This is a genomic window from Paenibacillus sp. 01T431 (assembly GCF_056398625.1).
In genome coordinates this window covers 1-57,671 of the sequence record NZ_JBFTPT010000017.1, presented here as the reverse complement: position 1 = coordinate 57,671, position 57,671 = coordinate 1, and the positions used below count along the sequence as shown (strand labels likewise).

General features: G+C 43.6%; 41 protein-coding genes. 9 read left to right on the top strand and 32 right to left on the bottom strand.

What is annotated here, in order from left to right; genetic code table 11:
* Positions 1-82 precede the first annotated feature (82 nt).
* The 13 genes from AC1DM9_RS27005 to AC1DM9_RS26945 all read right to left on the bottom strand — a co-directional run bounded on the left by AC1DM9_RS27005 (position 83) and on the right by AC1DM9_RS26945 (position 18,043).
* Positions 83-1,018, bottom strand: coding sequence for an ROK family protein (locus tag AC1DM9_RS27005; protein ID WP_477583159.1), 936 nt, complete (start codon positions 1,016-1,018; stop codon positions 83-85).
* Entirely contained in the window at positions 1,008-2,789 is a 1,782-nt protein-coding gene (locus AC1DM9_RS27000; RefSeq protein ID WP_441874924.1) for a class I mannose-6-phosphate isomerase, read from the bottom strand. Before AC1DM9_RS27000 ends, AC1DM9_RS27005 begins: the two co-directional genes overlap by 11 nt.
* A gap of 77 nt (positions 2,790-2,866) precedes the next feature.
* Entirely contained in the window at positions 2,867-4,186 is a 1,320-nt protein-coding gene (locus tag AC1DM9_RS26995) for a glycoside hydrolase family 125 protein (RefSeq protein ID WP_076265556.1), read from the bottom strand.
* A 26-nt stretch (positions 4,187-4,212) separates the two neighbouring features.
* Positions 4,213-6,537 (bottom strand): glycoside hydrolase family 3 N-terminal domain-containing protein, encoded by a 2,325-nt coding sequence (locus tag AC1DM9_RS26990; protein ID WP_477583156.1) that lies wholly within the window; start codon positions 6,535-6,537, stop codon positions 4,213-4,215.
* The gene (locus AC1DM9_RS26985; RefSeq protein WP_477583154.1) at positions 6,522-8,972 is read right to left on the bottom strand and encodes a glycoside hydrolase family 38 N-terminal domain-containing protein; all 2,451 of its coding nucleotides are present in this window, start codon (positions 8,970-8,972) and stop codon (positions 6,522-6,524) included. The genes AC1DM9_RS26990 and AC1DM9_RS26985 overlap by 16 nt, the downstream gene beginning before the upstream one ends.
* Before the next feature lie 22 nt (positions 8,973-8,994).
* The gene (locus tag AC1DM9_RS26980; RefSeq protein ID WP_339203079.1) at positions 8,995-9,879 is read right to left on the bottom strand and encodes a carbohydrate ABC transporter permease; all 885 of its coding nucleotides are present in this window, start codon (positions 9,877-9,879) and stop codon (positions 8,995-8,997) included.
* A gap of 17 nt (positions 9,880-9,896) precedes the next feature.
* Positions 9,897-10,754 carry an ABC transporter permease gene (locus AC1DM9_RS26975; protein WP_430059307.1) on the bottom strand — a complete coding sequence of 286 codons (858 nt, stop codon included), beginning with the start codon at positions 10,752-10,754 and terminating at the stop codon, positions 9,897-9,899.
* Positions 10,755-10,882: 128 nt separating this feature from the next.
* On the bottom strand, positions 10,883-12,562 hold the full coding sequence (locus tag AC1DM9_RS26970) for an extracellular solute-binding protein (RefSeq protein WP_477509754.1): 1,680 nt from the start codon (positions 12,560-12,562) through the stop codon (positions 10,883-10,885).
* A gap of 99 nt (positions 12,563-12,661) precedes the next feature.
* A complete protein-coding gene (locus AC1DM9_RS26965; protein ID WP_477509755.1) occupies positions 12,662-14,317 on the bottom strand; it encodes a response regulator in 1,656 nt (551 codons plus the stop codon).
* Position 14,318: 1 nt separating this feature from the next.
* The gene (locus AC1DM9_RS26960) at positions 14,319-16,052 is read right to left on the bottom strand and encodes a sensor histidine kinase (protein ID WP_477509756.1); all 1,734 of its coding nucleotides are present in this window, start codon (positions 16,050-16,052) and stop codon (positions 14,319-14,321) included.
* Between the two features lie 54 nt (positions 16,053-16,106).
* The gene (locus tag AC1DM9_RS26955) at positions 16,107-17,288 is read right to left on the bottom strand and encodes a GH85 family endohexosaminidase C-terminal domain-containing protein (RefSeq protein ID WP_477509757.1); all 1,182 of its coding nucleotides are present in this window, start codon (positions 17,286-17,288) and stop codon (positions 16,107-16,109) included.
* Positions 17,285-17,422 (bottom strand): hypothetical protein, encoded by a 138-nt coding sequence (locus AC1DM9_RS26950; protein WP_477583150.1) that lies wholly within the window; start codon positions 17,420-17,422, stop codon positions 17,285-17,287. Before AC1DM9_RS26950 ends, AC1DM9_RS26955 begins: the two co-directional genes overlap by 4 nt.
* A gap of 279 nt (positions 17,423-17,701) precedes the next feature.
* Positions 17,702-18,043: a helix-turn-helix domain-containing protein gene (locus tag AC1DM9_RS26945; protein ID WP_477528303.1), complete on the bottom strand. Its 342-nt coding sequence runs from the start codon at positions 18,041-18,043 to the stop codon at positions 17,702-17,704.
* A gap of 699 nt (positions 18,044-18,742) precedes the next feature.
* Here AC1DM9_RS26945 and AC1DM9_RS26940 point away from each other — a divergent pair.
* The 5 genes from AC1DM9_RS26940 to AC1DM9_RS26920 all read left to right on the top strand — a co-directional run bounded on the left by AC1DM9_RS26940 (position 18,743) and on the right by AC1DM9_RS26920 (position 23,585).
* Positions 18,743-19,117: an MMPL family transporter gene (locus AC1DM9_RS26940; protein WP_477509760.1), complete on the top strand. Its 375-nt coding sequence runs from the start codon at positions 18,743-18,745 to the stop codon at positions 19,115-19,117.
* A 461-nt stretch (positions 19,118-19,578) separates the two neighbouring features.
* Positions 19,579-20,127 (top strand): hypothetical protein, encoded by a 549-nt coding sequence (locus tag AC1DM9_RS26935; protein WP_441874909.1) that lies wholly within the window; start codon positions 19,579-19,581, stop codon positions 20,125-20,127.
* A 57-nt stretch (positions 20,128-20,184) separates the two neighbouring features.
* Complete coding sequence (locus tag AC1DM9_RS26930) at positions 20,185-20,637, top strand: hypothetical protein (RefSeq protein WP_441874907.1); 453 nt, start codon at positions 20,185-20,187, stop codon at positions 20,635-20,637.
* Between the two features lie 581 nt (positions 20,638-21,218).
* A complete protein-coding gene (locus AC1DM9_RS26925) occupies positions 21,219-22,460 on the top strand; it encodes a sialidase family protein (protein ID WP_477509762.1) in 1,242 nt (413 codons plus the stop codon).
* A 213-nt stretch (positions 22,461-22,673) separates the two neighbouring features.
* Positions 22,674-23,585, top strand: coding sequence for an NAD-dependent epimerase/dehydratase family protein (locus tag AC1DM9_RS26920; RefSeq protein ID WP_477509763.1), 912 nt, complete (start codon positions 22,674-22,676; stop codon positions 23,583-23,585).
* A 60-nt stretch (positions 23,586-23,645) separates the two neighbouring features.
* On the opposite strand, the gene AC1DM9_RS26915 is transcribed toward AC1DM9_RS26920, so the two are convergent.
* Complete coding sequence (locus tag AC1DM9_RS26915; protein WP_441874899.1) at positions 23,646-24,284, bottom strand: class I SAM-dependent methyltransferase; 639 nt, start codon at positions 24,282-24,284, stop codon at positions 23,646-23,648.
* Between the two features lie 124 nt (positions 24,285-24,408).
* Between AC1DM9_RS26915 and AC1DM9_RS26910 the strand changes: the two genes are divergently transcribed.
* From AC1DM9_RS26910 to AC1DM9_RS26900, 3 genes are read left to right on the top strand one after another with little or no spacing between them, the layout of a single operon-like run.
* A complete protein-coding gene (locus AC1DM9_RS26910; RefSeq protein ID WP_477583147.1) occupies positions 24,409-24,867 on the top strand; it encodes a hypothetical protein in 459 nt (152 codons plus the stop codon).
* Between the two features lie 26 nt (positions 24,868-24,893).
* Complete coding sequence (locus AC1DM9_RS26905) at positions 24,894-25,343, top strand: hypothetical protein (protein ID WP_076265539.1); 450 nt, start codon at positions 24,894-24,896, stop codon at positions 25,341-25,343.
* Positions 25,344-25,388: 45 nt separating this feature from the next.
* On the top strand, positions 25,389-25,847 hold the full coding sequence (locus AC1DM9_RS26900; RefSeq protein ID WP_475442679.1) for a hypothetical protein: 459 nt from the start codon (positions 25,389-25,391) through the stop codon (positions 25,845-25,847).
* Between the two features lie 87 nt (positions 25,848-25,934).
* Here the strand turns inward: AC1DM9_RS26900 and AC1DM9_RS26895 are convergent, their stop codons facing one another.
* Genes AC1DM9_RS26895 through AC1DM9_RS26875 form a run of 5 tightly spaced genes read right to left on the bottom strand, consistent with a single transcriptional unit; the run spans position 25,935 to position 32,062 of the window.
* A complete protein-coding gene (locus AC1DM9_RS26895; RefSeq protein ID WP_477509764.1) occupies positions 25,935-27,170 on the bottom strand; it encodes a sialidase family protein in 1,236 nt (411 codons plus the stop codon).
* 26 nt (positions 27,171-27,196) lie between these two features.
* Positions 27,197-28,555, bottom strand: a complete 1,359-nt coding sequence (locus AC1DM9_RS26890; RefSeq protein ID WP_477509765.1) for a glycosyltransferase family 4 protein — start codon at positions 28,553-28,555, stop codon at positions 27,197-27,199.
* On the bottom strand, positions 28,552-29,772 hold the full coding sequence (locus AC1DM9_RS26885) for a glycosyltransferase family 4 protein (protein ID WP_477583144.1): 1,221 nt from the start codon (positions 29,770-29,772) through the stop codon (positions 28,552-28,554). Before AC1DM9_RS26885 ends, AC1DM9_RS26890 begins: the two co-directional genes overlap by 4 nt.
* 34 nt (positions 29,773-29,806) lie before the next feature.
* Complete coding sequence (locus AC1DM9_RS26880; protein ID WP_441874888.1) at positions 29,807-30,769, bottom strand: NAD-dependent epimerase/dehydratase family protein; 963 nt, start codon at positions 30,767-30,769, stop codon at positions 29,807-29,809.
* 15 nt (positions 30,770-30,784) lie between these two features.
* Positions 30,785-32,062 carry a nucleotide sugar dehydrogenase gene (locus AC1DM9_RS26875; protein WP_477583142.1) on the bottom strand — a complete coding sequence of 426 codons (1,278 nt, stop codon included), beginning with the start codon at positions 32,060-32,062 and terminating at the stop codon, positions 30,785-30,787.
* A 236-nt stretch (positions 32,063-32,298) separates the two neighbouring features.
* Between AC1DM9_RS26875 and AC1DM9_RS26870 the strand changes: the two genes are divergently transcribed.
* Positions 32,299-33,747 carry a glycosyltransferase family 4 protein gene (locus AC1DM9_RS26870; RefSeq protein ID WP_477583140.1) on the top strand — a complete coding sequence of 483 codons (1,449 nt, stop codon included), beginning with the start codon at positions 32,299-32,301 and terminating at the stop codon, positions 33,745-33,747.
* A 310-nt stretch (positions 33,748-34,057) separates the two neighbouring features.
* Here the strand turns inward: AC1DM9_RS26870 and AC1DM9_RS26865 are convergent, their stop codons facing one another.
* The 13 genes from AC1DM9_RS26865 to AC1DM9_RS26805 form a co-directional block, all read right to left on the bottom strand.
* Entirely contained in the window at positions 34,058-34,387 is a 330-nt protein-coding gene (locus AC1DM9_RS26865; protein WP_477583138.1) for a CatA-like O-acetyltransferase, read from the bottom strand.
* Positions 34,388-35,179: 792 nt separating this feature from the next.
* A complete protein-coding gene (locus AC1DM9_RS26860; RefSeq protein WP_441874882.1) occupies positions 35,180-37,804 on the bottom strand; it encodes a glycoside hydrolase family 3 protein in 2,625 nt (874 codons plus the stop codon).
* Positions 37,805-38,079: 275 nt separating this feature from the next.
* Positions 38,080-38,907 (bottom strand): hypothetical protein, encoded by an 828-nt coding sequence (locus AC1DM9_RS26855; RefSeq protein ID WP_477583136.1) that lies wholly within the window; start codon positions 38,905-38,907, stop codon positions 38,080-38,082.
* A 3-nt stretch (positions 38,908-38,910) separates the two neighbouring features.
* Entirely contained in the window at positions 38,911-39,621 is a 711-nt protein-coding gene (locus AC1DM9_RS26850) for a helix-turn-helix transcriptional regulator (protein WP_441874876.1), read from the bottom strand.
* 3 nt (positions 39,622-39,624) lie between these two features.
* The gene (locus AC1DM9_RS26845) at positions 39,625-39,780 is read right to left on the bottom strand and encodes a hypothetical protein (RefSeq protein ID WP_477583134.1); all 156 of its coding nucleotides are present in this window, start codon (positions 39,778-39,780) and stop codon (positions 39,625-39,627) included.
* Positions 39,781-39,803: 23 nt separating this feature from the next.
* Positions 39,804-41,105 carry an ABC transporter substrate-binding protein gene (locus AC1DM9_RS26840; RefSeq protein ID WP_477583132.1) on the bottom strand — a complete coding sequence of 434 codons (1,302 nt, stop codon included), beginning with the start codon at positions 41,103-41,105 and terminating at the stop codon, positions 39,804-39,806.
* 179 nt (positions 41,106-41,284) lie between these two features.
* A complete protein-coding gene (locus AC1DM9_RS26835; RefSeq protein ID WP_477509774.1) occupies positions 41,285-43,075 on the bottom strand; it encodes a cache domain-containing sensor histidine kinase in 1,791 nt (596 codons plus the stop codon).
* Positions 43,072-44,640: a response regulator transcription factor gene (locus AC1DM9_RS26830; RefSeq protein ID WP_477583130.1), complete on the bottom strand. Its 1,569-nt coding sequence runs from the start codon at positions 44,638-44,640 to the stop codon at positions 43,072-43,074. Before AC1DM9_RS26830 ends, AC1DM9_RS26835 begins: the two co-directional genes overlap by 4 nt.
* A 501-nt stretch (positions 44,641-45,141) precedes the next feature.
* On the bottom strand, positions 45,142-51,846 hold the full coding sequence (locus tag AC1DM9_RS26825; protein WP_477583128.1) for an InlB B-repeat-containing protein: 6,705 nt from the start codon (positions 51,844-51,846) through the stop codon (positions 45,142-45,144).
* A 197-nt stretch (positions 51,847-52,043) separates the two neighbouring features.
* Positions 52,044-53,063 carry a galactose/methyl galactoside ABC transporter permease MglC gene (gene mglC, locus AC1DM9_RS26820; protein WP_477583126.1) on the bottom strand — a complete coding sequence of 340 codons (1,020 nt, stop codon included), beginning with the start codon at positions 53,061-53,063 and terminating at the stop codon, positions 52,044-52,046.
* Positions 53,041-54,597 (bottom strand): sugar ABC transporter ATP-binding protein, encoded by a 1,557-nt coding sequence (locus AC1DM9_RS26815; RefSeq protein WP_477583124.1) that lies wholly within the window; start codon positions 54,595-54,597, stop codon positions 53,041-53,043. The genes mglC and AC1DM9_RS26815 overlap by 23 nt, the downstream gene beginning before the upstream one ends.
* Before the next feature lie 78 nt (positions 54,598-54,675).
* On the bottom strand, positions 54,676-55,704 hold the full coding sequence (locus tag AC1DM9_RS26810) for a galactose ABC transporter substrate-binding protein (protein WP_441874859.1): 1,029 nt from the start codon (positions 55,702-55,704) through the stop codon (positions 54,676-54,678).
* Between the two features lie 140 nt (positions 55,705-55,844).
* The gene (locus AC1DM9_RS26805; protein WP_477583222.1) at positions 55,845-57,167 is read right to left on the bottom strand and encodes a helix-turn-helix domain-containing protein; all 1,323 of its coding nucleotides are present in this window, start codon (positions 57,165-57,167) and stop codon (positions 55,845-55,847) included.
* Positions 57,168-57,671 lie beyond the last annotated feature (504 nt).

Below are 57,671 nucleotides of genomic sequence, written 5' to 3'. Positions count from 1 at the left end.
TAAGGTATAGCGATAAGCGATTGCTCCCGCTCCATTCTCCAATCACGGTCTCCATATACGGCTCCACTAGTAAGGAGTCCTATTACGGGGTTCCATGTGATTCTGCGTCGAACATACAGGAAGCGCCGATAAAGGTATAGTGCAGTGCATTGTCGAGGGCTTCGACTTTAATTCCGAGTGGCGAGAGCTTGCGAATAAGGCCTTCTTCGAACAAATCCATGCTTTTGGCTATTTGGCCTCCAATCATGAGACGGTCAGCCTTAAAATCTATTAGGAATGGCAGTAGAAATTGTCCCAATTCATCCCCGAATGCCCTGAACAACTCGCTCATGCGATTCTCGCCCTTCCGGGCAAGCTCCGCAAAATCCTTCACATCCATGCCATCATGCAGACAGCCGGCATCCCGGAATAAATGAAGAATACCTCTCCGTGAGAAGCATTCATCCGCAGCCACGCCTTTATGCGGCAGGTTATATAAATAGCCATCTTGCGGTACGTGATCACCTTCGGTGACAAGAGTTCTGCAATCAATAAAAGCTGAACCAATGCCGGTCCCAAGCGTAATAGCCAGTATTCGCTCATTTGGATAGAGCCTGCCGGTTCCCAAACCAAACAACCTGCCATCATTCTGGAACCGGATGTCCAAGAAATCTGTATTCTCCCCAAAGCCGTTTGCCCACAAAGCTTTCATAAGCTTTTCTTTCACATTTACACCGTACAGCGATTCGAATTTATCCAGCTCACGAATCCAGCTCACGCCGTTTTCATAATCAAACGGTCCAGGAAAGGACATGCCGATGCCGATGGCTTCGGGTGAGAATGAATTCGGAAACCGCTTATATTTCTCAAGCAAGTCTAATAGGATAGCTGCCAATCCGCCAATGATGACTTCTTCCGAACCCTTGGCATTTGCAGCATAATGAGAGATCGTGCCTTCCATTACTTCCCCGCGTTCTACAACGCATCCCTTGACATAGGTTCCACCCACATCCAAAGCAAATATGAGATCAGCGTTCAATCAGGCTCACGTTCCATTCCGGAGATACTCCCGCTTTAATCAGTTTGCATGGCGTTTCCGTCAGGTTTACGATTTTGTATGCACCGAATACGGAAGGTAGAATATAAGATTCCGCGTAGTTCAAATCAACGAATATTGATTCATCCGCAATGGATACGATGCGTACACTATCTCCCTCCACGAGATTGTACATGACAAACTCGCCGTCTGTCTGGTCTAGCCATTCCGTCTGCAGATGGATCCGCCTTACGTAAAACAGTAGATCGTCTCGTTGACCGAGCAAATACTCTTCGTTGCCTCCTTGGCTCTGCAGCAGCTGTGGCTCAGGGATGAGGTTTTGCTTAACCCATGATGTCGTTTTGTCATAATCGATATTACGGAAGCCGTGATCCGCGTTGATGGGACGCGGTTTGCCATCTAGGTCCTTACGCAAATAATCGTATAGCTTGAACGTAAACCACCAAGTCGTAGATGATACTTCAAGCACAAGATTATCGATGCCTGAAGCATGAACGGTTCCCGGAGGAATGAGGAACAAATCTCCTTTGTTCGAATCGAATTCGTTGACATATTCAGTGAATTCCATCGGTACGCCTGTCTCCTGTGCCTGCAAGACGGCGTTTTGGAAATTCTCTCTCTCCGTTCCCTCCGTAAGCCCGAGGTAAACCTTGGCATCCTTTTTCTGTTCCATAATGTAATACGATTCCTGCTGTGTCATAAACTCGTTGAAATGTTCACGCACATAGTCCTGCTTCGGATGCACTTGGCAAGATAGTTTGTCCCCGTTCATCGTATCAAGGTAATCGAACCTTACCGGAAAATAATCGCCGAACAAAGACACCGGACGTTCACCCATGATGGCTTTATATTCAAGGGCCATGACGATCAGGAACGGTACTTCGATCACGTCGCCTCCATATCCAATCAGAATAGAATTCTCTGGTGCGATTGGCTCGAAGCTCCATGCACAGTTCACCCACTCCTTAGGAAGGTCAGCCATGTCTTTCAAATATTGTCCTCCCCAAATACCAGGAGCGAAAAACGGCTTGACGCGAAGCGGACTTTGGGCCACGCTCCGAATCATCGCTTCAAGGTCAGAGATGGTCAAAAATACAGGCTCTTCCGGCTTGTTCATGTCCAAGTAGAGATCGATGTTCTGGAAAATACGTTTACGGTACGTTTCCAGTATCGGCCATTCCACGAAATAACTAATTTTATACTTTTCGACGGAATCGCGGTTCCATGACATTCCGAAATTGAGCAGTTGCTTTTTATGTTGGATTTGCTGATATTCCCTAGAAACATCCAGAAATAAGACAGTGCTGCTCCGCTCTCCCGCAAGCCAATAAGCGCCTGGCCCGAACACGATAAACGCCGTTCTCCCATTTTGTTCTTTCAATCGGTTCGCGAGCGTTTCTCTTGCGTCCAATACGAAATAAGCCTCGATTTCACCTTCTGTTACGTAACCGAACGCTCTATTTTCCGTAATGTTGCGGTCGAATTCCTCACGCAGCGTTTCGCCGGATTTCAAGTAACCTGCCGTACTTTGAACGTTCAAGCTCCAACCTTGCTTCTCGATCGCGGAAGCAGCATGCCGAATGAATGACTGAAAGTCAGCGCCGTGCGTGCCGTCCACGATAATAAGCGGGGGGGTGTCCGTCTTCTCGTCCAAACTCGCTTTTAATAGCTCCGTTAAGGCCTCGTAACCTTTTGAAATTGGCTGTTTCGAGAATGGCTGCCTGACTGGATTTATAGGATATTTATTAAACATGGATCATACCTCCTTCAATAATCGCCGTCATATATTTGATAAACAGGGCTGTATGTTTAAATGAACAGTCTATCGCTCTAAATAATGCCTTGTTGCAAAGCCTTCCACACCAAATGGGCAAACTGACTGTTTGACCAAGCAAACCAATCCCTCGTGAAGTTGGTAGGATCATCTTTGTGGAAGCCTTCATGCATAAAGCCGGTGTCAGCATCCGTGGCCTCCATGATATCGATCATTTCCCTGATTTCATCCGGATCCACGGCGGTCAAACCTTGCATAGAATAAGCGAGATGCCACACGAAGTCCGGCGGTGTATGAGGGCTGCCAATACCGCTAAGGCTCTCGCCTTTGTAATAGTAAGGATTATCTTCACTCAAAATGAAAGCTCGCGTGTTCAAATAGATAGGATCGTTTGCATCCGCGAAGCCGATATAAGGTGCCGATATCAGACTTGGCGTACCTGCGTCATCCATCAGGACGTGATTGCCGAAGCCGTCTGTCTCGAATGCGTACATGCGTCCGTATTTCGGATGTTCCACGATGCCGTACAATTCAATAGCATGCCGGATTTCTTCTTCCATTACAGCCATGCGAGCCGCAAGCTTCTCATCTCGGTATACGTAACGGACGATTTCGCCCATGTCGCGAAGGGTTACAGCGGCGAACATATTAGACGGAATGTTGAAATGGAAATCGCAAGCATCGTCGCTTGGACGGAATCCTGACCAGATCATGCCAGTCTCGTTGACCAGCATGCCGCGCCCTTGCCTCCGCAGCGTATCGATCATGATTCCATTATGACGCTGGAACCTGTACGTCGAGAGCTCACCATGCTGCTGCTCGATCTGCCAGACGTCCAGCATCGCCAGTAAAGAAGCTTTGAATTGCTCATTGAATATGCCCGTCCGGCCCGTTTCCTTCCAATAATGATAGGCTAGACGGAAAGAGAAGCACATGGAATCGAGTTCGAATTTGCGTTCCCACACCCAAGGCGAACTTTCCGTTTCGTCTCCGGAGTTCCAATGCCAGTCATTGGCGGTTTCGTTAAACGCGTTAGCATAAGGATCAATGCTAATATAGAACATATGGCGATTAATGACTCCCTCCAGAATACGCTGCAGCTCGGGGTCTTCCTTGGCAAACGGGACATAATGCATCACTTGCTCCACGGAATCCCGCAACCACATAGCGGGGATGTCTCCTGTTAGGACAAAGGTAGTCCCGTCCTCCAGCAGCTTTGTTGTCGTCTCCAGCGTATTTGGGAAGCAGTTCTGAAATAATCGGTTAAGCTTCGGCCGATGAGCGAGCAGCTTCTCCGCTTCCTCCATCGCCTTTACGATAGAAGGTGGCAGCTTCAGCTCGGGGATATCAATTTGCGGCAAACGATGGTTTTTCACAGTGTTGTTTCATCCTCTCTCCATACTTATTCGGGTGGTAGTACATACAAGTCGGCCTTAAGGAGCGACTCCGCGTGACCGCCTACTTGGATACGGAACTGACCCGGTTCGACGATGCGGCGATAGTCCCTTCCTACGTATTGCAATTGTTCCTTTGCGATCGTAAACTGGACGGTCGTCGATTCGCCAGGCTCCAATTGAATTTTCAGAAAGCCCTTCAATTCCAAAGCTGGCCTCGTTACGGAACTGACAACATCCGTTACATAAAGCTGTACGACCTCCTGTCCCGCCATTCCGCCGATATTCGTGACGTCAACGCTTACTGTGCAGCTCTCATCCGGCTTTATATTAGATTTGCTTAGCTTGATGCCGTCATACTGGAAAGACGTGTAGCTAAGGCCATAACCGAATGGATATCTAGGTTCTAAGTCTGTCTCCACATACCGCTTACCTTTGGTCCGCTTCGTATTGTAATAAATCGGAAGCTGTCCCGAGTGCTTTGGAATCGATATTGTGAGCCTACCGGACGGGTTGTAATCGCCGAATAGAACGTCCGCGATTGCATTCCCGCCTTCCTGTCCGGGATACCAAGCCTCTAGAATCGCATCGGCGTGTTCATCGATCCACGGTTCCACGATCGGCCGTCCGTTGATATAGACGACGATAAGCGGTTTGCCTGTCTTGTGAAGCTCTTTCAGCAGTTCCAATTGAACGCCTGACAAACTCAGTTCCGCTCTGTCAAATCCTTCCCCGCAATCCATATCGCTTAAGCTTGACTGATCGGTAATAATCGCAGCACCCGTCTTCAAATCTATCGTTCCTTCGCCGAAGTCCCTTGCGCTGGAACCGCCAACTACGGCTATGATCGCATCTGCAGCCTGAGCGATTTGGAATGCGTGCTCGAATCCTTCCTTCGACGGATCTTTAATGCGGCAGCCCGGCGCATACATGACCACGCTTTGGCCTACGCATTTTCGCTGAATGCCGTCTAGTACCGTCACAATTCCGGAGCGCTCCTGCGGCGATGTATAATCACCCAATTGATTATAAATGTTGTTCGCGTTAGGTCCGATCACCGCGATTTTTCTCAAGTTTGTTGACAACGGCAGCAACTGATTGTGGTTCTTGAGCAGGATTATGCTTTCTTGCGCCATCCTTCCCGCCAACTTGATGTGGCTTTCTTGGCCGATAACCTCCGAGGCCCTGTCTGGGCTCGCGTATGGTCGCTCGAACAAGCCTAGCTCAAATTTCTGGTGAAGGATGCGGCGCACTGCAAGATCAATATCGTCTATAGAGACCTTTTGATTGTGTACGGCATGCAGCAAATGCTTGCCGAAGCTGTCACCGGACATTTCCATATCGACGCCCGCAAGCAGCGCCGCGCATGCTGCATCCTCTTCACTTTCTACTACTTGGTGGCCGCCGCAAAGCATATTGATCGCTCCGCAATCGGTAATGACGAATCCGTCGAATCCCCACTTTTCTCTCAAAGTTCGGGTAAGCAGCTCATGATTTGACGTGCATGGCACGCCATCAATTTCGTTGTATGCCGTCATGATCGACAGCGCACCGGCCTGCACCGCTCGCTCGAATGGCAACAAATCCTTTTCGAGAAGCTCCCTCGCGCCGATTCGAGCGGGCGCCGCATTGCGTCCTCCTTCGGAGCTGCCGTAGCCGGCGAAATGCTTGAGTGTTGCGATAACGGTATCATCGGAAGCGATGGACTCCCCTTGCAAGCCTTCGACTGCCGCTACCGCCATCTCTCCGATAAGATACGGATCCTCGCCGAATGTTTCTTCCGTCCGTCCCCATCTAGAATCGCGGACGACGTCGAGGACAGGGGAATATGTGACCGTTCCCCCTTGTACCCTCGTCTCTGCTGCAATCGCGCGGCATACTTCTAGATACAGCGGCGTATTCCAGCTGCTGCCCATCGCAAGCGGCACTGGGAATACCGTTGCACCGATGGCCATATGCCCATGGGAGCATTCCTCCCCGAACAAGATTGGAATACCAAGCCTCGTATGCTCAATCGCGTATTTTTGAATCAGATTAATAACTTCCGCCCCTTCGCGGGGCGATAATCCCGACTCCAGCGTTACACCTGTCCAAGGATCAGCTCGCAAAACGCCGTAGAGTGAGCCGACGCTCCCCCTCTCGATATAGGCACGGAATGTTTCCGTCAGCTCTATTCCGTCTTCCGTTCGCTCGTAAGCCTGCCAGCCAAAGGGTTGGATAAGCTGGCCGATTTTTTCCTCTAGCGTCATGCGGCCCAGCAGATCATGAACCCGCTTTTCCGTCGATATTGAAGCATCTAAATACGTTTTCACTTTCATCATTTCGATCTCCATGCCAAGATACCAGCATTCATGCTGCGGCAAATGGTCATTGCTGATTCCGGCTTATTGAGCGCTTCGCCCCATGCGACAAAATATCGGAATTCATAGAAGCCGCCCAGCGTTGCCGTAAAGTTAGTTTCCCAATAATTGTTCATTGCCCATGAATAGAGATGGCCTAGATCCTGCTTCAGCTTCTCGTCCCCGTTCAGTAATCGGAAGCCGTGTTCAAGCTTACCTAGTTGAATAAGCGGTGTATCCGGCATCGCTATTGACACTCCACCTTGACTTCCCACGTAAGCGACGCCTTCCCCGATACAATAATAATCGGCTAGACTTCCCGGCAATTGATCCTTGCGCGGGCGAGCTAGCGAATCCATTTTATCCATCCACAACTCCTGCTCGCCGTCCATAATGGGTCCCCCGAAAGGCAAGGAAATATACAGATTCTCCGGATCCCATACGCTGTCCTTATGCATACGCACGGCCACATCCACGCGAGGTCTGTCTGTATATGCCGTAACGAGCAATGAATAATGCGAGCATCCAGCCACCTCGAACGTCAACTGAACTGTACCGTACACATCACCCTGCGCAATCACTTCCGCACTTGTCAGTACCCCTGTCGAGATAATCGCATCGGCTCCTTTACGGTTGCGGCCCATCTTGCGTCTAACTTCGTACATATCCTTAACGCTGGAAGCACGTGTTATGTCATATACCGGCGAGAAGGCATGGTGATTGCGGTCAGAGCGCAGCATTTCCGCCCCGGTACGCTTGTCGATCCAAGATGTAATCCCTTCGCCTTTCTTCCATTCCATCCGGACAAATGGCGTTTCCAAATAAGTCGAGGTGAAGTGGAAAGTCTTCTCTACATGCGATACGTCGATATCCATCATCCTGTCTGACCCTACGTAATCCGTCGTGTATGCTGTCTTGGCTTGACCATTGTGGACAGGATGAATCATCAATGTTTTCTCTTCTCCGGCTTGAAGTGTCACTGGTATGCTAACGATGACACCCCTTGGCGCAACTCTTAGCTGAGCAGGATATACCTCTCCACTTCCTTCGACACGAGCTTCGAATCCGTCCTTGATCAGGTCGTAGTGCCAACCTTCCATAATTAGATGGGCAACGTCTTCTTGTGCAAAAGGATTAGGATTGTGCATCTTGAACCGCATCGGCCGATCTGGCGCAAGCAGCGCATCCCCTTTATGTTCCAAAATATCATACAATGCGCGATGTGCGAGCGTGCTCGCATTGGCGGCAAACGCCTCCTTGCGGACACCCAACTCCTGAACGAAGGGATTCCAAGGCTCTGTCACAGAGGAATGGTAGCCCCAAGTATGCTCGGCGAACAACGTCAGCTCGTATTCCATCGCTCTCATCGCCTCAGCCGTCACAATCTCTCCGTTTGGATCAAGCTGCTTCACTTTCCGATGGACACGCTGCGCCTCTCGGAATACTTGCACATGCTTCGGCGTTGAACCAACGCCATCCGTCCACCAATCTGGCCAATCGCCCCGGAATACAGGAATATCGTCGGGATGCTGATCTGCATGACCACGTACCGCGTCAAAAAATTCATCCAACGTACACGGTACGATTTTGATTTTTTCGCTATGTTTGCTGTTCCACTGGTTCACGAAATCCATAAGCTGGGCATTCGGAGAGCTGTTGTCCGTCGGCAGCCCAGACATCATAACAGGAGCGAATGGGAACGGATAACCGTCCGCACGCAACCGTTCCAAATACCTCGGAATACGTGCTTCCGCAATCTCGAACGTAATGCCTTTGGTCGTATCGAATTCATCCTTAATTGTATAAGAGCCTCCGATACCTGGAATTAATCCCAAGTCGTTGCCGAAGACGTAATGCTCTCCGTTCCATGTCAGAAGCCTTTCGCCATTTGGCATCTCCCACCAGAAAGGCTGCTGTTTCTTCCATAGTGGATACATCGAATGATGAGTATGGATGCAGGTGATCATGTTTTGAATACCTGCATTGAGCAGCACCTCGCCATACCCCCAGCTGAAGCCCGTAATATCAGCTGTCATGGCAGACTTCACCGGCATTCCAATCGATTCTCCGTAAGTGCGAACTCGACCGATCATCGCTTCAAGCAGATCTTTGCCGACAAGCTCGCTCATATTAAGATAAGTGCCTGAAAGCCCGATATCTCCGCGTCTTACCGCTTCAGCAAACTCCAACTTTTCCTGCTCTGCAGCCTTTTCGAGGAACGCCTCAATTGGCCAAAACGTTTCGCAGACCCATTTAAATCCATTCCATTCAGGGCGACGTCCAGCCTGAATTTCGCGGAAAATATGAAGCGCCTGCCGTATAAAATCGACATGATATTGTTTTATCTTCTCTTGTCGCTCCGTGTACCCCACATCGGTATGCGAGTGATGAATCGCGTAAATTGTCCAATGTTTAGTTCCAGTCTCCATTAGCAATCGCTCCTTTAATTAATTATTCTTTTACCCCGCCCAAAACCATACCCTTCACGAAATACTTCTGCAGGAATGGATAAAAAGCAAGAATCGGCAGTGCACCTACGAAAATTTGCGCGGCTTTTACTGTTCGGTCCGACACGGAGGCTAAATTCGCCAGCTGCTCCGCGGACATGTTGGTCAAGCTCGATTGAACGATGACGGTTTGCAGGTAACTCGACAGCGGATAGTTATGCTGCGAATTCATGACTACAAGTCCGTCAAACCAGGAATTCCAATGCATAACGATCGTGAACAACATAATCGTGGCAATGGAAGGCATCGACAGCGGCACAAATATGCGCCATAACGTAGTCCAGTGTGTCGCACCGTCGACAAATGCCGCTTCTTCCAGTTCTTTGGGCAGCCCTCTAAAAAAATTCAATAATAAAATGACATTGAATACAGGAACAGCCCCAGGAATAACTAATGCCCATATGGAATCGAGCAGCCCGGTCGCGCGAATCGTCATATACCAAGGAATCAATCCCCCGCTGAACAAAATTGTAAAGACGAAGAACCACGCGTAACCCGTCCTAAATTTCAGCTCCTTGCCGGTTTTGGACAGCGGATAAGCAATAAGAATGGTTAAAACCATGCTAATGACTGTGCCCAGAACAACCCTCTCCACCGTAATCCATAACGAAGTAAGAAACTCACTCTTGGATAACACGAATTCATAGGCTTTGAACGTCATTTCCTGAGGCCATAGCTTTACGATCCCAGCGCTTGCCGCTACATTTGAGCTTAGGGATACCGCCAAAATATGAATAAGTGGTATCAGACAAGATAATGCGATCCCAATAAGAAATACATAATTGAGTGTGTGAAATAAGCTTCGTCCAAATGATTTTCCTTCTACCAAATCGGTTCTCTCCTTTCCTAAAAGATGCGGTAATCAGCAATTTTGTATGCCAGCCAATACGAGATAGATACAAGGGCAAAAGAGATAATTGATTTGAACAAGCCAAGTGCGGTAGCTACACCGTACTGCATATCCATTAACCCAATTCGATAAATTAGCGTATCCAGAATATCTCCACTCTCGTAAACTAGCGGACTATATAAATTAAATACTTGGTCAAACCCTGCATTTAATACATTTCCTAAACTTAATGTCGCCATCAAAATGATAACCGGCATCATACCTGGAAGGGTGATATTCCATGTTTGCTTCCATCTGCCCGCGCCGTCTATCATGGCTGCTTCGTACAAACTAGGATTAATCGTTGTCAGTGCCGCTAAATAAACAATCGTACTGAATCCGAATTCCTTCCAAATATCAGAAACGATCAAGGTTATCGGAAACCAAGTATTATCTCCTAGAAAAAAAATAGGTTTAATTGAAAAGATACCTAAAAACTGATTCAGCAGTCCGTTGGACGGTGACAAAATATCGATGAATACGCCGCCCAGAATAACCCATGATAAAAAGTGAGGAAGGTAAATTAGCGTTTGAACCCATCTCTTCACATACATTTTACCAACTTCGTTTAGCAAAATAGCGATCGTAATCGGCACAAGAAGCCCAAACACCATCTTGAGAACAGCGATATAAACCGTATTCCAGAGAACCTGCCCGAAATCGGGCATTTGAAACAAATATTCGAAATTTCTAAATTCTACCCATTTGGAATCGAACAAACCTTTTGACGGAATATACTTTTGGAACGCCATCAATACCCCGACCATCGGAAAGTAGCAATAGATCAATACGATCACGATGCCCGGTATTAACATCAAGTGCAACGGAAGCTGCCTGAGTCCCTTTTTTGTGTGCAAGATGTCCACTTCCTTATTTCGAATCTCAATTTGTCTGTATAGAAGAAAAGGGGCAAGCCATAAGCATCTTACCCCTCACACTTGGATTATTGCTGTGAAGCGTTCCATTCATTGACTTCTTGTGTAATTTGATCGCCGCCGAGCGCTTTCCAATCCTCGACGAACTTGTCGAATTGGTCGATCGAAGCAGCGCCGTAAACGATTTTCGTGAAGATTTCAGTCTCCATCTTCTCCAATGTAGCTTTTTTCTCACCCATCGTATCGGTAGGAGCTCCGCCGTATCCTTCAGCGATCACTTTACCTTCATCCGACAGTTTCTTCAGCACCATCATCGCTCCTTCTGGACCGTTCTGGTACATTTCACCGTAGAAATTCAAGTCTCCGCCTTCAAATGCCTTGATTTTATCGTAGGTTGATTTTTCTTCCGGGTTCAGCTTGGATGGATCCCCGATCTTGATCGCTTCCGCTACGTTCACCGAACGGTTGATATCTTTATCCGGCGCAAACAAATCCACCATTGAATATTTGGCAACCGTTATACCGCTGCCGTCTACTCCATATTTCAAATAATCTGCAGTTTCTCCATACAGCTTCTCCATGAAGAGATTTGCCATCTTGACCGCAATTTCCGGATGTTTCATATCCTTCTTGACTACATAGTAGAATGATGCGCCAAACGGCATTTGTACGGTGGCATTACCGCCATCGACGGACGGGATCGGAAACGCTCTCCACTCTGCAGCACCGTTTTTCTTTTTGTTATCTTGAAGCGGCCATTGTGAAGCCCAGCTTGGTCCAAACAGCATCCCAATACGGTCGCCGACCAGCGACTCCGCAACTTTCGAACCGTCCTTTACGCCAAATTCCTTATCCAGTTCGCCGTTCTTGTACAGTTCCGCCAGCTTGATTAGCGCTGATTTGACTTCTGGCTGGATGCTTCCGTACACTAAGTTGCCTGATGCATCTTTTTTCCAGATTCGAGGATATGCGCCGTAAGCATTCAGGAATCCATTCAGGGAAGGATATCCGTTAATGATATCTTTGCTTAGCGCGATGCCGAATGTATCCGCTTTGCCGTTGCCGTCAGGATCTTTGGTTGTGAAGGCATTCGAAATTTGCAATACTTCTTCCCATGTTTTCGGCTCGGAAAGACCCAGCTTCGTCAACCAGTCCGTACGCAGCCATAGCAACGGTGTTTGCGCGCCGATCATCGGCTCCGTCTTTGGAATTGCATATAATTTGCCGTCGAAAGTAACGGATTGCAAAGCCTGCTTGTCCTGCTCGAAAACGCTTTTTACAGCTGGAGTTGCATATTTCTCATAAACCGATGTCAGATCCTCCAACATATCCGATTCAACCAATTGCTTTAATTGAGAGGAGTTAACCATCATGAGATCGGGTATTTCGCCGGAAGCGATGGAGAGGTTCAGCTTCTGGAAATATTGTGCGTCCGTACCTTTTACAATCCAATCGTATTTTAGATTAATACCCATTTCTTTATAGAGATCTTCCCAGGCGTTTTTCGACTCCGATTGACCTTCCGGATACACCACGTCTTGCGTGATAAATTTCGCCGCCGTTACATCAATGGGAGGATCATATTTGCCAAGCGGCTCAATAACGGCTTCTCCTGTCCCTTGATTTCCAGAATTAGCACTCCCGCTTTGTTCGATGCCGTCGTCTTTGCTGCCGCAGCCTGCCAGCACAACGGAACATACCAAGATGTTTGCGAGAATGATACTCAAATGACCTTTTCTCTTCATCATGAACACCCTTTTCTAGTTAGTTTTCTTTGCTACGGCTTCATTATAAAAGTAAAGCGAGTACGCTAACTAGTTTCCATTCGTGACATTTGTATCTTTTATTTACACGTTTGAATCCCTCTTCAGTTCGCGGTATTCCTGCGGCGTCAGATGCGTCGCTTTTTTGAAAAAACGATGGAAATACTGGGAAGACAAGAAACCGAGCTCGGATGCAATCTCATGCACCTTGTAACCATCTTGCTCCAGCATACGCTTCGCTTTCTCCAGCCTAATTTCGTTGATATAACTGGACAAACCTTTACCCGTCAGTTTTTTGTACAACCTGGAGAGGTAGGAAGGGTTATGCCCCACCACCTCACCAATTCTCGACAGCGACAAATCCCCAGACAGATGGCTCGCCACATAATGCTGGATTTTCTGTATGAGCTCATGCTCCTGAACGACCATGCCGGCATGCTGCCATTCAAATATATTCTTGGCGTAAGATGTGAATTCTTCGCAAATTTGATGCCAGGAACGGTATCTTTCGAACTGCGTAAACCGTCCCAAATCCTGATCAGTGTGAGCGTCATTACTCGAATGCAGCAAGCCATGAGGCAGGAATACTGCCACAAGCAAATAGTATAGCTCCATCTGCACAGCGCTTGGGAAAGCTCCTGAAAGCGACGCGAAGGCAAGCAGCTCCTCCAGCGTTTCAATTGTTGCTTCCTCCTGTCCGTTCACCATGCAGGACTTCAAATAGGAAATTTTATTAAAATGAACCGAGGTAAGACGCATCTCGGCGCTACTGTTATTAGTTTGGGGCATGAATTCAGGCTCCAGTAAAATCAACTCGCTTCCGAATCCAAGACCGCTATGGAAGAGCAGATTAAGCCGCTCGAACTTGTGCGGAACGTCATACCATTCCGAGAAGCTGTTCGCAAGTGCCAGAGACAGAGGCAGCTTAAGCAAATTAAGCGATGTCAGTTGAATTTGTTCCAACATTTCGCGAACGAACAGGAATGTTCTTTTGAAAGCGCCTTGATCAGATGGAGCTTCGGAAGGTTGGATAAACCAAACCATTTTGTTTTTGTCATAACTCATAGAGATTACTTTCGTGAGTGGAGATAATAATTCGTTCGTCATATTGTCCAGCGCAAATTGGAACAGTGTTTTGTCCATCAAGCTTTCCCGTTGTCCCCAATCATCGATGCGCACAATCATGAGCAAGCAAGGAACGCCAGCATCCAGAGGAATCTGCAGATCTTCGAATTTGTCGCGTAGCGAATGCAGCGACCTGTCGTCCCCTTGTATCAGCTCGTTCAAATACTGCTTCTGAATATAAGGCAGCGCGACCTTCCTTTGCTGGCTCGCCTCGATGAGCTGCATATCCACTAATTGCTCTTGATCAAGCTGCTTGGCAACAGCGAGAATGCATTCCACAATTTTGGCATTGCCTTCCGTCTTTAGAATATAGTCCGCGCTGCCTTGCCGAATCGCTTGTTGAATATAAGCAAAGTCGCTATGACCGGTCAAGAAGATCACTTTGCACCTAGGCCACTGCTTCACAATCTCGCCCTGAAGCTCCAGACCATTCATGCCTGGCATCCGAATATCCGACAACACAATGTCTATTTTCACTCTTCCGAGCCAGATCAACGCCTCCTGCGACGTACCCGCCGAATAGATTTCCAATTCGGGTTCCGTCAACCGGCTGCATAACTTCGTAAGCCCCTGCAGAATCAAAGGCTCATCATCTACGATTAATAAGCGGTACATCTTACTCCTCCTTTGTCTTAACAGGTATTTTCATCGCAACGCCCAAGCCGCCTAGCTCGCTTCGGAATACGTATAGACCAGCCGATTGGCCAAATTTGATCTGCAGCCGCCTATGCACATTGACGACTCCCGTCGTTTCAAGTTCCGATGCATCCTGAAGCTTGAACTTGAGCCGCATAAGCTCGTCTTCCGTAAGCGCGGTGCCATTATCTTCGAAATAGATACAAAGGAAGTTGTCCCGCAATTCATTCGTAATTCGCAAATGACCATCTGATATTCTGGACTCCAGTCCATGCTGGTAGGCATTTTCAATGATAGGCTGCACGATGAGACGCGGTACCAGCAATTCCTCTCGCCACGAGGGAATCGGTTCCACCGAAACATTGATCCTGCTGCCGAACCGCATCATCTGGATATTTAAATACGCTTCAGCATGCTTCATTTCTTGCCCTAGTGACAGCTCTGACTTTGCATCTCTCGTAATAAACTGAAAGTAGTTGCCAAGATAGTGTACGAATTTCCTTGCATTATCCAAATCCTCGAATTCGATCAGCTGATGCAAAATAAAAAAGCTGTTGTACAGGAAATGCGGGTTGATCTGCGACTGCAGCTGTCTTAGTTCAGACTGTTGACTCCTAATTTGCTGCTCGTATACTTCTTGTATCAAGGATTGCAGCTTTGATACCATCTTATTGAACTGTTCTGACAGGTCCGAAAATTCGTCATTACTCCTCTGTGAAACCCGAACCGCTAGCTGACCTTCCTCCACTTTTCGGAAAGCCTTTAACAGGTTGCGGACGGGATTCCGAATCGCTTTGAAAATCCAATATGAGAAAAGCGCCATCACAATGATGGACAAAGCGAACAAGATCCAGAACAACGCATTATATTTGTCAAAGTCGCGCATAATGACGTCTTCCGGCGTGTATATTCCTAGCGAAAAATCATATCCTGACGATTGCCGGAGCGAAACCAAATATTTCTTTCCTTGGTTCTCAAATATGAGGCTTTCAACTTCACCGCCTGACTGCCGAGTTAATAATTTTTCGATTTCATCGGAGGTATTGGGCACCGCGTGATTAGTAATAACACGACCCTCCTGCTTGAAATAGAGGTAAGCTCCTCCTTGATCGGACATACTGCTTAAATCGTCCATGATCATCCGCTGATTGATCTCGATCTCGATCAAGAAGACGGGAGCCCTGTTTTTGATCACGCTTTCCGGATAATAAGAGCCCATCAGCAGCTTGTCGCCATGCCATACTAATGGAGATAATTGCTGTTGCATCTTGAATCGAATCGTTTCCAGTTCTTTGATCGAGACGCCCTCGATGTAGCTTCCGGACTTTATTTGCTTGTCAATCATCGGGATGTAAAGAGTTGCACTCGCAATATAAGAGCTGGAGTCCTGCAGAAGAGCCACCTTTCTCTCTAATCGCAAAATCGCTTCACGCAGCTCGTTTTCCGTCAAGGCCGGAGCTACCGTGCTTAAAGCCATAAGATCCTCGTCCACCAGTAAGGAACGTTTAAAATTTTCGATATTAACGATTTCATTCGTCAGTGATGACAAATAAAATTTCACATTGGTTTGCATGGATTGCAGAATTTGATCCCGCAAACTGCTGGCCACCTGCTTGTTCAAATAAATGCCCAACATGTACACAGGTAAAATCGCGATCAAGAAGCCCAGGAGCAGCTTAGGAAAAATCGTAAATCTCCACTTTTGAAACCACATTTCATTTCCTCCTGCCGAACGTTTGTGTCGATTTCCATGATGTACTTACTATTCTCAGAAAAAAATCAATTGTTTGAACCCGCAGAAGCGTTCCAACATTGGAAAAACCCGACCGCAAAGGGTCAGGTTTTCATTAAATATATGGGTGAGCTTTACCAATCTATTCGGTAACTTGTTTACCGTAATATTCTTGACTTCGGACATGTTCCCTTTATAGTCTTCCAGCGTAATACCGATTACAGCTCCCTCTACCGGAATAGATAATCCATTCAAATCATGATATCCCCGAATAAAATAATCGGTTGTTGCACCATCATACTTTTTTGTAGGTTTAACCTCTACTCCATTAACGGTAATGTACATATGCCACCAGTCTTTCGAGGAAGGTACATCGATCCCAAGCTTATTGCCATTAATATAGTAGCTTCCATCAAATGATTCGGAATAAATATCTTTCATTTTGCTTGCATAACTGACGGTATCTATAACATTCTCTCTCTTATCCAATGTGGATCTTCTTAACAGGTAACGATCATCATCTTTCACTGGTACTTCGAATTTCGTTGAAGCCAGTTTTATATCCAAGGTCTTGGTATAAGTATCTTTTCTGCCATCCGTAAAGCTCAAGTCGAAACGAACTTTGCTGCCGCGGTTCTCCTTGCCCCAGCTGATATCGAATCCTTCGGCTGTTTCATTGACTGACACTTTCGAAAGATAATCTTTACTTTCAAGTTCAATAATGGCTGGTTTGCTCTCGCTTTGATCGGCTCCAACAGCAGTCAATTTAAGAGCCACGACATGTTTATCTAAGTTTTTCACATAGAAGTTGTCGCCATAAACTCCGCCTAAAAATTCCTCTTTTCCATTATTCAGCTTTGCATAGAGATTGTATTGCTTCACCTTACTATAATCAGTACGATTCCACACGACATCGATTTCATTGGTAAGATATCGATCTTTGACTGCAAAACCCGTAGGCGTGCTAGGCGTGTAGTTTTTCCCATCTGTGAGTTTAAGCTCCCCGATGTTGACTTGATAGCCGTTGATGGATTTCCCCTTCGGATCAAATGCTAGACCCAGGGCAGCGATTTCACGATTCGCATACGAACTTAGATTCAATTTGGCTGTGACAAAGCCTTTTGTCCTCTTCCCGCTATTCGGTACGGTGACATATTCAACTTGATCCGGCGCATCTTTGAAAATAAGTCCTAACTGGATATCAGAACCATCATTCACTGATGTTTTGGTTGATTCTTGCCATATGCTGCATCGCCTGTAGGCGGTATGGAGTCTCCTGCTAATACATTATAGGGGAACGCTAAAAGCGACATCATTACTGTTGTTATAAGTGCTTTTCTTCTTATTTTCACCGATCTTTCCTCCTAATTGTTATTTAGCCCTTAGAGATTCCTTAAGACAAATGGGGCTGGTACGACGGACAGACAGATCCTGCATTCACAAGTTTTATTGTTTCATTTTACAAAAAGTAATCGTTTCAAGTCTTTGAAAGATAAAGTCTTATTTTTGCACATTTCGGACAACTAGTTGATATTCACTTAGCTATTTATTTTCCCCTTCGCAATTGTCTCTTCGCGATCTTGCACCTTGATTATAATAGAGCTTGTCGTCCCCCTTCTATTCGCCGTTGTTTACATTCGACTATCATCTGTTGACCTTCCAATCTGATCCCGGTATCCCTGCGGGGTTGCATTCGTTGCTTTACGAAAAAAACGGTAAAATGATTGCTTGGACAAGAAACCGACTGCTTTGGATATTTCGTTGATTTTCAACCTATTTTCCCCCAGCAACTCCTTCGTCTTCGTTATTTTCACCGCCGTAATAAAATCGGATAGTCCTTCACCCGTTATGCGTTTATATAACCTAGATAAATAAGACGGATTATGGCCTGCCACCTCGGCAATTCGATTCAAGCTAAGATCGCCTGCCACATTGTGCCGGATATAACGCTGAACTTGACTTACAACATCCATCTCCTGATACCCTTGACCCGATGATTTGTGCTCAAAAATCACTTCAGCCAATTTCCCGAAGTATTCGGTCACTTCAAACCAATTGTTCGTGTAATCCAACAGGGTCATCTTTCCGAGGTTAATGTCATCGCCGATTTCCTCATGAACCTTCCAGCGATTCACGTACGATAAGAAAATAGAAATGAGCGTAAAATATATTTCACTTCTAGTACTGTCTGATTTTCCTTCAGCAGATGCCGCGAGCTTCATCAGTGCGGAATATTCGACAGAAAAATGTACCTGTTGACCGTTTTCCAGAAGCGTTTGCATCAACGTCATTTTCTTCATTTGTTTGCGCAGCTCTCTTACGTCTAAATCCGCGGCAAGTTCGTGTGATTCCTGTTCAAGCAGCAGTAATTCTTGTCCAAGTCCCAGCCCGCGATTCATCAACAAGCGCAAATGCTCAAACTGATCGGATAGCTCTTTCCATTCCCGGTATGTCGTACCCACGGCGAATGATAGTTTTATATTGAGCAGCTTCTTGCACGCGTTCTGGATCATCTCTGCTGCGCCTTTAACAAACGCCAAAGCCTGCTCTCTCGTCACCGTCACTCTGCTGGAGAAGAATCCTTCCTGTTTCGGTTGAATCAACCAAGCAATCTTCGTCTTCTCTTCGAATTCAAATGATACTTGGATTATCAGGTCTTTCTTGTCAGCACCATGCGAGAGTCTTATGTCCATGGGCATCATGGAACGGAGAGCGTCGTTCACGGATACAATCAGGCCAGCCGCGTAGTTGTAGCAGCAGCCGTAATTATGGTGTCCGTCTTCGCTGGCTTTATTTTCGCTCATGATATCATGATCAAGCAGATTGGTTTTGCACTGGCGATCGGTATCCTTATTGACGCCTTTATCGTCCGTATGGCACTCGTCCCGGCGGTCATGGCAATCTTCGGCGATAAAGCTTGGTGGCTGCCTAAATGGTTAGACCGCCTGCTGCCGAACCTGGATGTCGAAGGTGATAAACTGATTGCACAGCTTAAAGATCAGGAGAGTACCTCCAATATCAAGTCTAGCTCTCGTAAGGCATACTAATTTAATTAAATAAGGGGCTGTCTCAAAAGCAGTAAGCTCTCTAGCGAGATTGCCCGCTCTGAATGATAATGTTGAACACCATGAATAAATGGCTGTACAGGAGACTATGCCTGTACAGCCATTTTACTATTCTGATCTATCGTTCCCATCATTTCTCCAATTACACTTTCCGATACAATCATCCACCGACCACAAGTTAGTAGTTATATCTACTTTCGAGACTGACCCTTATTTTCACTTATGATTTCGAAATTGTCTTCTATAATCAGTCGGTCCAAATTCAGCATATTTTTTAGATTCTTCTATTAAATAGAGAACATTCGAATATCCAATACATGACGAAAGTGAACTCATAGGGATGTTCCTCTCAGAAAATTGTACTTTTGTATCGGGGTTTTTGTACATTTCTTTCAAAATAGTTTGAATATAGTGGAATGGTAGTAGATTTCAACTGAAAGGAGATGTCTGAATGTGAAGGTGTAACGGTTGTTGTACCTATCATCATAATCGGACAAGTCATTAAGGCTAGTATCATAATAAAGGAGATGTCGCTCATGTTAAATATCCTTGATTTTGAATTTGAAGAGGTCCCTATCGGAGGAGGGTCTTTGCCCTTGGCTGTAAATGCAGGGGCTTCCGAACTACCACTAACTGAAATTTGGCTTAGTGTCACCGGCTCTAATCAGTATATCTTCATGTACTCTACCATTGGATGGCAAGCACAAATCACCACTACGTCTATTGCTCCCGAGCTTGTCTTCCGCATTCGGCGCGGCGGATTTGGAACGAATTCTCCGATTGTGTTTCAAACATCGGATTCTGCTTTGCTAATTGGAAACACGGCTATCAGTATGAATATTGGAATGACTACAGCATTTGATCACACGGAGCTCCCACCAACGTCAGTAATAGGAGTAGCACAACAATATTTCTTAACCGTTCAGAATATAGGAGTTGGCAATGCTTCCATTGTCGGTCCTGTAAATTTAACAGGGTTTGTATTAGGATAATTGAAGAATACAGCCAATGAATTCACCATAGTCTACAATAGAGGAGTTGTGATTTAAATGCTCAATATCCTTGACTTCGACAAGGAAGAAATTCCAATTGGTTCAGGGTCGCTCCCTTTAAATTTAACCCCAGGCCCCGAACTTGCCTTGACTTCAATATTCCTCAATATTTCCAGCACAAACGTCAACTTATTAATATCTGCTACCGTAGGATGGGAAGTACAGCTGCTGAATCAAACCATCATACCTGAACTCATCTTCCGAATTCGCCGTGGAGGTTCGGGATCGAGCTCCCCCATCGTCTTTCAGATACAAGATTCTCAGTATTTACCGGACTTCCAACAATTCATTATGCCTATCAACTTTAATACTTCATTTGATCATTCTGAGAATCCTAGCCCATCAATCGTAGGTAGTTATCAACAGTATTATTTGACTGTTCAACAAATTGGCATCGGAAATGTATCAATTATTGGTCCTGTCAATTTTACTGGCATGATTCTCGGTTAAAAGCAGGGTCCCGATGTAATCTAAAAAAAGTGAGGAATAGACCTATGCCAAGTATTCTGCAATATGCTACACAGGAGGTTCCCGCAGGCGGTGGATCGTTGCCCCTAGGACTAACACAGGGGGTCGAGATTAATTTAACTTCGATATTTCTCACAGCCACAAGCTCAACGAACCAGCTTCAATTCTGGGGAAATGTCGGTTGGGCGTTACAACTTCTCAATCAGGCTGTATCTCCCCAACTAACTTTTCGTATTCGTACGGGAGGATTCAGCCCAACAGATCCTATCGTATTTCAAACCACGGACTCCGAGCTATTTCCTGGTAACATGGGCTTTATAACTCAGGTATCATTTAACACTTCCTTCACTCATACGCAAGTACCAAATCCAACGTTAATTGGTGTCGCTGTACCCTACTTTTTGACCGTTTCCTATTTTGGCCTCGGAAACGTGGCCATTACCKGACCGATAAACCTTACAGGGCAAGTTCTAGGATAATAGAAGAAAACAACTTGTTCCTACCGTTTGTAGGTGACAAGTTGTTTTTCTACATATAAAATCTACCATGAGGAGGACATCTATTTGACGAACATACCGGTTACTATGGGTGCGCAATCACAGCAAGAGCCTTCCATTACCGTTAATACTTTGAACAACTTAACCGTCATTGTTACATCTAGCAGCATTTCTACAGGAACTTCCAGAATCAATGTATATGTGTCGCAGGATGGCGGGTTTACGTACCCAACCAGTCCGACGCTGACTCTACCTGTCGGTTTTACTACCCAAGGTAATGCTATAGGCACTTATGGCTATCGCAATACATTTATGATAGCCTGCACCGCACTGAACACGAATCCGGTCATGGATTCTTCTATCACCGTCTATACTTCTACAGATAATGGAGTTATTTTCTCCGCTCCGGTCATTACATGTGAGGGCTTTGGACAGCAAATATATAATGATAAACCCTTCATTCAACTCGATAACTCTAACGGAAGTCCTTATCTCGGTCTGGCACATGTTGGCTTTACACGATATTATGACAATTTCGCCACCTCAGGCACTTTTTATCAACGTTCTCTCGATCTAGGACAAACGTGGTCGATTCCCATTCTTTTGTCAAATCAAACGACAGGAACCGCCGTGTTCGGCACGAATGTAGCAATAGGACCAACGGGACAGGTCTATGTAGCATGGGCGCAGTATGCACCAGGTAATCCTCAATTCCTCATTCGACGATCCGATGATGGAGGTGCGACCTTTAATCCGATTGTTGTAGTATCGAATATTTCCCTCGTCCCAAGTCCCCTTCCCGTACCCGGATTCGCTTTCCGCGTCTTGACCAGCGCCTTCCTTGCGGTAGATATTTCGGCCAATCTCGGCCAAGGAATACTATACGCCGTTTGGCAAGGTTATCAGACTGGCTTTTCGCACATCTACTTATCGAGGTCAACCGATCAAGGAAATACTTGGTCGACACCGATTCAAGTGGATGACAGCCCTACTGGTACGCAAAATTTTTATCCGAATATTGCGGTTTCTCGTAGTACGGGACTCATCCAAATTGTGTATTACACGAATCGCGTCGACTCCAGTATGCTTGATGTTTATGGCACAACTTCAGGAGATGCAGGCGCCACTTTTGCTGTTAATACCCGCCTATCAGACACTTCATTTGATCCTAACGCAGATCCGAGTTATGGGGAGCCTTGCCCGTCTTTAGGAGACTATATTGATGTTGCATTCACATATCCCGACAGACAGATTACGGTATGGACAGGAATGATCAACAACATACAAAATATTATTTCAAACCTATAACCTAAATAAGCTATTTGCATTAGCTGGAATCTTGGTACCCGGAGCAACGTTCATAATACCGGCAGGTTTGTCATCCACATGGAGGGGCGTAATATATGCCGCTCCATTATTATTTCTGCTGTCAAATTGGCTATAACCTAGGGTATGAATACATATTCCAATCCCTTTTTTATGCATATGATGAATCAAAACGTCATAGTGGGGAGTTGTGTTATGAAAGCTTTGGTTACAGGAGGTGCAGGTTTTATTGGTTCCCATCTTACAGATATGCTTATCGATAATGGCGCTGAGGTACACATTATCGACAATCTTACAACTGGATCAATAAAAAATGTAAATCCTGCAGCAACATTGCATATTGAAGATATAAACAGCGATTCATCTTCTCAAATCATTCAAACAGTTAAGCCGGATGTTGTGTTTCATATGGCAGCTCAGGTTGATGTTCAACGGTCGATAGCCGACCCTGCATTCGACGCTAACGTAAATATCGTTGGTACCGTGCGGCTTATTCATGCTTGCAAGCAAGCTGGCGTCGGAAAAATCATATTCTCGTCTACCTCGGCCGTATATGGTGTCTCAAAAAAAGAACGTGCATCGGAGGATGCATTACCTTCTCCGATTTCCTATTATGGTTTATCCAAACATGCAAGCGAGTGCTATATTCGATTGTTTCATGAATTGAACGGCATTAACTACACGATATTACGTTATAGCAACGTATATGGTCCTCGTCAAACTGCAAAAGGTGAAGGTGGCGTTATTGCCATATTTATGAGCAACCTGCATAAGGGGCTTCCGCTTTTTGTGCATGGCAGCGGCAATCAGAATCGCGATTTTATTTTTGTGCAAGATGTTGTAAGAGCAAATATAGCTGCGAGCCGTCAAGGGAATCAAGAAACGATCAACATAAGTACAGCCTTGCCTACTTCGATTAATAACTTAGTGCATAGGTTAAATATGATTCACGGCTCAGCCATAGATGTTGCACATGGCCCAGAGCGGCCAGGTGATATTATGGACAGCTGTCTCGATAATTTGAAAGCTGAACAAATATTGGGTTGGCGGCCGAAAGTTAGCTTAATCGAAGGATTAACACAAACTTATGAGTATTACCGTAAATAATAGGCTAAAGCGGCGATCGTTTCTCGGCATTCAGCCTGAGAGCGATCGCCTATTTTTTATTCATTTCATGGCAACAAGAACCGTTGTAAAACCATCATCACGGCCTATAATAAGCTCATACGTCTCATTATCTTGTGTACATACCTGTTGGATACGAAAGCCACAATCCGTCAACAAGCTGGACAATTCATTAGGTTGATAATGGCGATAGTGATGAGGATTCACACCACCTAGGAAGTACGGATTGTTCAAATGCGGAATAACCTTTTCATTTGGTGCTGAGATAAGAAGAATGCCGTTTACATTAAGAGAATCATAAAGCTTCTGGACGAATGACCGATCATCCTTCATATGCTCGACGGTTTCGAAGCAGGTAATAACATCGAACTTTTGGATAGGAAGTTCTTCTTGAAACAATCCAGATAAGTCGCTTTTCACATAAACGGTATTGTCGCAGTAGAAATGATCAATCGCCCAATTTAATGCATGATCCGATCGATCCACACCGATAGTCAGTGTGCAAGCAGAGTTTGTAGCCAAGTAATGAGTGCCATACCCTGAGCCGCAAGCCGCATCCAATATATAATCTCCACGACGAATGTAGTTCAATGCAAAATGATATCGATAATGATGATCCATCATGACATCGTGGAAGGACGTCGCGTACATTCGTTCCATCTTCGTAATTTCGTCATCCATTCTCTTTCCTCCAATAACCAAAAAAATCAAACCTTTAAACGGGTACATCTATCCGTGTCCGCGATGTGAATCTATGAATCTACTATAATGTAATATTCAATTGAACAGGAAAGGAGCTGCGTAAATGGCTCAATTGATTGATTTTGCTTCACAAGAAGTTTCTATCGGACAAATGTCGCTTCCTCTTAATTTGCCAGCTGGCACAGAAGTTTTGCTGACCTCTATCTTTCTTAATATCGCTAATGCGAATGTGGAAGTGGAACTGTCTGCTACCGTCGGCTGGGAGGCTCAACTATCACTGCTGCCCCTAGTTCCTGAGGTCATCTTCCGTATCCGCCGCGGTGGATTCACACCAGCTAGCACGCTCATCTTTCAGACTACAGATTCCGTTTTTCTAGGAGCTGGCAACTTGATACCGGTACTGACTTCTGACTTGACTACATCCCTTCAGCGTTCCGACTCTCCTGATACCCCCGCAATTGCAGGAACCTATCAACAGTATTTTTTAACCGCGCAACTGAGCGGCACAGGTGGGGCGACAATTTTTGGACCCGTTACATTATTAGGATCAATTATCGGGTAATTTACGATTAAAAAGGAGTTGAGAGTATGGCATTTTTAGTTGATTTTGCGTCACAAGAAGTGAAGCAAAACACACAGTCATTACCATTATTGCTGGCTGCCGGTACCGAAACGTTATTAACATCCGTATTTCTTAATGTCACGAGCACAAGCAATAAATTAGTATTACAAGCTACGGTCGGTTGGCAAGCTGAATTACTTTTGCTTCCGATTGTACCCAAACTCACATTCCGCATCCGACGCGGGGGGTCTACGGTGGCATTCCCTGAGGTCTATCAAACAACAGATTCGGAATTTTTAGGAACAGGCGGGTTGATCTCGAACATCATAACAACAACTTTAAATCACGTAGAATCGCCTGATCAAAGCCTTGTCGGTTCGTTTCAACAATACTTTTTGACTGTGCAAAGCAATGGACTCGGAACGATTACGGTTGTTGGTCCGGTTACGTTAATGGGTACAACGATTGGCTTTTAAATATCCCAATTTATGCTTTTTTCAATAGGAAAGGAGGTGAAAGCTATGGCTGTAATCATTAATGACTACCAGTTTCAAGAAGTTCCCGTTGGAACAGGGTCTCTCCCCCTTTCTATTTCTCCCGGTTCGGAAGTGCTGCTGACATCTATCTTTCTTCAAGTTACTAGTGTAAACAACCGGATTGAGTTAAAAGCAACCATCGGCTGGGAGGCGCAATTACTCGTTCTGAATATCGTACCGAAGCTTCTCTTCCGCATTCGACGCGGCGGAACGAGTGCCCCCGCGACGGTAGTCTTCCAAACGACTGATTCCGTATTTTTAGGAACCGCAAGTGAAGGTCCATGGGTACCGCTCGATTTCACGACTTCTTTCCAACACACCGAGACGGCTATTCCTGCTATCGTTGGCACATTCCAGCAATACGCATTAACTGTTGAACATATCGGTCAAAACGTTGCTACGATTATTGGTCCAGTTCATTTGGACGGTACCGTTCTTCTATAACACAATAGTCCGATACCTTTACCGTTTCTATACTAAGCAGTATGGCGAATTGATTTCCGTTAGGCTGGAAATCAATTCGCTCTTTGTTTAGATATCCTCGAAGATGTTCTGTGATCCCGTCCGTGTGTCCATCCAGACAATGAGTGCTGCGCCAGTTGCTTTTACAATTAGGTCGTTATAATCACCAATCGATGGTGTTGGAGTGCCTAATGACGGGTCCGCATTCGGATCGAAGGAGACGCTTGTCACACGAAGATTAGGCGCAAACGACGAACCGGCATTGTTTGATTCAGCTAAAAACACATCGATTAACGAGTTGCTTACACGGTTCGTATAGTACATCACCTTCACCCCGCCATTATCACGTGATACCGTTAAATTGGGCAAAATATTTTGCGATCCTGAAGGGCTATCATCTACTTGAATTGGCGTTGACCATGAAACGCCTTTGTCAGTCGATCGCGAGAGAAATATATGTGCAGAACCTGTACGGTTGTCTTGCCAAGCAGCATAGACGATGCCTTCTCCGTTAAATGGCGAGATATCTACGGCTAAATAAGCAATCGTCAAGACGCGAAAACCAAAGGTTGGAACAGGAAGAGGGGTTGGAACTAACGAGACTGTCGATATGGTAATAATAGGACCATACGTCACTCCCCCATCATCTGATCTGCGCATAAGAAATTGCGGCGTTCCTGGACCATATTGCATCCATCCGACATAAATTTCGCCTGCGGGACCAATTGCGATACTCGATCCAAAATTCGAAACATCTTGAACTTGATTTGTTAACAGAAAGGGAGTAGACCAGGTTATCCCTTGGTCTAGTGATCGCGAAATCAATGTTTCAGAGCTTTGGAAATTGTTGAAATAACGTGTAAAAGCAATATACGCTTGACCAAGATACGGACTGCCATTCGACGTATCTATGCGTATTGACGGCTTGTCGTTATATACCGCGGTGCCAAACCCCTGGTTTACAATGATTGGGGTTGAAAAGGAGGCGCCATTGTTCGTCGAGCGGTACACGATAATGGACGAGTCCCTTACAGGGTTCACATTCAAAGCTGTCGCTGCAACAAGAAACAGATTAGGATAACCGTACGCTGCTACACCATCACCTGATGCCGCGAACCCCGCTGGAGGGGGATTCAGCATCTCGGTGTATGATGCACCGCCATTGACTGACCGGTAGATCGTCGTCATATTATTCCCCGACCGCAGATCATTTGTTGTTACGATGACAGTAGATTGATCCAGTGAATTAAGAGCGATGGAAGGTTCTTGTTGAGGACCTGATGGAGTGATTTGTATATTGGTCATGAAATCTTTCCTTTCAGATAGTTTTTTTATTTTCCTTGATATAGAACGGAACCAATAATATGATCATCAACAATTGAATAGGATTGCGGGATGTACATATTGTACACTTCTCTTAGTGATGAGCTTATCCATGCCCCATGTCTTCCAACATGTTTCGGAGGATGTGTTACTTTTCGTATACGCTGTTTATTCAAGAGCTGTTCATAAAGATGGGTGGTTAGCTGCTCCATGGTCGTTAGTGACCATCGATTCACGCCCCATTTGTAACCATTTGCTGCAAGCTTATTGCGAAGCTTATGATCATCCAGCAGTGCATTCAAGCAGTGTGACAATTCGTCACTGTCCCCAGCTTTTGCAACCAATCCCGTATGATTGTGTTTCACCATTTCCGGAATACCGCCAGCATTGGAAACAACGAGTGGCTTATGTGCAATCTGCGCTTCCATGACAGTAAACGGATGATTGTCATTTAAGCTTGCGAGCACGACGATATCAGACTGCTTAATCAATGACGGAACGTCATTTCTGCTGCCCGTAAAAATGACGTGACTAGCTAAGCCCAAGCGGTTTGCTTTCGACTCTAACTCTGACCGAAGATTCCCATCACCAACGAGTAGACATATCCAATCATTTCTTATTTGTTTGAGAGTATACAGAGCATCTAGTAAACAGCTGTGCCCTTTTACTTTGTCAAATCGCGCAGGACAGATGATGACATTCGCTGCATCCGGTATCGTAAAGGTAGAGCGTTCATTCATCCGTTGCAAATATAGCTCCACGTTCATCCCATATGGGATAACCTCCATATGCTGGGAAGGCACCATATATCCAACGAGCGTATCATGCAGCCATTTCGTCGGAACAATAGTCAAATCGCTTGAGGTTGCGCCATAATACTCCCGAGCACATGCATACTTCCAAATCGTATCGGACGGCAATTTCCCTTCGAGCGATACCCAGTAGTCAGTTGAGAGACATCCATGGATTGTACTTATTAATGGTATCTCTTCCGGTTTAATTTGCCATAGTGCTCGGGATGAAATGACATCCTGAGTATGAATCAAATCATATTTTCCAAGTCCAAAATAAGATGCTGCAAGGGCATAAGAGCAGAACTCAATTTCCTGTTCAACAATCCATGGATCAATTAGCGACTGGTATGGAGCGTAGATCGCTCGTATTTCGCCTTCGACGAGCCGTTTAAATCTCTCTTTCTCTACCCGCTCACCAGTATTAGCCATATAATAGCTATTTTCATCCGGATGCCTAGCGAACACATCCACCTCATGACCTAGTCGTTCCAAGCTTGCTTTTAAATCTTGAATATAGACCCAAACCCCTCCAACATGAGGGATCAGCCAGTACGTTGCAAGTAAAATTTTCAATTTACTTCACCTCGCTTGACTTGAAGCGCCTTTTCGTACAGCTGTAAAGTTCGATCGCACATCTTATCCAATGACCATTTTTTGAGTCCATAAGATCTGGCTTTATTGGCCAGACGTTTTCGAAGAGAGTCATCATTGAATAGTTTATGAATTTGGCTGCATAACAAATCTGCTCGACCGGCTGGCACTAATAAACCGTTCTCGCCATGAGTTATCATCTCTGGAATACCTCCTACTGCTGAAGCAATGATCGGTTTCCCCATTGCTTGCGATTCCATGACCACGAACGGAAAATTATCATGAATGCTTGGCACTACAACGTAATCCGCTTCCTTCAATAGAGCTGCCATATCGTTCCGATGTCCAAGAAACTTGACATGGCCCTCCAGATTATACTGGTTCATCACTTGTTCAAGACTATCCCGCAGCGGTCCGTCTCCGATCAACCAACATATCCAATCCGAACGGTTCTTTAACAGCAATGAAAGTGCATGGAATAAAACATCATGGCCTTTCACCTGATCTAGACGCGCGGGACAGACCAACAGCTTCACCCCTTCTGGTTTCGTCGTTATTATTCCATTAGTAGATTTATGGAGGAAAGATAACGTATCGAATCCATATGGAATAACATCCATTTGTATATCATTCATGAGCCCAGTTGATTCATATTGTTGTTTAAGCCATTTGGAAGGGTAAATATTCCAATCACCAACCATGCTTCCATAATGATCGAGCGCATTTCCCCATTGTTCAGATAGGGTATCATCAGAAATATAACCATGAAGCCTCCATTCGGCTTCTAGTTTCCCGTGAAGGGTTACAATAAGAGGTGTAGTTCGCGGCTTAACTTCAGATACTCCAATCGCAGAGATCACATCTTGCGCATGAATCAGGTCATATTCCTTTAAGGAAAATTCGGATAATGCTTGACGGAAAGCGATTCGTTCCCCGTCCATTGCTGCCAACCAAGAATCATAATTCAATGATTTCTCATTGAACCGAAGACCCATATACTGCATGATCGGAGTTAATACAGCTTGCTTATCAATCGACTTACCTTTATCGACAACGTGGTAATTCTGCCCAGTTTCGTTATGAGAGAGGATATCGACCTCATGCCCCCTATCTTCAAGTCCTTTCCTGAGTGCCAATACATAAGTGGATACTCCACCTGTATATGGAACACACCAATATGAAACAAGTGCAATTTTCATCCGTCACCCCTCTTTCAGCCAAAAGGAACAAAAATCATATATGATTTCGATACCAATCTATTGTTCTCATAAGTCCTTCTTCCAACTTCACGGAAGGTCTATAGCCAAGCAAAGTTTGTGATCTTGTTAAGTCCGGCTCTCGTGCCGGTATATCCTCATAACCCGCGCCATAAGCTTCATCATACGTTTTGGACACGATAGAAGATGTCGAATTGCTAAGAGAAACAATCAAGTTTGCAAGTTCCCTAATCGAGATAGAGCGGTTCGTACCGATATTGAATGCAAGTCCGTTAGCTTCCGGCTTGAGTGCTGCTAAAGTACCAGAGATCGTATCCTCTACATAAGTGAAACAACGTTTTTGAAACCCATCTCCATAAACCTCAAGTAGCTCTCCCTTCAAGGCTGCCTTAATGAATTGTGCTACAACACCGCCATATTGCGAATTTGTTTGCCTAGGTCCGTATGCGTTGAAATACCGAAGCACGGTAACTGGCAGTCCCTTTTGGGCATAAGCAAAGCACATATGCTCATCCAGCGACTTCGCCGTTGCATAGCACCAACGATGAACAGATGGGGCACCATAGATACGTCCGGACATTTCGTGAAAAGGCAGCTCCTCATTTTTTCCATATATTTCGGATGTTGAAGCAAAAATGACTTTGACATGGCGCGGATATGCTAATTCAAGTACATTGCGTGTACCGTCAATGTTGCCTTCTATAACTTTAATGGGATCATCTACCGTATTTTTAACGCCTAGAACAGCCGCTAAGTGGTAAACAACATCAGCTTTGGCAATCAATTTCTTCATCACCACTCGATCCATTACTGAGCCTTGGATAAGTGTGTGACGTTTATGATTTTGGAGATGGGATAAAAATTCCGGCCGCCCATTCGAGAAATCATCTATTGTCCAAACGGTGTGGCCTTCCTCCAGCAAACGCTCAACTAAATGTGAGCCGATAAAACCTGCGCCACCAGTTACTACTATTTTCATTGAAATCCCCCCCTTTTAAAGTAAGATGACGTTTTTACGGTCTGCGACTTTGCTTGTAGCATTGCGTGTATCTATGACAACAGGTGTGTGTTTCACAAATAGCTCGTAAGGAATATTCGAATGATCCGTTAAAATTAACGTACAATCAATATTTCTCATATTTCGTGCCGTAAGCGGGACTGCATGAAGCACCGTTTCGCCAATTTTCAGTTCATTTACATACGGGTCAAAATAATCTACCTTAACTCCGGATTCTAGCAGTTGCTCTATAATGTGCAGCGCGATGGACTCTCGCATATCATTTACATCTTTCTTATACGTAACCCCGATGACAAGTACATTGCATTCGTTTAGCTCTTTAGGACGCAAAGTCTTTGCAACCCGTTCTACTATTAAACTAGGCATATCCTCATTTACCTGACGGCAAAGCTCAATAAAAGGCAGATCAATATGGTGTTCCCTCGACTTCCACAACAAATATAATGGGTCAACCGGTATACAATGTCCGCCAACACCAGGACCTGGATAATATTTCGTAAAACCATATGGCTTTGTACCTGCTGCCTCGATCACTTCCCATAGGCTTATATCCAGCTCCTCGCATATCTTCAACAGACTGTTCATAAAGGAGATATTCAAATAACGCTGACTGTTCTCGAGCAGCTTCGTCATTTCGGCAACGCGCGGTGAAGACACGACGACCATACGTTTAAACACTGCTTCATATACTTCCTTGGCATACGATGTGCATGATGGCGTTACGCCTCCGACAACTTTGGGGATATGCTCCAATTCCCATTTCGAACCGGGATCAATTCGTTCTGGTGAATATGCGAGCGAAATTTCTTTGCCTACTAGGAGACCAGTGGACTCCAAAATCGGCTTAAGCAGCTCCTCACAAGTTCCCGGGTACGTAGAACTTTCCAATACAATGAGTTGACCTCTTCGCAAATGTGGAAGCAAATTTTGTGCAGCTCCAATCACATATTTCAAATCAGGTTGATCATGATCATCTAGCGGCGTAGGCACACAAATGATTATGACATCGACTTTCTCGATGACATTGAAGGTAGTCCCAACATGAAAACTATTTTTACTGAAAAGATTTCGAATCTCGTTTTTCTTATAGTCAGACAAATAGGATTGACGCTTGTTTAACATATTGATTTTTCGTTCATCAGTATCAATGCCATAAACCGTATTACCTTTCTCAAGAAACAACTCAGCCAATGGCAATCCAACGTACCCTAGCCCAATAATACCAATTTTATAATTAACAGCATGCTCTTTCACTCTCTCAACTCCTTTGACTAATCTTCTAGCATCATACGAAAATTAATCAAAATCGCATTAGATAAAAGTCTATATTTTACAGAAATAGTAGAATGTCACGAAGTTTATAAGATTTTGAGGATATTGAATTATACCGACTGGATGCAATTGTTGATTGACAATCGCCTGTAATGATACGAGAGAAAAATAGGTGGATGTAAGTTAACATTATTGTAATAGACTCATATGATAGTGGAATGACAGACAAATTGACCGGAGGGGAACAAATGCGAATACTAATCGCCTGCAGCTGGTCTCTACCTCATGCAGGTGGCGTAAATACGTATGTCAATCAGTTGTCAAAAGGATTACAGCTCGCAGGGCATCAAGTAGATATATTCTCCCCGACGCCGGATGGACAGGGATTCCATGTCCCAGGAAAAAGCTTATTCATTGATAAAAGCAAACTAACATCTCTTATTGCCGATCAGACTAGTCTCTATATGAATCACTATTTGCCCGGAACTGATCCATGGATAACTAGCACCGAAATTGAGCGGTATTGTATTGAAGCAGCTGCCTTGTACTTCGACTTATCCGATTATGACATTATCCATGCACAGGACATTGTTAGCGCACATGCGTTGTCACGTGTTAAATCTCCTAAAACTCCTTTAGTAACGACAATTCATGGCTGTCTCACCAAAGAGTGGTTTGTTAAGTTGAAAGAATTGGGGTTACTGGAACAAGACACAAATACCCCGCTTTGGCACTATTCGGCCATACGTGAAAATTTGGGTGCAACCGTCAGTGATGTAACAATCTCGCCCTCGCAGTGGTTAAAAGATGTTTTAGTAAATGAATTTTCTGTTCCAGAACATAGTATTACAGTCAGCCATTATGGTTTTGACATTGACGAGTTTCTTCAAAACATGAATCGAGAATCAAATGTTACAAGACCTGCTGAGAAGAAAGTATTTATGTGCCCTGCACGCTTTGATGTTGTGAAAGGTCAAATCCATCTCATCTATGCACTAGCCAAACTAAAAGAAGAACGTACGGATTGGATTTGTTGGTTCGTAGGAGATGGTTTTCTTCGTGAAGAAATAACGCAAACTGCCAATAATCTCGGTCTTACTGATCACGTTATCTTTATGGGAAACCGCGAGGATGTTCCTGAATTGCTTCGACAATCTGATTTTGTCGTCCTGCCCAGCATGCAGGATAACCAGCCATTTGCCATTATCGAAGCACAAATTGCAGGCAAGCCAGTCATCACTTCAGACGCTGGTGGTATTCCAGAAATGGTAACCCACTCATCGACTGGACTTGTATTTCATGCTGGAGATAGAGATCAGCTGTTTCATTGCTTAAGATCTGCCTTAGATGAAGATGATTCAACATCACTGATTGAGCTGGCAAATCATGCAAAGAGATGGGGAGAGGAACATTGGTCATTGCATGCGATGACTGAACGTGTCGTCGATTTGTATAATCTCGCGAAAAGCAAGCATCCAGAAATAGATAACGGAATTAGTTTGCAACCTATACAACCTACACAAATTATACAACCTATACAACCTGTTCAACGGAAGAAAAAGAAAGGAAGAAGTAAATGGCGCATCTTACGAAGAAGAAGATATCTAATCGCATTAAAAATAAGAAAACGAAAAAACAGAAAAAGAAGACTCGCAAAAAAAAGATAATTAAACGAGTGCTTAAAAAAGCACGTCGAAGATCAATACTTTTTAACCTGAGAAGACCAGAATTGCTAACTGCTCATAATTTACAGCAGATGATCGATTCCAAATTCTCATCAGCCCATGATATTGAACAAAAAAACATCTGGAATCGTATTCTTCAAGTAATGCCTATTGGATACACAATTCCCGATATGAGCATTGTGCAACCGCTTATGAATAAGCGTATAAATTAAGATTCTATTGTATGAGCAGGCTGCCCTTTAGCTTAATAGAAACAAGGAGCAGCTACCGTAGTAGCTGCTCCTTGCTCTATTTAACCCGTGTAGTTTGGCAACCATTCCGTACAAGTATCTGCACGTAATTGCAGCTCATTACACAGCACCCCGGCATGGTGGAATTGTCCAGATAATGGCAACAGTATTTTTTCGTCATGCTGAAAATATTTCCCCATTGTAAAGATGGGTAATAAATAGGTTCCCTCATTATAGATGTTCAGGTTAAAGCCAGTGAAGCTAACCCAAGGAATGCTAGAAATGGGGAAAGTGCCCGGTGGTTCGTATGTTTTAGCGGCAAATTGTTTAACATTTCCGTACTTTTTTATGTCATCAAGATAACGACTGTAGAGATAGCCACAGGATGACACCACCTTTTGCTGAATACGTTTAATTGTTAGCCTTATATTTTTATTTTGGTTAACAATAGAATGTAGCTAGTTTAGCAGACATAATTTTTCCTGTAAAGATCATCACTCCAGAAATTTTTAGAATCCAATTCAAACGTTTATACTGGATAAATACGATGCAAAAGTAAATTAGCTTTGTTCGAACGGTGGATTAAGAGTAAAAAAACTAGGATAGAAACCTATTAAGACAATAAAAAAACCACTTTAGAAAGTGGTTTGAGATCATGTTTAATTTTGTTTTACAAATTGATTTTCTGACCAACACGGCCGACACTGAGCACTCTATAATTATCGAGCAAGCAGAGTCAACACATCATAATTGTCCATTAGTTCCTAACTCTCTCCAGAATGTTGTTAACCTCATCCATCCCGTGACAATAGCGCAAGGTTCCGTTTTCTTCCGCTTTATAACATGATCACTCCGCTTTTAATCATTACGCTCATCGAAAAAGTCTGATCCGGATTCCTTGAGCTAACCTCTACTTCATGATCGCCGGCAATCGCTTTAACCTCATGAGCACTCACGGTGCGTTATGTAATTATTGGGGTCATAATAAAAAGTCAAAAGGTTTTTCTGATTTCGAAGCAATTTTTTATGATAATCATGTTATTCCCATAAAATGGGGAGAAATACAGAGGTAAATGGAACCAAAAAAAGGGATACAGTTCCCTTGCTGCGTATAAAAAGAACACGCGGCAAATGAACTACCTCCCTAATTTCGAATCATACCAGCAGTGATAACTCATACATATTTATTTCCGAACGAAAAACTCTCCTGTTAGCGGAACGTCGCCCGAGTTTGGTCCGACCATTACCTCAAATTTACCCGGTTCCACAACCCAATCATGGCTTCTAGTAAGTGTACGGAGTTGTCTGTATCCCAGTGTAAGCGTGATGCGCTTTGTTTCGCCTATTTCAAGATGAATTCGCTTAAACCCTGCAAGCTCCTTGACTGGTCTGACCGTACTGCTGAATTCATCCCTAATATAAAGCTGAGCAACTTCCTCACCTGCGACATTTCCCGTATTAGTTACGTTAAACGATACATCCACTGTTCCATCCGGAGCAATTTCCCTTGCTGAAATGTCAAGATCCGAATACGCAAATGTTGTGTAACTCAGACCAAACCCGAATGGGTACAGTGGGAGCCAGTCCATTTCAACATATTTATGTCCATAGAATGGTGTGCGGTTATAGTATACAGGTAGCTGACCAACCGATCTTGGGAAAGACATCGGAATACGACCAGCAGGATTGACATCTCCGAAAATAACCTCTGCAATAGCATTTCCGCCCTGCTCGCCAACAAACCATGCCTCTATAATCGCGTGCAGATGCTCTGCCTCCCATGTGATCGACATCGGACGTCCGTTTTGGAGGACAAGAACAACAGGCGTTCCTGTTTCATAAATTCTCTTGACGAGTTCAAGTTGTCTGCCCGGAAGATTAAGGTCCGCTCTGTCCAGGTTCTCTCCACTAGTCTGATCGTTGTCACCCACCGCTACAATAGCAACATCCGCCTCTTGTGCTGCTTTAACCGCAGCGTCCATATAATCGTTGCCGAGGCTGTAACCGAGGATTACCCTTACCCCACGTGAATCATTGAGATACTCAACCTTAACATCGTACTCTTCGCCTTCGACAAATTTGAACGCAACCATCTGATTGGAGTCAAGGTCGCCCCAACCGTCAACAAGCAGCGTGCCGTCGATCCACAAACGCATGCTGTCCATGCTGCTGAGTCCAATGTAACCATCCACTGTATCGCACGGTTTAATTTTGCCTGTCCAACGAACAGTGAAGTTATCTGCGTTTACACCGTCAGCAGGTTTTGTGTAAATCCAGTTGAAGTTTATCTGTTTGTCATTTCGCACACAAACAGGATCTCCCTCAAAAGAAAGAGAATTGTAGTACTCACCTACAAGTCCGTCGTTGCCATCATTGTCCTTGAGCCATTTGCCCGGTATAGTCATTAAGTCGGACTCCAGAATTTCGCAGCCCTTGGCGTAGATAACTTCGGTCTTTTCCGAAACGATGTTTTGGATGCCTTTCAAAAGCGTAACCGCATGCTCAGGCACAACTGGGCTGCTGTAATCTCCGTAACGGGGAACATCCGCGCTTGGTCCAATCACTGCAATCTTGCCAATGTCTCTTTTGAGAGGAAGCGTATTTTTGCTGTTTTTCAACAGGCAGATCGACTTTCTTGCAACTTCGAGAGCCGTCTGTACGTGCTCCTCACTGTGCACAACTTTCGAAGAAAGTTCGATATCTGTATATGGATTTTCAAAGATTCCAACTGTAAATTTAACTGTAAGTACACGTCCAGCAGCTGTGTCTACTACTTTCTCGTCCACCTCACCTGATTTTACAAGGTCAATAATGCTGTCCTGGTATATATCATGCGGAAAGTCGTAAAGCTGCATGTCAACACCGGCTTCAAGACCCATTTTGATAGCTTCCCGATTGTTTTCAGCAACAAAGTGCATGGTATGCAGCATGGAGACAGCCGTCATATCCGCTCGTACGAAGCCCTTCATGCCCCACTTATCGCGAAGTACACCAGTAAGCAGCGAATGGTCGCTAGCTACAGGAGTGCCGTCAATAGAGTTATAGGAACACATTGTGTTCATTGCACCCGCTTGAAAAGCAGCCTCAAATACAGGCAGACAGTAAAATGCATTATCATGATGCCCCATCATGGCCGGAGCACAATTGTGTCCTCCCCTAGGAGCACCGTATCCTGTAAAGTGTTTGGGTTCCGACACTACGGCATCGGGTCTTGTAAGGTCATCCGTTTGAAGCCCTCTTACCATGTTCTCCGCGAACATAGACCCTAGATAAGGATCCTCTCCGTATCCTTCTTCCACTCGTCCCCATCGGATTTCCCTAGCTAGATCGAGAACAGGTGCCCAAACCTCATGTATACCAAAGCTGCGCGCTTCGGAAGCGATGACTCTCGCTTGTTTATATCCGAGTTCTGGCTCAAATGTTGATGCGAGTGCGACCTGCTGAGGGAGCACTGTACAGCCTTTCCACCCAAAACCGTGAAGTCCCTCTTCACTAAAGAGTACCGGAATCCCCCATCTTGAATTTTGGATGATATACTCCTGAATTTTATTAGCAGTCTCCGCTTTGGAATTTCGGTTTTGGATGCATCCGATTCCAATTCCAGCAGATACCTTTTCCATTTTTTCGTAGTTAAGCAAATCTGCATTTAAGCCTTCTACTGAATCGGAAATTTCATTTCCAGAATAAATATCAAGCTGTCTTACCTTTTCTTCAAGTGACATTCTCGATATAAGGTCCGCAACTCTTTCTTCAATAGGCAAGCTTGCATTCATATAAGGGTAATGTTGTAAGTCTTTTCTTGTGCTCATTGTTTTCTCCTTTTAGCTCTCTGAGTGCTTGATTCTTTCATTTGTTGGCTAAAGTATCTGTCAAACTTCAAGTGAACAAGATCACAAGCCTGAATGGCCATATTGCCCAGCCTGGAATAAGATCATAGCTGTATACCGAATTTCATAATTAAGGTTTTTTTCGTTGTCCTGAAGTTGAAACAACTTCTCCAGACTCTAAACTATCAGTCTATTAGTAAAAGCATATTCTTAGATGATAAACTCCCAAACCATATTAGTATTTGAACTAACAAGACTTAATTTTGCACTATGTGGACATGAATGGATAATCGGAGATACGGAAGCAATAGCGAACCATTAGAGTTTCGGAAATCGGCGTACTCAGAAAAAACAACCGTTCCCCTATTATGTATAGGAAAACAGTCGCCCTTGAAGTCGAAGGCCGTCAACTTTGCACTTTGATTCGCATATACGATCCGACTATTGTCATCAGAGATGATGACACCATACTCCTGAGCTAAATCGGTAATGTTTTTGAAAAAACTGCTCTCATTAATTCGCATATAAACAATATTCGTGTAGCGCTCTTTTAGATTACCTGGGAATTTATGGACTACAAACAGTTCGTTATTCTCATATTTCCATAGTGGTTCTATCCCCTTCATAGCTTCGTTATACCATGGCTCCTCACTAACACGTTTGTGTGAGACTACTAAATCGCCGAATTCCGGCACAGTGCTCTGGGTGTAAAAGGTTATTTTCTGAATATCCTTGTCAAGGTTCATCATCATAATAAAATACGGATCTAAGAAATCATTCAAATCCCGCGAAAGATTGACTAAGTCGATATAATCATTGGCTGCGATCTTCTGAAACATCTTAGTGAATACGATCGATCGAATCGCATGATTGTAGCGTTCAACCGAATTGTCAATACTCTGAGTAACGGTATTTACATTCTTATCAATCCCTTGCAGTGCCTGCAACTTCAACATGTCCTTTGATTGATTGTAGGCGTATATGCCAAGCACCATAATAGGAATGATAATAACGATTAAATAGGAAAGAAATAGTTTTTGATTAAACCGTAAACGATTGAACAATCCATAGATCAGCCGTTTCATAGGTTATGCCTCTTCTCTGCACTTGGAAGGCGTTCGACCAAAATGATTTTTGAATAACGAGCTGAAGTAGGAAAAGTTGCTATAACCAACATCAAGGCTGATATCGATAATTTTACGGTTGGTTGTTATAAGCAGTTCCTTTGCCCTTTCCATTCGGTGCAAGGTCATGAACTTATTGAGACTTATCCCTTTCTGTTTCTTGAATAAATGGCTCAAATAACTAGGAGATAAATAAACCCGCTCCGCCAATAACTCCAACGACAAGTCTGACTGGTATTCGTTCTCGATTATTCGGACGACTTCATCGATCGCTTTGGAGGTCGCTTCCGAATTCGTTTCGCAGGAAGACTCGTTTGCCTTTAAAATTCTCAGTACTACTTTACGCAAATCACTCAGCTTTACCGTTTTATAGATGTCCTCCAAACTATGCTTGAATCTATCATTATTTTTTGTTATAGAAGCATTGAATGTAGCTTTGACAATTTCGGTGCACACATATTTTACATAGATAACCGTAAAATGCTCCCTGTGTTGCAAAGCATCAAATAGTTGCTCGACATGCAGTTGCGCGATATCGTATCGATTGTGCTGAATGTTTTGCTTCAATTCCGTTAGCACATCATTTACTCCTGCCGCCATATCGCCCGTAACAAATGACGTGCGGTTCGCAAGCATCACCGTACCCTCATCGAAAAAGAACTTGTTTTCCAGCATCGTTTACATCTCGTGAAATTGTTTGTGGAGCTGCTTCGCATCATCCATCAATCCGCTGATCACAACACAAATATCATTATCGTACATATCCTGGAATATCCGGATCAAATGCTGTCCAAGCTCCGTTGCTTCCAGCGACTCGTCGGGGGCGGTTTCCAAGAGTAGCAACGCTTGAAATGTATTTAGCGAATTTGAGTATCAGCTTGCGTCTGCGCATCCTTCAGGACGGTATCTACATCTTTCCCGCCAAAATAAGCTTGCAATGCAACAACGATAATATCCTCAATGGCGTAAGTGTTCGTGCCATAGTTGACGGTAGGAATCTTAGCAGTCCATGTTGCAAAATCAGATACGATTTTTTGGCCTTGAAAATATTCGTCTGCCGCAGAGTAAGCTTCTCCACTTGCCGCAGCCTTTAGAGTACCAATGACTCCAATCTTTGTATTTAGAGACTGATAGAGTTCAGCGTCGGAAGCAAATGTCTTTCCGAGAAACTCGGCAGCAGCTTCTTTACCCTCCACATTCATTACATACCAAGAGCTGCCGCCAAGACTTGATGCATGGACGGAGCCTTTTGTTACTGCAAGCTTAGGAAGCGGAGCTACTGCCCATTTTTGTGACTGAGAAGCTTCAGCTTTAATTGAAGGGGTAATCCAGTTACCGGTAGGTACGCTGGCGACTTCACCATGATTGAATGCACCAACAAATTGGCTCCAATCCGATATCACCTTCACAATGCCGGAATCCAGCATTTCTTTATACAATTCAATCGCCTCTTTTAAAGCGGCATTGTCTGCAATGATCGGAGTCTTGCCATCCTCTGCCGTATACCATTGCCCCGCAGATTGCATCATCATGCGAATAAGTCCAAGATCGTTAGGGTCAAGGGTGAGCATGTTTTTGCCGGTCTTCTCTTTTATAGCTTTACCGATCTCGATATACTGCTTCCAGTCGATTTCTTTCATGTCAGCTAAGCTATAGCCCGCTTGCTCCAAATAATCTGTCCGTACATACATTCCGGTTACACCTGAATCAAATGGTACGCCGTATTGCTTGCCATCAACACTCGTCGGATCAATCTTATAATCAGCGAAATTTTCGACTTTTACGGCGTCTGTCAATTCATAAAACGAATTCGGATACGCTTGCAAAAAGCTCTGTGCTCGATAATCCTCGATCAATACGATGTTAGGCAAACCTTTCGTAGAACCTGAATTCAACAAGGTGTTCAACTTTTGAACGATATCAGCCTGCGCGTTTTCCACGATGTTGATCATGACATCCGAATGAACTTGTGAATATGCTTCTTTTGCTACACCCATGGCGGCAATGTTAAACGCCGGGTCCCACGCCCAAACTGTAATCTCTTTCGGATTGGAAGTGCTTCCATCTCCCGAGCTTGTTAGGCTGCCTTTCGTTCCACCAGACGAACATCCCGTCAAGAGAATAACGCCAGCAAGCAGAACGAAAACTAATTTCTTCAATAAATTATCCCCCTTGTAAAATAAAAAAAGATGAAAGCGTTTTCCAATGACGCATCCATCTTAACACTTTGTATTCATGTTCTTTTGTATTTTCTTTGTTAGCTTTGGTGCTATTATTGGTTCGTTTATTCACTTTTCATGACGTCTCTAGCACATTCTTTAGTTGTTAAGCACATTTTTTATTTATTAATTAATGGAATGTTAATTTTGATTTTAGTACCTTCTCCCCGTTTGCTTGTTATGTTAATTCCATAATTCTCCCCGTACATTAATTTAATTCTGTCGTCAACATTACGTATGCCGATGCCGGAGAAAAATTGGCGTTTTCTCTTCGGCGTACGTATCTGCTCCACTTTCAGCTGCTTTTGCTCTATATCCATACCGTCTCCGTTATCCACGACCTCGCATACTAGTTGGTCCTCGTTCACGGCTATCATGATCAAAATACTTCCTTGTTCTTTTATGTTGAATCCGTGAAAGAATGCGTTTTCGATAAAAGGCTGGAGAATGAGCTTCGGTATGTGGTAATCCAAGCTGTCAGGCTCCACAAAATAATTCACGCGTATCTTCTCACTGTACCGTACATGATTGATATAGACATAATGCTTCATTGTCTCCAGTTCCTGACAAACAGGAATAGTGGACTCTACATCACTAACTGTATTTTGCAGGAGAGAGATAAGTGCATTAATCGTACCTGCTGCTTTTTCCTTATTACCTTGCAGCACCAAAAACTTTATTGATGCCAGCGTATTGTATAGAAAGTGCGGATTGATTTGCATTTGAAGTGCGGCCAGCTCTGCATTACGCACTTGCTTTTGGGTTTCCAACAGCCGATCTACATAATCATGCAGTGCATCAAGCATATAATTAAAAGCGTTGCCCAGCTCTTTAACTTCATAACTGCTAGTAGCGATATCGATATGATTATCGAATCCACTCGTTGGAATATGCGACATCTGTTTAACGAGTACACGCAGGGACTTCGTCATTTTTCGGGTAATTAAAAATACGATAATAAGGGAAATCGCCACGATGACCATAATTGTCAACGTCACCGCTTCAGCATTCACCATCTGTCCGGTCACGGCTTTCTTGTCAATTAGATTTACCAGATAAAAATCAAACTCCGGCAAATATTCAGAAAACACAATTCGTTCATTACCCATGACATAGGCGGATCCTTCATCTTCTTCTCCGAGCTGCTGAGCTGCTACTTCTGTATATAACGGCTTATCCATTAGCCCAATCCGCTCGCTCCGATTGCTGGACACTATCAATCCGTTTTTATTTATCAACAACACGTCATTGCCTTCACTCGTAAAGTTAGCATAAAAAGATCTGAAATTGCGATCACGAATCGCAACATACAAGGTGCCGTAAAAACTACTTGTCTGTTGATCAAATAAAGCTTTGGAAGCCACAAGCACTTGCTCTTTCGCAATGCCTTTGTTGTCACCAGCTGGATAGAGCTGATACAGGATTTGCGCAGATTGCTCATTTGTTGCGTTCGTAACGGTGTGATGTTTCATTTCCTCGGCGAAAGTGGACCAATAATAAGCATCTGTTGAATAACTCCGACCATTCACGCCTATGATCATAATCCCAACGTCATAAGCGCTGAAGTTGGACCGAATCGCCTTCATGCCTTCTGTCATATGGTATGTTTCGGTGGCAAGTGATACTGCATCCGTCTCTTGCCCAGATAAATAGTTTCGGATGGAGGCATTTTGAGCTATCATCGCTGCTCCAGTAGCTACCGTGTAGTTGTAAGACTCAAGGTTGGTCTTCATCTGGTTCAGCAGCTTGCTGTTAGTAATGCTGAACGTTTGAAAAAATAATTTTTCCGACATGCTGATCGTTATAGCCAGGGTTATTAGCGATACGGTAACGATGCTAATGAGCGTGACGAGAAACAACTTGAGGAACAAGCCCTGCTTTTTCAGCTTTAATGCAGCATTTCTTATCATGACTCCTTTATCTCCTCCGAGAATTGTTTCCGATACTGGCTTGGCGATATGCCGGTATGCTTTTTAAACACCTTTGTGAAATAACTCTGGTCCGAATAGCCTACATTTGCACTGATTTCGGATATCGATTCTCCCGTCGTCAAAAGAAGCTCCATCGCTTTTTCCAGCCGGACTTTGTTCAGGTATTCACTGAAACCTTCCTCATTATGAGTAGCGAAAAAACTAGACAGATACGAAGCGTTGAAATGAAACTGCCTCGCCACTCCGGTCAGCGTGATCGGATCAGCGTAATGCTCATGAATATATTCAAGTAGATTAGATATATTTGGATTAAATAATGAGTTCGCCTTGCGAATCACATGTTCTGCCTCATGTATGAATGCTTCAGCAAGAGCAATTGCGTCTTTGGCATACCTAGCTTCATCAATTTTTCGGAAGTAGTCATATTTAGCGTCTTCTCCCCCAGGGGTTTCATACTTCATTTTCCCAAGTGTTGTCGTCACGTTAAATATGAAGTTCCCCAAAAACGATTTGAATTCAAAAATTTCGGTTCTATAGTCCTTTGACCACAGATGCACAAATTCCAGAAAGCTCGTAAACGCCTTCTGGAATTGCTTTCGTCGCAGCTGTTCCGATAATTCTGCCATGTCGTATTCTTGATACGCATCCGAGAGTCCCGGTAAATGATCATTTTCAATCAGGCTTCGTGTCGGCAGGTAAAAGCTATATCTTGTAAGCTTCAAGTAATTGTTCCGATAAGTCTCTCCAAGGCAGTTAAAATCCTCGAAGCTTTGACTAAGTACGAATTGGGTACCGCTCTTAATCTCTGTCATTTCTGAGACGAGGCACCTGAGCTCCATGACCATTTCGACCCATTGCTCTGGATTCACATTGATTAAGAAAAGAATAAAATCGTTGTCAAACTTCAGCTGCATATAGGCTGCTTTGTCCTTGCTGAGCTTACGCAACCCTCTATCTATTCGGCTTGCGAAAGTCACCTTTTCATCAGAATCTTTAATATGGTTCATGTCCGTACCGAAAAATGCATAGCGTCTGTATGGAAACTTCGAACGCACCAACCCAGGTTCTTGCGAAGCCTCGTATCCGCTCATTAGCTTCTCGATTATTCGTGTAAGCTGTTTTTCCTCCATATCAATTCCTTGATCGCCCATCTGCGTTCCAACCATTTTGGCAGTTGTTTTATTTAAGATCGACAACAGGTATTCGGCTTCCAACTTCGGCTTTAGGATATAGTCCGCTACTCCGCTCTGAAATGTGGAGCGAACGTAGCCGTATTCACTGAAGCTGCTTAAGACGATTACCTCAATATGAGGGTAATTCTCCTTCACCCGCTTAACAAATTCCTCACCGTCCATAACTGGCATCACGATGTCTGTTAGAATGACATGAGGGTTGACCTCATCAACCAAATCCAAAGCTTCAAGACCATTCGAAGCTTCAGCGACGATTCGGTATCCCTCCTGTTCCCAATCTAGAAGGTGCTTAATTCCTTGTCTAACAAGCATTTCGTCATCTACAATCATAATCTTATATATTGGTTTCATTTCTGCCCCCTTGCAGCTTTTCAACCTATAATTAATACGCTACGATTTGATTTCAATCTAAAAAAACCTGAAAATTACCAGGGTAATTCATTTTTGATCTTTCATTCAAACACACTCCTCTACTCTTGGTAATTGTTATAAGTGTAGAGGAATTTCACAGGTTCATCCATGTATGCTTGTATTCACTACATGTATAATTGTACACATCACTCGTGATATTTAATGAAAATAATGGTAGTTTAATGTATATAAGTACAATTTTAGGAGTGTCGTGAGTTGTAGACTGGCCAATCTTTATCATTCAGGAGGTTTTTGCCAAACACAGCATCATTTTCTTCGAAGCAATTTTTGACATCGCTTACAATCAGTGTTTTGCGAATAACCACTTATTAACAATACACCTTAATCAGTCTGCAAATTGAGCTCTATCTTCTCATATGTTTGGTTAAAAACACATAGTCAGCTCACATGATGAGCTGACTACGTGTCATTCTTTATTGATTACGAATTAATCAGCTTAACAAAGCTCAATGCCCGCTTCAGCATGACTGCTGTCTGAGCACGGCTTGCTGTATCTTTAGGCGCAATCGTGGTTTCCGATTTGCCATTCATAATACCTGCATTTATTACGGCTTGAACCGCTTCACGGGCAAAGCCCGATAGCTGGTATTGATCAGCAAATGCAGCTAACGAAGTGCTTGATGAATTCGCTCCAGCGCTTGTATCACCTTGAACGAGCTGAACAGCTTTCATAATCATAACTGCCATTTGCTCTCTAGTGATGAATGCGTCAGGATTGAACTTGTTGTTGCCTACTCCTTGTACTAACCCGTGCTGAACCGCTGTACTTACATCTGCGGCATACCATTTAGCAGCTGCTACATCGTCAAATGCCTGCTCAGCGCCATTGTTATTCAAGCCCAAGCTTCTTACTAGCAGTGATGCGAATTCTGCACGGGTCACTTTCCCTTCCGGATCATAGACTTCATTCGTTTTCCCATTTACGATCAGCTTAGAAGCGAGTGCTTCTACATCCTTCTGAGCCCAGTGTCCGATCATATCGTCGAATGTTTTCTTGCCTTCAATGATGACATATATGCCATTCGAGTTATTTTTGATCGTTGCCACAGTTTTACCATCCATAACGGTAAACACCGCTGGTACAAATCGAATGGCTCCCGTTTCAGGATCATATGATACGACCGTTGCTTCATTCAAATTGCGAATTACTTTGTCTACGGTTAAAGTACGCTCAATATAACCGATGGAATGAATATCGTATTCCACATCTTTCGTTTTCAGCGTTGCTTTATAGTCGATAATATCACTTGTACGCTTCATTCCATTGCCGGATAGGGCTGCATCCAATTGCTGAAACTTATCCTCGTTCGCTTTCACCATGCTTACAATTAACACAGCATCGGCATCTACTTTACCTTTCATATCCTTGCTGTTTAACATAGACACCGGCCATTCGTAGCTTCCAAACTTGCTGCGGATCGATACGATCGAATCCGGCTTGTTCGCGGCTAATCCACTCAAAGCGTCCAAAGGAATCCTCACTTCATATCGTGCGTGGTTTCCAGGAACATCAATCGTTAGAATGGTACCGGCTTGTTCTGCTTTTAAAAACTCCGCTGCCTTTTTGGCAAGTTGATTGCGATCAAGCGAAGCTGTCAAGCTATTTAGTGCGGAATCAATCGTTAGCTCAGATTTCTTCGGCTCGTATAAAGCTGGGTTTTCACGGGCTGGTTCTGTTATACCACCACCGCTACCTCCGTTGTTTCCTCCGTCGGAAGTTTGATTAGTAATATCAATCGCTTTTTCACCTCGAACCTCTGATCCGTCCGTTGCAGTTGCGACTACTTTTACTACGCCGTCCTTCACGGCAGTCAACAATCCATTTTGATCGATCGTTGCTTTGTCCGTTGCTGTTACGCCATCTGACTCAAAGACAGTCCAAGCTACCTTCTTAATGGAAGCGTTCGTTGGCAATAGCTCTGCCGTCAACTTCAGGCTGCCGCCCTTCACATCAATTGCCGCTTTGCCACTTGCGCTAGTCAGGCTGATCGATTCTACCAACACATTCGTAGATTCAGACTCCCACTTCGCATATAAGGTGATATCTTGTTCTGCTACTTTATCCGTTGCAAAATTCCATTGTTCCATCAATGCTTCATCTTTGTACCAACCAACGAACACGTAGTCTGCTTTTGTTGGTGCTGTTGGCTCTGTAAGTACGGAGCCTGGTTTGGCTTTAATACTTGCTACTTCGCTGCCGCCGTTACTATTAAAAGTAACTGAAATATCTTCAACTTCAGATTGATTCGTGATGACAATCGTTATCTCACCTCGAACCTCTGAGCCGTCCGTCGCGGTTGCGACTACTTTTACAGAGCCGTCCTTCACCGCAGTGATTAATCCGTTTTGATCGATCGTTGCTTTGTCCGTTGCTGTTACGCCATCTGACTCATAGACAGTCCAAGCTACCTTCTTATTGGAAGCGTTCGTTGGCAATAGCTCTGCCGTCAACTTCAGGCTGCCGCCCTTCACATCAATTACCGCTTTGCCAACCGCGCTAGTCAGGCTGATCGATTCTACCAATACATTCGTAGATTCAGATTCCCACTTCGCATATAAGGTGATATCTTGTTCTGCTACTTTATCCGTTGCAAAATTCCATTGTTCCATCAATGCTTCATCTTTGTACCAGCCGATGAAGATGTAACCTTCTTTTATCGGCGCTGCTGGTTCAGAAATCGGTGAATCAGGGTTTGCTTCAATGCTAGCTACACCACTACCACCATTACTATTGAACGTTACTGTGTACTTTTCTATTTGCGCTTCTCCAAATTGTGAGTAATCCCATTCCGATTGCCAATTCATTGATATGCGTTTATTCTCACTATCCAAGTGTAATGGGGACCAAATGTATCTGGAGTCGCTCAAGTTTCCAGGATTCCAACGATCCGCCATAAAGATAAATTTATCTCTTACAATATTTCCGTTTTTGTCTCTGTATGGCAGTACAAAAGTACTTTGGCTCTCATGAGTAGTTCCTTTCCAATCATCCCAGAATGGATCGCCTTTATCTTCCCACCACCACGTTAATGGATGTCCTGTAATATGATATTTAGCAGGATTTGGGTTCCAGCCTGTTAAACCAGATGTTATGGAATAATACGTATCATCTTGTTTAAATAATGTTGGAGCTTCTCTACCGTTGCTATGAGCTTTCGCCCAAATCGCATTTCCATGTTCCTCACGAGCTGGTTGTGTATAAGTATCATCCAGTTTTAGAACGATGGTTGTCCCATTTCCTTCGGATGAATAGACCAAATATGCTGTTTTATCCTTATCATCATCTACATAAAGGGTCATATCGCGGAGCATACCATCTCCTTCACCCCTTTTGTCAGGATCCCATCCATCATTTGGCATTCTCTCAATATCAAGCACTTTAAACGGACCTATCGGTGATTTACTTACAGCTACACCACCTGATGCTGTCCAATATTTACCCGACATTGGACCGTCATGATGCCACCACATTACATAATTATCATATTTCTCGTTGTAAACAACTTTTGGTCGTTCCACAACTTTATCCCAATTGAACAGCCCGTATAATCTTTGTTTCTCTTCGATAGAAGTATCTTTATACAGTGCATTCAAATCAGCAATTTGTTCCCGTGTATTATGTTTTTTAAGTGTTTGAACTGGTGATTTCATGTTACCAGCGAAATTATAAAAACGTTTTTCCACTCCATTTTCCGGAATGAAATTCCAATCATCAAGCTTCCCATAATTTTGTTCTTGTCGCCAAGATTCGAATCCTACTCCCGATTCCTTATACGATTCATCAGCTTCATGAATATACATTGGAATGTTAGAAGCATCCGTCAATCCATCGTATGTTCTATCACCAAGAGACGGATTATTAAATACCGGCAATACAACACCTTCATTTTTCCAATTATAAAGGTCAGTAGATGAGTAAGCATGTACACCTGTCATCGGAACATAACCAGCACCCATGTTCGATTCCGTTTTATCTTCTCCGTACCAATAGTATTTTTTAGTGTTTTCGTCATATATAATACCTCCGCCATGCGCCTGAATGGGCACACCGTCAGTATCTAGCCACACTTCACCATTTTTGATGGAGCTTACATGACCAAGATTAGAATAGAAATTATAATATTCATTAAGCCAGTAATTATAATGTTCTAGTGATTCTAACGTTAGATGTTCTGTATCTTCGAGTTCATTTAAATAATTGTCCATAATATTTCTTACATATGGAACCATATCTTCGTAAAGAGTGACCAACTTTTCCTTAGCAATTTGAACTATACTCGTATCAATGTCCGCAACATATTTTTGATAAACAGCCAAATCGCCAATCGATAAAGTAGAGCTGTTGCCGCCAGTTTTGATAACTTGAATAGCTACATAACGTGCATTTTTTGAGGGGAAGGTTGCGGATTGATCATAATCTTTTCCTGTATCAAGACCGCCGACGGCTGCCAACTCAAAATGTTGATCCAATTCACTTTGTGTACCTGTTAATTCAACGTTTGACAAATCTTTATCGCTTGTATAAATTTTGAATTGTCTAATACGACCGTTTTCTTTATCTTTACCTTGTCTCGGTGTGTAGAGGATTTGACTTATATCTTTTCTACTTTTATTCAAGTCAAGAACGATATAGTCGCCTGCTAGGTATTTACGGCCCCAATCTTCCCAATTCGTTTCATAAAATGTATCTCGATTACCATCTAACATGCTTTCTACAGGTGTGCTCCAGTGTGCTTCTGGGGCGTATTTTACTGTGATCCCTTCAACTAGGAAACTATCTCTCTGCAAATTAACCATTTCATCATTAATTTGATTAGTCGTACGATTCATTTCTTCTTGCGTGGATGAATCCGATCTCATTAATGCATTGCCGGCATCAACATACTGTTTCAAAAGCTCTAATAGATTTTCATCTTTATTCGAAGTTGCAATAAATTGTTCAGCATCCGTTATTGCTTTATCAAGTTGCTCTGAATTTAGTTTAAAATTTGAATCCCTGTACAAATTGATTTCAGCAGCAGATGCAAACTGTGTGCCAGCATCACTTTGCGATGCTAGTGCTTTGAATTTAATATGAGTCGCATCGACGGGAGTAAAGGTTGCTGTTTTTATTGCTTTGTTAGCATCCCATGTTCCTTCTGCAATTTTATTAAAATTCACACCGTCAATACTTGCTTCAATTTCAAACTTAGTAACTGTACCATTCGTATCTGTGTCTTGTCTTGGTGTATATTCCAGTTTGTTAATGCCTTTGTACAGTTTGTCTAATTCATAAGTAATAGAGTGCGGTGGATCTTGATAGCCATCGCCCCATGGCGTATGCCATTTTGTATTTACATCACCGTCTATGGTAAGCTCCGGACCTTCTCCAGATTGTGCGCTGCTCGCCGAAGCTCTCATCAACTGTTGTGGTATAACACCTATAACACCATCAGACAACATTGCCTTGAATTTGAGGCTGATTTCAACAATTGCATCAGATATTTGTTCATTGCTGCCAGATTGAAGCGCATCGTCAGCTTTTGTAATTAGCACTTCCAACTCTTCAATATCCGGGTTATCTTCATTCAAGGTTGCTTTATGTTGTTCAATACTTACCTTTAAATCATTTAATATCTGTGTAACGTCTGCTTCTTGGCCATCGACGTACTGAGCATTTTTGATTACAAAAGTTGTAATTGATTTTCCTTCCACATTTGCATAAAGCTTAGTTCCTAAAACTTCTAATTTACCTTCCTGTAAATCTTTTTCTGAAGTTGTCACATAAGTGGATACTTCACTTCCCGGATTTGCAAACTTGGAAAGATCAAATGACAATTGTCTGCTGTCTTGATCCGGGTTGCGATAAACGATAACCGTTTCCCCCGTCCCTTCGTTATAAGCCGTTAGTGTCTTTCCATCACCGTCGCTATTCTCAAAAAATTTCGAGCCTTGCGGAATGAATTTACTAAATTGCGCCATCGCGTAATATTTTTTCGTATACCACCATTGTTCAGTATCAAAATCAGCATGAATCAGACCCCAGTTCATATTCTCCTTGTCTGATTGCATATTTTGTTCGCTTTCAATAGCTTGCCAAATTACCCATGCCTGCGGTTCAAACCATTTAATATCCACCATAATTTGATCAGCCAGCGCTAATGCTGGTTCGATATCATCATGATTATGAGCAATACCGCCTGGTCCTAAATCAACTTCTGACATCCATAGCTTTTTATTTTCCTGTTCGGCAAGCTGACGAACCTCATATCTTTTTGAACCTCCATACGCATGAACGTTCATTTGAGAAATGCTGTTTTTTGCATCGTCATTATAATGGCTCCAATTTTCTAGGTAAGTATCGATCACTGATTCTTCCATTGCTGAAATGCCAACATTATTCAATCCTTTTTCATTCAGCTTTTGCCGAGCTTCCCAAATAATCCATGACTGCGCCCATGGATCCCAATGCGAGCCTTCCTGACGATTGAATGCACCCCAGTAATTTGTATTGGGCTCGTTAATTGGCGAAAGAGTATCGAACTCTATTCCAAAATCATCTTTATAATGTTTGACTACCTCTGCTAAATATTCCGCGAAATCATCATAATAATCTTCTTTTAAGTTATTCTCCCAAGCATTATGATTACCAGCAGTACAACCACTGTGGGTCATATAGTATGGCGCAGAATTGGAAAACGCTTCCATGATTAATTCTGGTTTACGTTTCAATGCTTCCTGCAACCACCAACGCTGTTTTTCATCGCGGTTAATATCTAATTGACCTTCTTCTGTTGAAAAGCCTTGAATATCAGCGCCTTCACGCATATGATTGTGAGACGGATCATCGCCACCGCCAATGTTGTAGCGGGCAATATTATAATTGAGTCCCTCTTTGCCATATAATGCATCCACCAAATCATTTTTCGCTTGCTCGTTTTCCCAGCCGCCAGTAGCATTAGCAAACCATATTAATGAAGTTCCCCAACCATCCCATTCTTTCTTCATCTTGTCTGGACTTAACTTAATTTCAGTTGCACTTGGTGCTGCCGAGACAGCATTCGGCAAGCCAACGAACATCGATCCTACTAGCGAAAATGCCAAGCAGGACACCAACATTTTTTTTGCGCGTTTTTTAATACCCAATTTCAACCCTCCCAAAAATAGTAACATCCTAAAGCAACACTTTTTTTATAAATCCTCTGTTACCTAAAGGAATGTATGCCTTTAATAGCCATGGCAATCGCCAAGGCTGCATGTGATAAACATTCCTTTGAATCATCATGTACTTGCCAATAAGCAATACATTCATCACCTCCTTTTTAATACTCTGAATGTATAAACTATTTTTTTGCCATATATTTTCGAATATCAAAAGCTACGGCTGCAACTATAATGAGTCCCTTAATAATTAATTGATAATAGGGACTAACACCGATATACGTTAATCCGTAGTTAATGACGCCAAAGATTAATACGCCTGCCGCTACGCCTTGGATTTTGCCCACCCCGCCAGCAGTTGACACCCCGCCAACTACGCATGCCGCAATGGCATCTAATTCATACATGTTTCCGTAGTTATTCGTAGCTCCTCCTGTTCGGGCTGCTTCAAGTACACCAGCAAGACCATACAACGCTCCCGAAATGGCATAAATATAAATCAGATTTCGAGCGACATTAATGCCGGAAACATGTGCCGCATGGACGTTTCCTCCAATTGCATACATGTTTTTTCCCAGTCGAGTCTTATTAAATACGACCCAACAGATAAGTGCTACAGCGAGCGCAATAAGCACAATATACGGGATCGTATAGCCGCCTCCAAGATCGATATATCCCGAACCCCACACTTTAAAATCATCTCGAAGACCGCCAATCGGCTGCGATTGATTCGGCTTCATATCGAAATAAAGGCYATTGATACCGTAGATTCCTACCATTGTTCCTAGCGTAGCAATAAAAGGTGGAACATGAAGCTTTGCTACGATAAAACCGTTTATTAATCCAACAAGCAAACCAACTGCAATGCCTATTAAAATCGGAGCTATTACCCAAAGCTGCGGCAAGTCCGGGTAAAATCGGTTGGCATACGTATCTATTTGCAGCATCGATGCCGAAATAACTGCCGTTAGCCCAACAACTCGTCCAGATGACAAATCTGTACCGCCTGTAATAAGAATAAATGCCGCACCAATTGCAATAATTAGCTTAGTCGAAGACTGCTGCAATATATCTCTAAGCGTAGAAAAGGCTAAAAAGTTAGGATCTGCCACCGCGATGCAAATTACAATCAAAATCAACACCACGAAAATCGCTCGTTGCATTAAATAGTCTTTCACTTTAAACAGTAATTGCGTGTTCATTACATTTACCCCCTGATACGACCGAACGTTGCTGCGCAGCTAGGCGCATAATTTCTTGCTCTGTTACTGACTTGCCCTCCACAATGCCTGTCAATTTGCCTTCGCTCATGACCATAATTCTGTCAGACATCCCAAGCAGCTCAGGCATTTCCGAGGAGATCATAATAATGCTTTTCCCTTGCTTCGCAAGCTCGGTAATAATCGTATAAATTTCAAATTTAGCGCCAACATCAATACCACGAGTAGGCTCATCAAGCAGCAATATATCTGGTTCTGTAAGCAGCCATCTTGCCAAGAGTACTTTCTGCTGATTTCCTCCTGATAAATAACGAATTTGTTGATGTACAGACGGTGTCTTTGTTCCAAACTTTTCAACATTATCCGCTGCGTCAACTCGTCCTTTTCTTTCATTCAACAGTCCAAATTTATTTTGGTAACGAGACAAATTCGCGATAATCGTGTTCTCATAAACCGATAACACTGGAAAAATCCCCGTTACTCGCCTTTCTTCGGTTAGAAGCGCAATTTTATTCTTTTTCGCTTCAGAAGGTGTTTTTAAATTCACTGGCTTCCCGTTTATGGAGATTTTTCCGGAAACTACGCTCCGTAGTCCAAACAAGGCTTCAATCAGCTCTGTTCGTTGAGCGCCAACCAAGCCACCTAGGCCGAGTATTTCCCCTTTCCTCAGCTCAAAGCTAATATCCTGAAACGACTTGGGATTAGGCGACGATAGACCTTCTACCTTCATCATTGTGCCGCCAGGCATATTCTTTCGTGCAGGAAAGCGTTCTTTCAAATCACGACCGACCATTCTCGTAATAATGAGGTCTGTCGTTAGCTCACTTGAAGGCCAAGTTCCAACATAATGACCATCACGCATGATCGTCACTTCATCAGAGATGCGCAAGATTTCTTCCATTTTGTGAGAAATATAAATAATAGATACACCGCGTTTACGCAAACTGTTGATAATGTTGAATAGCTGTTCAACCTCGTTGCCAGTCAAAGAGGATGTTGGCTCATCCATTACGATGAGCTTTGAGTGAAAAGAAACCGCTTTCGCAATTTCCAGCGTTTGAATTTTTGAAACAGACAGCGTCCCCGTGCGGACTCGAGGATCTATATCGACCTCAAGATCTTTGAATAAATGCAATGTGTCCTCGTACATTTTCTTTTCATGAATAAACTTAATCGGACCAAAACCTATTTCCGGAAACCGACCAAGCCAAATATTTTCCATTACATTACGATGCGGTACGGGATGAAGCTCTTGATGAATCATGGAAATTCCATTTTTCAGTGCCTCTTTAGAGTTATGAATCGTTGTTTTATGGCCATTTATAAAAATCTCACCTTCATCCGGTCTATATATGCCGAACAAGCACTTCATTAGCGTTGATTTCCCAGCCCCGTTTTCACCCATAAGGGCATGTACAGTTCCTGGTTTCACCTTTATTGTTGCGTTGCTGAGCGCTTGTACCCCTGGAAAGCCCTTCGAAATTCCTCGCATTTCCAGAACATAATGCTGCTCCATTTCATATCCTCCCATCAAAAACCAATAAATAAGTTAGGAGGAAACAGCGGGATACCGCTGTCCCTCATCTTTATTTCATTATTCCGCGTCTGCAATGTTCGCATTTGTGATTTTCTTGTAAGCGATCCATACATATTTATCATCTGTGATTTCAAAACCAATATTTTCTTTTGTTGGCGTCTCCCCTTTGGAAAGCGCAGTAGCAATCGCAACAGATGCTGCTCCTTGGTTTTTCGCGTCATTCAGCACCGTACCCAGCATGGTTCCATCCTTCAAGGCTTGAATAGCCGGAGCTGTTGCATCTACACCAACAACCGGAATATACTTATCACCTTTGAAGTAACCCGATGCTTTCAACGCTTCAATCGCGCCAAGCGCCATATCATCATTATTAGAAAGAACTGCTTCGATTTTATCTCCATTTGATGCTAGAAATGCTTGCATTTTTTCTTGCCCTTTGACTCGGTCCCACATCGCTGTATCTTTAGCAAGCTCTTCAACCTCTATGCCTGCGTCCACAATAGCCTCAACAGAATACTTTGTACGAAGCTCCGCGTCTTGATGCCCTGGCTCACCAGTTAACATCACGTATTGCAGCTTGCCGTCACCGTTCTTATCCGCGCTTGGGTTTTCTTTCCAATAATCGCTAATTAATTGCCCCGAAATCGTTCCTGAATCCTCTGCTCTAGCACCGACGTAGTATACCTTATCCCATTTTTCCATATCTTCCGCAATCGGCTCGCGATTTAAGAATACGACTGGCATATTAGCTTCTTTTGCTTTATCGATAATGACGCCTGCAGCTGTACGATCAACTGGATTAATAATAAGCGCATCGTACTTTTTCGAAATAAATAGATCCACCTTCTCATTTTGTGTTGGTTGCGAGTTTTGGCTGTCCACAACATCTAATTTCGCTCCGTTTTTCGCTGACTCCAGCATTGCATTGCGCACACCCGTCATAAAGGTATCATCAAATTTGTAAATAGCTGCTCCGATCTGTATGCTATCCTTTTTTTCTCCCTCTGTATTTCCTCCATCGTTGCTGCATGCTGCAGCCGTCAACATCATACCTGTCAGTAACGCAAGAACCCATTTCTTTTTCATCCAAAATTCCCCCAAATTCATTTTTTAACTTCTCGACCTATTATGTAGAAGAATGATTGTTATTCGAACCCACAATTCTCACGTCTTGTCTGGAAATTCTAATCTATTGTTGTAAATCTGATATGGTGTGTAACGATGAATCACTCATATTTCACTAGGGATTCTGTAATTCTACTCCGATACTCCGTTAGCGAAATCCCGACATGCTTCTTAAAGCAAAAACCCAAATATTTAGGATCGGTTATCCCGACGCGATCTGCAATCTCAGAAGCTTTAAGCTCTGTAAGACGCAGCATTTGCTTAACAGCCTCTATCCGGATGTGCATGACATATTGTCCATAGGTTAGTTTTACTTCTTTTTTAAATACACGACTGAAATAACCTGTACTAATGTGTAGGAATGAGCAAACCTCTTGAATGGATAAAGCTGGATTCATAAAATGATCTTTCGTATACTGAATGGCTTCTTCGACAATATCTTTATATACATGCTTCCGCTGGCTGGAAATCTTCCTCATCATTTCAATGCATATATCATAAACCCAACGTTTTGCCTCTCTTAAACCCGGCAATCTATACATTTCCGCATGCAGTTGAATACTTGTACCTAACAGTCCGTCAAGATCAATATCAGCCTCTTTCGCTGTACGCAATATTACCGTCAATACCTCAAATAAATAGATTTGAATATCCTGCAAAGCAAATTTACTTTCAAACAGTTCATCGAATATCGTATCAACTGCTTCAGAAAGCTCTTCGACCGTCCCCATCTTCAAACTGTTCCTTAAAGCTTGCCCCTTCAGTTCGTCGAATCGAAGTTGCTCACTCTCATAATCTTCAATATTGTGAAAATAGATAACCTTCTTGGACCCCATAACAAGACGATAGTCTAGTGCAATAAGCGTTTCCCGGTAAGAATGATGTACATCGGCAATATCTGAAACACGCGAGCCAACACCAATCGTGACATTCAGCTTCAGCTCTTGCACAATCTGCTCAAGAACATCCGACAGTGCTGCTTGCATAATCGAAAACCAATGCTCCTTGTGCTGTCCATTATCGATAGCCAGCAAAGCAATGCTTTCTTGATAAATAAACACTTTCCCAAGCGAATTGATGTCCCATACTTCTCGCGTTCTATTCAAAACAGCTTGAATCATATAATCCACACCACGCGACTGTCTTAACAAGGAAGAGGAGTATTCTTTTGGTTCTTCCATAGGATAAAGAGCGATGAGCGCTACAACATACTGAGAGCCGCGCAGCTGAATATCATAATTCATTGATTTTTCTTCAATTTGCTGGCTTGTCAGTTTTCGGGTAAGCAGCGATGCTAGAAATGATTCCTGAAGCACAGGCATACTTGTTCGATAATGATCTTGCAAAATTCGAAAGTATTCAGAATGCTCTACATTCTTCTTCATTTCTTTTGCTATGTCTGACTCTTCATCCACAAGAAGCATATTATTCAAACGAATCCCCTCCAATTTAAACAAGATGCGTCATGAATTTTTTACAATTTCATCATATCACCCTATAAAATCAGGCCTTATGACAAACTTTATACGTTTTTGTCCTTTTCATTGCCTATCCGAAAATGCTTACATTTTGTGTTGGTATTATTTTTAGATTTTGTTTTTTTATTGGTTCGCAGCTATGCTCAGCTATACAATGAGCAGTATTTTGCTCCGATGGTTTTATTGAAAAATAATTAATAATCGCTAAAACTAGCTTGGAAAAAGATAATAAACCCCTCCTTGATGAAGATGGGTTTAAACCTAAAGCTCATAAAAAAGCAGCCCCGTCTATAACATGGAAGGGACTGACCCCTTAGCGTGAGACAAATTAAAACACCTTCAAGAAAATGCAACCATGTCGTAAGATATGGAGACAACCTTGGAGGTGTTTTTACGTTGGCAACAAGAGTAAGTTACCCAGTGGAAACAAAAATGAAAGCTATTGAATTG

Coding starts and splice junctions, on each gene's coding strand:
- AC1DM9_RS26850 (WP_441874876.1), bottom strand. CDS start 39,621: ATGCTGGAAAACAAGTTCTTTTTCGATGAGGGTACGGTGATGCTTGCG.
- AC1DM9_RS26965 (WP_477509755.1), bottom strand. CDS start 14,317: ATGTACCGCTTATTAATCGTAGATGATGAGCCTTTGATTCTGCAGGGG.
- AC1DM9_RS26935 (WP_441874909.1), top strand. CDS start 19,579: ATGTCTGAATGTGAAGGTGTAACGGTTGTTGTACCTATCATCATAATC.
- AC1DM9_RS26990 (WP_477583156.1), bottom strand. CDS start 6,537: ATGGAGATCGAAATGATGAAAGTGAAAACGTATTTAGATGCTTCAATA.
- AC1DM9_RS26860 (WP_441874882.1), bottom strand. CDS start 37,804: ATGAGCACAAGAAAAGACTTACAACATTACCCTTATATGAATGCAAGC.
- AC1DM9_RS26910 (WP_477583147.1), top strand. CDS start 24,409: ATGGCTCAATTGATTGATTTTGCTTCACAAGAAGTTTCTATCGGACAA.
- AC1DM9_RS26975 (WP_430059307.1), bottom strand. CDS start 10,754: ATGTTAATACCGGGCATCGTGATCGTATTGATCTATTGCTACTTTCCG.
- AC1DM9_RS27000 (WP_441874924.1), bottom strand. CDS start 2,789: ATGTTTAATAAATATCCTATAAATCCAGTCAGGCAGCCATTCTCGAAA.
- AC1DM9_RS26915 (WP_441874899.1), bottom strand. CDS start 24,284: ATGGATGACGAAATTACGAAGATGGAACGAATGTACGCGACGTCCTTC.
- AC1DM9_RS26885 (WP_477583144.1), bottom strand. CDS start 29,772: ATGAAAATTGCACTTGTTTCATATTGGTGTGTTCCATATACAGGTGGA.
- AC1DM9_RS26945 (WP_477528303.1), bottom strand. CDS start 18,043: ATGGATGTTGTAAGTCAAGTTCAGCGTTATATCCGGCACAATGTGGCA.
- AC1DM9_RS26985 (WP_477583154.1), bottom strand. CDS start 8,972: ATGGAGACTGGAACTAAACATTGGACAATTTACGCGATTCATCACTCG.
- AC1DM9_RS26900 (WP_475442679.1), top strand. CDS start 25,389: ATGGCTGTAATCATTAATGACTACCAGTTTCAAGAAGTTCCCGTTGGA.
- AC1DM9_RS26805 (WP_477583222.1), bottom strand. CDS start 57,167: ATGCTTCTTGTGGATGAAGAGTCAGACATAGCAAAAGAAATGAAGAAG.
- AC1DM9_RS26960 (WP_477509756.1), bottom strand. CDS start 16,052: ATGTGGTTTCAAAAGTGGAGATTTACGATTTTTCCTAAGCTGCTCCTG.
- AC1DM9_RS26855 (WP_477583136.1), bottom strand. CDS start 38,907: ATGAAACGGCTGATCTATGGATTGTTCAATCGTTTACGGTTTAATCAA.
- AC1DM9_RS26870 (WP_477583140.1), top strand. CDS start 32,299: ATGACAGACAAATTGACCGGAGGGGAACAAATGCGAATACTAATCGCC.
- AC1DM9_RS26835 (WP_477509774.1), bottom strand. CDS start 43,075: ATGATAAGAAATGCTGCATTAAAGCTGAAAAAGCAGGGCTTGTTCCTC.
- AC1DM9_RS26940 (WP_477509760.1), top strand. CDS start 18,743: ATGCGAGAGTCTTATGTCCATGGGCATCATGGAACGGAGAGCGTCGTT.
- AC1DM9_RS26895 (WP_477509764.1), bottom strand. CDS start 27,170: ATGACCAATATACAAATCACTCCATCAGGTCCTCAACAAGAACCTTCC.
- AC1DM9_RS26830 (WP_477583130.1), bottom strand. CDS start 44,640: ATGAAACCAATATATAAGATTATGATTGTAGATGACGAAATGCTTGTT.
- AC1DM9_RS26920 (WP_477509763.1), top strand. CDS start 22,674: ATGAAAGCTTTGGTTACAGGAGGTGCAGGTTTTATTGGTTCCCATCTT.
- AC1DM9_RS26810 (WP_441874859.1), bottom strand. CDS start 55,704: ATGAAAAAGAAATGGGTTCTTGCGTTACTGACAGGTATGATGTTGACG.
- AC1DM9_RS26815 (WP_477583124.1), bottom strand. CDS start 54,597: ATGGAGCAGCATTATGTTCTGGAAATGCGAGGAATTTCGAAGGGCTTT.
- AC1DM9_RS26970 (WP_477509754.1), bottom strand. CDS start 12,562: ATGATGAAGAGAAAAGGTCATTTGAGTATCATTCTCGCAAACATCTTG.
- AC1DM9_RS26880 (WP_441874888.1), bottom strand. CDS start 30,769: ATGAAAATAGTAGTAACTGGTGGCGCAGGTTTTATCGGCTCACATTTA.
- AC1DM9_RS26905 (WP_076265539.1), top strand. CDS start 24,894: ATGGCATTTTTAGTTGATTTTGCGTCACAAGAAGTGAAGCAAAACACA.
- AC1DM9_RS26930 (WP_441874907.1), top strand. CDS start 20,185: ATGCTCAATATCCTTGACTTCGACAAGGAAGAAATTCCAATTGGTTCA.